A 57,671-nucleotide genomic window follows, 5' to 3' on the forward strand; every position below is an offset into this window, starting at 1 on the left:
CGACGATCAAGGCGGCCGGCGCGGATCTGGTGGGCGGATTTGCGGTGACGGACCGTAGTGGCGGGGATCCGTCCGAGCTGAGATGTCGGCTTTGCCCAATTCGCGACTGCGCGCGAACCTGCGACTCGGGACACTAGTGGGCATGCTGCCAAGGGGTGGCGACGGCGGGGCGCGTGGGCAGGGCGCGACACCGGCCGTCAGCAGCGGCCTCAGGGTCTCGTGGCCCACAGGAATGCTGTGCAGAACGAGGCGGGCACGGCGTCGGGTGGGAGGAGGGTGTCGGCGTCCGACGCCAGGGTCAGGGCCTCGTCCCCGGTGCCCCGGTAATAGCCGGTTTCGTGGAGGCCCATGGCGGCGCCCACCAGGGAAGCGCCCTCGCTGTGCCGGGCGGGGCCTTCGCGCAGGTCCCACCAGTGGCCGGCCAGGCGGGCGGCCACCTCGTCGGCCGAGGGGAGGACACCCAGGCGCCACGCTCTCGCGGTCAGGCCGACCACCGCGTCCCAGAACGGGAGGGGTGGACGGCCTCCCAGGTCGGCTTCGGCCTGGGAGGCCAGTCGGGACACGGCGTCGAGGATCGCCTCGTGCTCGTCGGGTGGGAGGGCGGCCAGCTCGGTTGCCGCCGGCACGCCCAGAGCTACCAGCTCGCGTGCCAGCGGCGGCCAGTCCTCGGGGCTTAGGGCCCAGGTCTGCTCCGCCGCCAGCGCGTGGGCTATCCGTGCGAGCTCAGTCAAGGATCTCCCGGAGCTTCGCCGCGAACGGCTCGGGCTGGCCGGGCATCCCGTACTCGTTGCCGAGGAAGCCGCCGTGGTTGCTGGGGAACGTCACGGGCTCGGTGCCGAGACCCGCGGCGACGGCCACACCGGCACGGTGGGCCATCTCGCCCCCGGACTCCTCGCCGACGGCCATCACGATGCGGGTCGACGCGGCGCGCAGTGCCGCGAAGTCGGGCTCGTAGTGGGTGCAGGTCACCAGGTTCTGGCCGAGGAGCGGGTCGGTACGGGAGCCGTCGTCGTCGGAGGACATGCCGAACTGGGCCGGGTCGGGCGTGGGCAGCGCGGCGAAGTCGGCGGGCACCTCGCCCTTCAGGCTGGTCGCGGTGATGAACTTGACCATCGCCGGGCCGGCACCGGCCCGGTCGTAGGTGGCGCGGATGTCGGCGACGGCGGCCAGGGCCTCCTTGGCGTCGGGCAGCGTCGTCAGGGCCGGCGGCTCGTGCGCGACGAGCACCCGCACCTGCTCGGGGTGCCGGGCGACCAGGGCCAGCGCGTTCACGGCACCGCCGCTGCTCGCGAAGATGTCGACCGGCCCGGCGCCGAGGGCGGTGATCAGCCGGCTGAGGTCGTCGGCGTGCAGGTCGGGGGTCGACTCGGCGGCGCCGTCGGTGCGGGTGCTGCGACCGATGCCGCGCGGGTCGTAGGTGACCACGGTGCGGTCGGTGATGTAGCCGGCCAGCGTGCCGAAGCCGGTGGCGTCCATGGGTGAGCCGATCAGCAGGAGGGTCGGCGCCGTGGCACCGGGAACCTCGCGGACGTCGTAGTGCAGCACTGCTCCGGGCACGTCGAGGGTGTGGCTCATCGGTCGCTCCTTGGGTCGCTGGTGGACTGTACCGATAGGACCGACCGGCGTACGGAAACTCATCGGAGGCGGCGGTGGATTTCTTCGCGGTACCGCTCGTCGGTGTGGATCGGTTCGTCGTCGATGGACGTCCAGCGGGGCAGGCGGCGGTCCCCGGTCAGCAGGTCGCGCAGGGCCGCGCGCGACAGCACGTCGAGCGGGGAGGTGCCACGCTCCGGTCGCGGGGCGTTGGGTCCGCCGGTGATGCGGCTCCGCACCCGGGTGGCGAGGACGCGGTTCCAGGGCCGGGTGACGGTGCCGAGCAGCCGGTCGAGCGCGGGTAGGGCGGGCGCTGCCGCCGGTCCCATCGCCTCGAGCACGGCCACGGCGGGAGACGCCTCTTCGGGTGCGCGATCGAGCAGGAGGATCAGGGTGTCGAGGACGCCGACGGCGTCGGGCCCCCACGCGGCCAGGCTGTTCAGCGGGTCGGCGCCGAACGGCCCCCAGCATCCGGTGCGGCGCAGGTGGTCGGTCACCGCCGGTAGAAGATCTTCACGGGACGCGCGCAGCAGGTTCAGCATCCGCTTCGGCCGCGGCACGCGGTACTCGCGGTCGAGGTCGTGGCGGGGCCAGGGATACCGGTCGACGGCGAGCAACTCGGTGATCGGGCCGACGGCCCGTGCGTCTCCGAGGTGCGCCAGTGCTATGCCGAGCCGCCCCCTGACCTCGGCGTCCGGGTGGCCGGCGGCCGCCGAGATCCGGTCGGCGAACGCACCGGCGGCGCCGCCGGTGCGTGAGAGCAGCCGCGCTGCTTCGACGGCGACCGCGGGCGGTCCGTGCTCCACGCGGTCGACCAGCAGCTCGATCATGTCGGCCGTGGGGGACCGCCACGTCGAGGCGACCGCGAACGCGGCGCGGCAGCCGGCGGCGGAGGTGGTCGGGTCGGCGGACCTGACCAGGCGAACCGCGAGCCCGGCCCGCGCCCGGAGAGCGGCACGGGCCCGGGGGCGGTCACCGGCGTCGGCGTGGGTGTGGGTGTGGATGTCGGCCCGGGGCTGGGTGTTTGCTTCGGGCGTTGGCGGCTCGTCGGTGCCCAGCAGGGCTGCCGTCCAGGCGCCGGTTCCACCGTGTCTCCGGACGTCGTCCAGCCAGTGGACCCGGCGCATGGCCCGGTCGACCGGAGCGGTGACCGTCTCCGCCAGCGTGTCGGGGAGGCGGTCGGGGGGCGGGGTGGTGGTCAGGCAGAGCCACGCCACCGCGGCGGCGTAGCGGACGTCGGCCGGGCGGGACGGGTCGGGCCACAGGGTGGCGGCCGCCTCGGTGCGGGCTGCCGGGTCACCGAAGCCGCGGTCGATCTGGGCCGCCGCGAACACCAGGCTGATCCGGGTGGCGGGGTCGGTCTCGTCGGCCAGCCGGTCCCACAGGCGGTCGGCCTCCGCCGGATCGGGCGACATCGCCAGCGTGTAGGCGGCGCAGGCCCGCACCTCGGGGTCGGGGTCGCCCACCAGGGCGGTGAGGCGGTCGCGGTTCGCCAGGACGGCCCGGCGGGCCAGGGCGCGGGTGTCCGACAGGGCGGTGCCGTCGCTGGCGTACCGGTCCAGGCCGCCGGGCGGGGCCGGGTCGAGCAGGTCGGTGCGCAGGTCGACGACGTAGCGGCTGTCGCGGCCGGCGGCGCCGGCCAGGTGGAGCAGGTCGGCCCGCGGGGCGACGCCGGCCGTGGCGGCGGCGATCAGGGTCGGCACGATCCTCGCCGCGTCGGCGGTGGAGGTCTCCTCGTCGCGGACCAGCGACCACAGCAGCCGACCGGCCGAGGTGGCGACGTCCGGGTCCTCGTCGTGGAGGAGGGCCAACCGCGTGCGGACGGCGTCGGTGTCGGGCACCGCTCAAGGATGAGCTAACGGACGGAGAACTCGTGCACGGTCTCCCACCTCTGCCGCGCCACGAGGTGCACGGCGCCGCCGCGGGGCTCGTAGGTCACCGACCACCGGGTGTGCGACTGCACCACCGAGCGCAGCACGTCCATCGACCGGCGCCAGTCGAGTACTCCGCCGGTCGCGGCCAGGGCGGCCTGGATGGTGGCGTAGCGGCGGTCGACGTCACCGGCGTCGGCGCCGGCCACGCGGAAGTTGGTCAGCGCGGTCGCGCCGCGCGTCACCACCTTGTGACCGTCGACGAACTCGACCACGGCCGAGGCGCCGGAGGCGTCGGCGAGGAGGTAGTGCAGCGGCGGGCCGCCGTCGAAGTCGAGGTTGTAGCGGTCGAGAACCGCGAGCGCTTCGTCCACAGTGGACGCACGGTCGAGCATGAGCCGGAGGATGCGCACGCTCCCGACGGTCGGCCGACCGGGCACCGCCTCGGCGCGGGCGGAGTCGTCGGCGGCGAGGCCCACCACGAGACCCTCGGCGTTCATGCCGTCGAACGGCAGCAGTGGCGCGTCGAGCAGGTTGCGGCGGGCGGCGGCGTCGGCGAGCGGGTCGACGCCGCGCGGCAGCCCGAGGTACGAGATGTCCACGATGGACACCGACGCGTGGCCGTCGGGCGGGTCGGTGTGCAGCACCAGCGCAGGGTTCGGGTCCCAGTCGAAGTTGCGGCCGTACACCGGTCGCGCGGCGTCGCCGGTGGCGTAGAAGAGCGAGCAGCCGAACGGGGACGGCGACGGCGGCGTCGGAACACCGGCCAGGTCGTCGTAGTCGCCCGAGTACGTCATCGCGTACACGTCGTCGGTTCCGGGCAGCCGGCGCAGGGTCGCCAGGGTGGCGTCGGCCTCGGCGGCGGTCTGGCGCGACGCTCCCACCGGGCCCGCCGCAACAGGGGCTTCCGCGCCCACGCGCGTCTCATCCGATCTGGAGCACGCGGCGGCGCCCGACGCGACCAGCCCGGCCACGACGAACGCCGCGAGCAACGACCTCATGACTGTTGGACCCGCGACGGCGTCATCCGGTTGCGCGGACCCGGCGCAGCGCCCATGCGACCACGCCGCAGATCGTGCCGACGGCCAGGCCGGTGAAGACGCTCGACACCGTCATGGCCACGCGGAGGAACCAGACGGGCAGGTCGGTGTCGGGGGCCTCCCAGAACAGGTTGTGGCCGACGGCGAGGCACAGGCCGTAGACGCCGCCGGTGGCGAGCATGGCGAGGAACGGGTTGCCCGCCCGCCACACCGCCACCGCGACCCACACGACGAGCGGGACGAACACGAACACCGCGTTGACGGCCGTGCCCTCCCGGATCACGTCGAGGTCGTGCAGCACGACGCGGGGCGCGGCGAGGAGTCCGAGGGCGACGATCGTCCAGGCGGGGAGTCCGAGGTTCATGGCCTGGACCGTAGGAATTTCCGCGCTGGCGGGGATCCCGCGTGGGGCGGGGGTCGGTGTCGCTTTTCAACGTACCTTCGCGTGCGTGGTGGGCTTCTAGCATCGGGGGATGACCACCGGCCGGGAGAAGGTGGCCGACGCCGTCGTCGCGGTGGCGGTGGCCGCCGCGCTGGTGGTCGTCGCGTCGGCCGGGCAGGCGGGCCGGGCGGGCCCGGCGGCGTACGTGTGGGCGGCGGCGCTCGGCGCGCTGATGTTCTGGCGGCGGCGGTACGCGCGCACCGTGCTCGTCCTCACCGTCGCCGGCATGTTCACCTACTACGCGGCCGGGTTCGCGGCGATCGGCGTCGCGGTGCCGGTCGCGGCCGCGTTGTTCGCCGCGGCCGAGGCCGGCCACCGCCGGTCGGCGGTCGCGGCCGCCGCCGTGGTGCTGGCCGTCTCGGTGGCGTTCCGGCTGGTGGACGGGCAGGAGTTCCGGTACGTGGTGCTCTACGAGGCGACCGGCCACGTCGCGTTGATGGCCGCGGCGATCGCCCTCGGCGAGCTGGTGAGCGCCCGGCGGCGCATCGCCGCGCTCACCGAGCGGCAGATCGCGTTCGAGGCCGGGCAGCGGCTGGCCGACCACAAGCAGGCGCTGGCCCGCGACCTGCACGACTCCATCGGTCACCGGCTCACGGTCGCGGCGATCCACACCAACGTCGCCCGCGAGGAGGTGACCCGCCGGCCCGACGCCGCGGCGGCCGCGCTCGACCACGTCGCCGACGCGGTGACCCACGCGCTGGCCGACCTGCGCGGCACGGTGCGCGACCTGCGCTCCGGGGCCGACCCGCGGGGCACGGTGCGCGACCTGCGCTCCGGGGCCGACCTGTCGGCGGTGGTCGACGCGGCCCGGGCGGCGGGGTTCGAGGTGCGGGCCCGGCTCGAGCCGGTGGAGCTGCCGTCGGAGGTGTCGGCGACGGTGCACCGGCTGGTGCAGGAGGCGGTGACGAACGCGTTGCGGCACTCGTCGGGGCGCTCCCTCGACGTCTCGGTTCTGCGCGCGGACGGGACGCTGCGGGTGAGCGTGACCGACGACGGGTCTCCCGGGCCGGCCGCCTTCGGGACCGGCCTGGCGGGGCTGGGGGAGCGGGTGGGATCGCTGGGCGGCCGGTTCGACGCGGGGCCGGCGCCCGGCGGATGGCGGGTGGCCGCGTCGATCCCGCTGGCGCGGCCATGATCCGCGTCGTGCTCGTCGACGACCAGTCGCTGGTGCGGGTCGGCATCGCCGCACTGCTCACCGGCGACGACGGTGGGCGGCCGATCGCGGTCGTCGGCGAGGCGTCCGAGGGCGGAGACGGGGTGGCCGTGGTGCGCCGGGAACGCCCGGACGTGGTGCTCATGGACATCCGGATGCCCGGCACCGACGGGATCACCGCGACCCGCCGCATCCGCGCCGACCCCGACCTCGGTGGCGTCGCCGTACTCATTCTGACGACGTTCGACACCGACCCGGAGGTGCTCGGCGCGCTGCGCGCCGGCGCCGACGGCTACCTGCTCAAGGACACCACGCCGCGGCGGCTGCGGGCCGCCGTCCGCGACGCCGCCGAGGGGCGGCCGGTGCTGTCGCCGGACATCGCCCGCCAGGTGATGGCGCACGCCGCCGCGGCTCCGGTGCCGGAACCGGACCCCCGGCTCGGCCGGCTGACCGCCCGCGAGCGGGAGGTGCTGACCGCCCTGGCACACGGCGAGGACAACGCGACGATCGCGCGGCGCCTGCACCTGAGCCCGGAGACCGTGCGCACCTACGTGAGCCGGCTGCTCACCAAGCTCGACGCGGGCAGCCGCGCCCGGCTGGTGGCGATCGCCCACAGCAGCGGCCTGGGCCGGTAGCCCCGGTCACGGGTGGACGAACGCGACCACGACCTGCTGCGGCGCGACGCACTCGCCGCGGTGCCCGCGGGTAGCGAACGTCAACACGTAGGTCCCGACCGCGTCGACCCGGAGCTGCGGACCGCTGACCGTGTCGCACCCGACGGTCTGGTGGAAGAGGATGTGACCCGTGTTCGACGTGCCGGCCAGCCCCTCGATCCGCTGGCTGAACCCGGCTCCGGTGAAGGGCGCGGCCGCCTCCGCGTAGCTCGCCCGGTCGACGAGCACCACCCGCGCGAACCGCTGCGGCGCCCGCACCCCGTACTCGGAGAGCACCGGGGTGCCGCTGACCAGCTGGCCCGGCGGCTCCTCGTCCCGCGGCCGCCGCTCCGCGTTCGTCACCAGCACCGCGGTCACCACGACCTGCACCACGAGCGCCGCCGCGCCCGCCACCCAGTAACGCCTCGTCATGCACGGTCCGACGCGGCGGCGGGCCGGTCGGCTCCCGGGCCCGGGTAACGAATCCACTGCAACGGAATTGCAAAGCCGCCTGACACGCTCGGCGCCCTACCAGGAAGGGATGTGGTCATGTCAGACCTGACCCAGGAAGCGGCCGACCGGATCGTGGCCAGCTGGCGCGGCAGCGGCCCGGCCGTGGCGGAGTGGGACAGCCCCGCCGGGCCGGTGTTCGCCGCCGGCGAGTTCGCCGAGAGTGACATCACGATGGAGGCGATCTTCGCGGCCTCGGGCTGTCCGAACCCGACGCCGGGAACCAACCTCTGCGGTACCGCCTGCACGTACTCCGCCGGACGTCAGTGCTGCTGACGTGCCGCAGACGCAGGTAGCCGACGCCGTGCTGGGAAGCCTGGTGACGCCCTCGTTGGCGCACCTGGCGACCCGGCTCGGCTCGGTCAACGGGATGACCGGCGCCGAGCGCGACGTGGTGCACACCGCCGCCGCGTCGGCGCTGCAGGACGCGCTGCAGCTGCGGACCAACCGGGTGCTGCTCGTCGAGCTGCACGCGGCCCGGCTCAGCGGGCGGCTGACCGCCGACGACGCGACGGCCCGGTGGCGGCAGTGGCAGGAGCTGGCCGCCGGACGCGGCTTCTGGGAGTCGTTGTCGGAGCACTACCCGACGCTGCTCGACCGGCTGGCCCGGATGGTCGGCAACCGCTGCGACGCGGCGTTCGCGTTCGCCCGCCGGTTCGCGGCCGACCGGCCGGCGATCGCGGGGCTCGTCGGCACCGACCCCGGTGAGCTCGTCGAGGTCGAGTTCGGCGCCGGTGACAGCCACCGCGGCGGGCAGACGGTCGCGCTCGTGCGGTGCTCGGGCGCGCGGCTGGTCTACAAGCCGCGGTCCGTCGCCGTGGACGTGGCCCTGGACCGGTTCCTCGCGGGGTTCCTGACCGGTCCCGACCGGATCCGGGTCCCGGCGGTCGTGGTCGGCGACGGCTACGGCTGGGCCGCACACGTCGAGCACCGGTACTGCGCCGACGACGCCGAGCTGCACACGTTCTACCGCAACCTCGGGCACTGGCTCGCGGTGATGCGGCTGCTCGGCGGCAGCGACCTGCACGCCGAGAACCTCGTCGCGGCCGGGCCGGTACCGGTCGTGGTCGACTGCGAGACGCTGTTCACGCCGCCGCCGCCGGAACGCCCGTCCGGGTACGGGCTGGCCACCGACCGGGCCGGCGCGCTCGTCGGCAACACGGTGCTGGGCACCGGCCTGCTGCCCGGCCGCGGGCTGGGCCTGGGCTGGCGCGGCATCGACATGTCCGCGATCGGCTCGCTGCCGGGCCAGCAGCCGACGTCGCGGCTGCCGGTGATCGTCGACGACGGGACGGACCTGGCCCGGATGGGCTACGCCGACGTTCCGGCGCCGACGGCGCTCAACCACCCGAGCCCGAAGCCGGTGCTCGGCCGGTTCTGGGACGACGTCGTCACCGGGTTCGAGGAGCTGACCGGGCGGCTGCGCGGGCTCGACACGGACGGCCGGCTGGACCTCACCGGCTTCGCCGACGTCCCGATCCGGGTCGTACTGCGGTCGACCGAGAGCTACGCCGAGGTCGGCCGGATGCTGTGGCACCCCCGGTCGCTGCACGACGAGCCGGCCGCCCGGCGGCACGCCGCCGACCTGCTCGCCCGGCAGGCCGCGAACGCGCCGGGCCGTCCCGACGACCCGGTCGTGATCGACGCCGAGGTCGCCGACCTGCTCGTCGCCGACGTGCCGATGTTCACCACGACGCCCGGCGACGGGCGGATGGACGGTCCGGGCGGCACCGTCTGGGGGGACGCCCGCGACCTCGTCGGCGTGGCCCTGGACCGCTGGCGCGCCACGGACGTCGCGCTGGAACGCCTGGTGATCAGGTCGGCGATGGTGAGCGCGTACCTCAACGAGGGGTGGCTGCCCGAGCAGCGCCGGCTCACCCCGTCAACGGTGCGCGCCGACGACCTCGACCGGCGACGGCGTGCGGCCGCCCACGGCATCGTGCGTGACGTGGTGGACTCCGCCATCCACGCCGAGGACGGCACCGTCACGTGGATCGCCGCCGGGCTCGCCGCGACCGGCTGGGCGGTGCTTCCGCTCGCCCTCGACATGTACGCGGGCTCGCCCGGCGTGGCCGTGCTGCTCGCGGCGTACGCGCGGGAGATGGCACGCGGCCGGGCCGACCCCGTCGAGGAGGTGCCGCGACTGCTGGAACAGGTGCTGCACACGATGCGTACCGCGGAGACGCAGTGGGTCGCCGACCGGGCCCGGGTCCGCCAGGCGCGGCCGGAGTCGCCGGGCGGCTACGTCGGGGTCGGGTCGCGGATCTGGGGCTGGCTGCTGCTGGGCCGCCTCGGCGCGGTCGACCGGGCCGAGGCCCTGCGCCGCGCCGGTGACCTGCTCGTGGAGGTCCCGGGGACGCTGTCGGACGACGCGATCGACCTCATGCACGGGATGGCGGGCACCGTCGTGCCGCTGATGCGCCTGCACGAGGGCACCGGCAGCGCGGAGGCGCTGGCGCTCGCCGTCACGATCGGCGAACGGCTCACCGCGGCGGCGACCGTCCGCGACGGGCTGGCGTGGTGGACGACCAGCCCGATGCTGCCCGAGGGCATCGGCGGGCTGGCGCACGGTGCCACCGGCATCTCGTGGGCGCTGGCCCGGCTCGCGGCGGTCACCGGCGACGCGCGGGCCCGCGAGGTCGCGGCCATGGGCTTCGACTACGAGGAGACGCTGTACGAGCCCGGGATCGGTGGCTGGCGGGACCTGCGCACGCCCGACGTCACCGTCGCCGCGTGGTGCCACGGCGCCGGCGGGATCGGCGTCGTCGCGGCCGACCTGATGCGTACCGGTTTCGGCGACGGGGACCGGTGGCGCGACGTCCTGCGCCGCGCCGGCGAGGCCTGCCGGTCGCACGGCACCGGCTGGAACCACACCATCTGCCACGGTGACCTGGGCGCGTGGGAGGTCATGCGGCTCGCGCTCGACGGTGGGGTCGGACCGGACGGCGTCAACGTGCCGGGGCTGAGCGCGTTCGTGCTGAGCGGACTGGAGAAGTACGGACCCGTCAGCGGGTTCGCCCGTGACGTGTTCACGCCCGGGCTGCTGCCGGGGCTCGGCGGCGTGGCGTACCAGCTGCTGCGGATGCACCCCGACAGCGACCTGCCGTCGGTGATGCTGCCCGACCCGGGCGCGCCGTGACGCCGGTCGCGCCGTGACGCCTCCGGTCGATGTCGAGCTGGAGTCGCCCTACTGGACCATCGACGATCCCGAACCGGACGTCGGGCTCCGGCAGCTGCTGCGGCGGCTGCCGGCCCAGGCGCGGACGGTCGCCGCGCTCGTCGCCCGCGCCGACCGCCGGGGCGCGGTGGCGATCGTGGCGCTCCAGCTGGTGTCGGGGGTGGCGACGACGTTCGGGCTGCTGGCCGTCACCGGGGTCCTGGAGCGGCTGCTGACCGAGCGGCGGCTGTCGGCGGCCCTGCCGGCGCTGGCGACGATGGTGGCCGCCTACGCCGTGCGGGGTGCGGTGGAGACCGCCGTCGGTCTGCTGTACGCGCGGGTGCGGCCGTCCGTGCGGCGGCTGGCCGAGGAGGAGCTGTTCTCCGCGTGCCTGCGCGTCGAGCTGGCTGCCTTCGACGACCCGCTCTTCCACGACCGGATGCAGCGGGCCCGCGACCGCGGCGTGTTCCACATCGAGCGGGCCGTCGACAACCTCGTCGGCCTGCTCGGTGCGGCCCTCGCCGTGGTCGCGGCGTCGGCGACCGTGGGCATCCTGCACCCGGTGCTGCTGCCGGTGCTGGTGCTCGGGGTGCTGCCGGAGTGCTGGTCGGTGCTGCGTTCGGCGCGGATGGCGCACCGCCACGCGACGCGGACGACCACGCTGAACCGCCGGCTGCGGATGGTCACCGACCTGGCCGCCGAGCACGCGTCGGCCGCCGAGATCCGGGCCAACCGGTGCGGGGACTTCCTGCGCGGGGAGTACGCGTCGGTCGCGGACCCGTTGCGGGAGCAGGAGATCCGGGTCGGCACGGCGCAGGTGCGGGTGCAGGCCGTCGGCCGGATGCTCGCCGGCCTCGCGGTCGGCGCGACGTTCGCGCTGCTCGGGGTGCTGCTGCAGGCGGGGTGGATCCCGCTCGCGGTCGCCGGTGCCGCGGTGCTGGCGGTGCGCACGACCAGCGGTGCCCTGGGCGGGCTGGTGGTCGCCGCGAACCAGCTGGTGGAGCAGGGCCTGTACGTGACCGACTACCAGAACTTCCTCGCCGACGCCGCGTCCCGGAGCGGGAGGACGACCACGGCGGCGCCGCAGCCGGCGGTCTCGCACCCGGCGCCGCGCCGGATCGACGTGACCGGCGTCGACTTCGCCTACCCGGGTGGCCGGCCGGCGCTGCGCGGGATCACGCTGACCGTCCACGCTGGACAGACGATCGCGCTGGTGGGTGAGAACGGCTCGGGCAAGACGACGCTCGCGAAGATCCTGGCCGGCCTCTACACGCCCTCGGCCGGCCGGGTCAGCTGGGACGGTGTCGACCTGCGCGCGCTCGACCCGGCGGCGGTCGCCGACCGGATCGTCGTGGTGATGCAGCATCCGGTCCGCTGGCCGCACACCGCGCGGGCGAACGTGCGCGTGGGACGGCACGACCGCGCCGACCCCGGCGACGCGAAGCTGCGCGAGGCGGCCCGGTTCGCCCGCGCCGACGCCGTGGTCGAGGGGCTGCCGCAGGGCTGGGACACCCTGCTGTCGCGGTACTTCCGGGGCGGGGTCGACCTGTCCGGCGGGCAGTGGCAACGGATCGCGGTCGCGCGCGGGCTGTTCCGCGACGCGCCGCTGCTGATCTGGGACGAGCCGACCGCGCCGCTCGACCCGCAGGCCGAGTTCGACGTGTACGAGTCGCTGCGCCGCCTCGCCCGCGACCGCACGGTCGTGCTCATCACCCACCGGCTGGCGAGCATCCGCAACGCCGACCGCATCTACCTGCTGCACGAGGGCGCGCTGGCCGAGCAGGGCACCCACGACGAGCTGGTCGCGGCGGCCGGCCGGTACGCCGACCTGTACGCCCTGCAGGAGCGTCTGCACGCTGTGCTCTGACCCGAACGGGCGCGCGGGGACGTGGCGCGGCGGAACCGGTTCGTCATGTCGCCGGAATCGGGTACGCGACATCGCGGTCCGGTGGCGAGATCGCATGCAACCATCCGGTGCGTTCGCAGGTCTCCCATGACATGGATCCGCCGTTCAGACACCGATCGGCACCCATCGTGTAACGGATTAATAGAGATCAATCAGAGAAGTGCGGCGATACCCGGTTGATGCAGTAGATGTTGCCGCACGGGATGTGGTCCGGCCGTGGTCCGGAAGTTTCGAACGTCAACGACGACGACTGGAGACTCTTGCGTGGTCGGGTTCCTGAGCCGCCGGCTCGCCAATTACGTGGTGCTGCTGGTGATCGCGACCAGCGTCGGCTACCTGCTGGCCGCGGCCACGCTCAACCCGCGGTTCAAGTACGACAGCGCGCAACCGCGTCCGCCGGAAGCGGTGATCACGAAGGCGCTCGACGACGTCAACATGAACCCGGAGGATCCGGGCCTGGTGCGGCTCGGCCGGTGGGCCAAGGCGATCGTCACCGACTTCGACTTCGGTCGAACGCTGGAGAACAAGTCGATCAACGAGGAGATCGGCCGGCGCATATGGGTGAGCGTCCGGCTGCTGCTCATCGCCTCGATTCTGGGGTCGGTGATCGGCGTCGCGCTCGGGGCGTACAGCGCGGTCAACCAGTACCGGTGGAGCGACCACACGATCACGTTCGTGTCCTTCCTGGTCATATCGGTTCCGGTCTTTGTGCTGGGTGTGGCCCTGAAACAGCCCGCGATCTCGTTCAACGACACGGTCGGCACGACCGTGTTCTATATCCAGGGCGAGTACGGCGCCGGCGGCGGCGGGTGGGGCTGGTCGGCCATCGTCGACCGGCTGGCACACCTGGTGATCCCGACGGTGTCGCTGGCGCTGGGGCTCATCGCGGTCTACAGCCGCTACCAGCGGGCCACGATGCTCGACATCCTCGGCAGCGACTTCCTGCGCACCGCCCGCGCCAAGGGCCTGCGCCGGCGCCAGGCGCTGATCAAGCACGGGCTGCGCACCGCGATGATCCCGATGGCGACGTTCTTCTCCTACCAGTTCGTGCTGATGTTCATCGGGGCGATCTTCACCGAGAAGATCTTCGGCTGGCACGGCATGGGTGAGTTCTTCATCGACTCGCTCGGCGACAACGACATCAGCTCGGTGGCCGCGGTGGTGCTGTTCTCGGCGGTGCTGGTGCTGCTCGCCGGCATGCTCGCCGACTTCGCGTACGCGGCGCTCGACCCGCGGGTCCGCACGGGAGGAAAGCGCGCATGACCTCACCCGCAGACCCGACGACGAAGGTGCTGGCCGAGGCGCAGGTCGTCGGCGCCGAGCAGTTGCCCGACGAGACCCCGTCGGTCTCCCGCGGACGCATGATCATGCGGCGGTTCCGGCGCAAGCGGCTGGCCATGATCGGCCTGGTCACGCTCGTGGCGCTGTTCCTGCTCGCGTTCCTCGGTCCGTACATCGCGCCGTACGACTACACGTCCAAGGACTTCGACGCGTTCCTGCAGCCGCCGACCGGCGACCACTGGTTCGGCACCAGCCAGACCGGCGGCGACCTGTTCGCGCAGACCCTGCGCGGCATGCAGAAGTCGCTGATCATCGGCCTGCTCGCGGCGGTGATCGCGACCGGGCTGGCCGCGCTGGTCGGCGCCACCGCGGGCTACTTCGGCGGCTGGGCCGACCGGGCCCTGATGTGGGGCCTGGACCTGCTGCTCGTGCTGCCGGCGTTCCTGATCCTGGCTCTGATCTCGCCGTCGCTGCGCGGAAAGAGCTGGATCTTCTTCGTGTTCCTGCTGGCGCTGTTCCAGTGGATGATCACGGGCCGGATCGTGCGCGGCATGACGCTCTCGCTCAAGGAGCGCGAGTACGTGCAGGCGGCCCGGTTCATGGGCGTCGGGCCGTACAAGATCATCTTCCGGCACATCCTGCCCAACATGGCCTCGCTGCTGATCATCGACGCCACGATCAACGTGGCACTGGTGATCATCGCCGAGGCCGGGCTCTCGTTCTTCGGCTTCGGCGTCCAGCCGCCCGACATCTCCCTCGGCACGCTGATCGCCGAGGGCAGCGCGTCGTTCCTCACGACGTACTGGCTGTTCCTGTTCCCCTCGATCATGCTCGTCGCGATCGTGCTGTCGGTGAACCTCATCGGCGACGGCCTGCGTGACGCGCTCGACCCCCACGCGGCGAAGTGACATGACAGAGACGACCAGCCTTGCCAAGCCCACCGGGCCGGCCGCCGCCAACGACGTCGTGCTCGAGGTCGAGGACCTCTACGTGACGTTCCCCAGCGAGGCCGGCGACGTCGCGGCCGTGCGCGGGATCGACTACCAGGTGCGCGCCGGCGAGGTGCTCGGCATCGTCGGCGAGTCCGGCTCCGGCAAGTCCGTCTCGTCGCTGGCGGTGATGGGACTGCTGCCGCGGCAGGCCCGGGTGTCCGGGTCCGTCCGGTACCGGGGCCAGGAGCTGCTCACCCTCGACGACCGCGCCGCGTCCCGGATCCGGGGCAAGGAGATCGCGATGGTCTTCCAGGACCCGCTCTCCGCGCTGACCCCGGTGTACACCGTCGGCGACCAGGTGGCCGAGGCGCTGCTGATCCACCACGACATGAGCAGGAAGAAGGCCGCGGAGCGCGCCGTCGAACTGCTCGACCTGGTCGGCATCCCCAACGCGAGGCAGCGGGCGCTCGCGTTCCCGCACGAGTTCTCCGGCGGCATGCGGCAGCGGGTCACGATCGCGATCGCGATCGCCAACGACCCCGACGTCATCATCGCCGACGAGCCGACCACCGCCCTCGACGTCACCATCCAGGCGCAGATCCTCAGCGTGCTGGAGACCGCGCAGGAGGCCACCGGCGCCGCGATCGTCATCATCACGCACGACCTCGGCGTGGTGGCCGGCTTCGCCGACCGCGTGCAGGTGATGTACGCCGGCCGGGTGGTCGAGAGCGGGTCGGTCGACGACGTGTTCTACCGCCCGCGGATGCCGTACACGCTCGGGCTGCTCGGCTCGATCCCGCGGCTCGACGCCGTGGAGCGCCAGCCGCTCACGCCGGTCGAGGGCAACCCGCCGTCGCTGGTCAACCTGCCGCCCGGGTGCAAGTTCGTGCCACGCTGCCCGCTGGCCATCGACATCTGCTCGGAGCAGGAGCCGCCGCTGGTGCGCATGGGCCGCAGCGGCGTCGCGCACACGTCGGCGTGCCACCGCAGCGACGAGGTCGAGCGGGCCGGCGCCACCAGCACCGACATCTTCCCCGCGCCCCTGGCACCGGTCGCGCCGGTGGAGCGGCTGCCCCGCGAGCAGCGCGACACGGTCCTGTCGGTCGACGGGCTGGTGCGGCACTTCGCGTTGATGAAGGGCAGCGTCTTCCGGCGGCGCACCGGCACCGTGCAGGCCGTCGACGGGGTCAGCTTCGACATCCGCGAGGGGGAGACGCTCGCGCTGGTCGGTGAGTCGGGCTGCGGCAAGACCACGACGCTGATGGAGATCCTGAACCTGGCCCGGCCGCAGCAGGGCTCGATCGCGGTGCTCGGCCGCGACACCGCCAGGCTCGACCGCGGCGACCGGTTCACGCTGCGCCGCGACCTGCAGGTCGTGTTCCAGGACCCGATGGCCTCGCTCGACCCGCGCATGCCGATCGGCGACATCCTCGCCGAACCGTTGCGCACGCACGGGGTCCCACCGGCGGAGCGGCAGCGCCGCATCCGCGACCTGCTCAAGACGGTGGGGTTGTCGCCAGACCACGCCAACCGCTACCCCAACGAGTTCTCCGGCGGGCAGCGCCAGCGCGTCGGCATCGCCCGCGCGCTGGCGCTGCAGCCCAAGCTCGTGGTGCTCGACGAGCCGGTGTCGGCGCTCGACGTGTCGATCCGGGCCGGCGTGATCAACCTGCTCGAACACCTGAAGGTGGAGTTCGGGCTGTCGTACCTGTTCGTCGCGCACGACCTGTCGGTGGTGCGGCACATCGCCGACCGCGTGTCGGTGATGTACCTCGGTCGCATCGTGGAGAGCGGACCGGTCGACCGCGTCTTCGAGGCGTCGTCGCACCCGTACACGCAGGCGCTGCTGTCGGCGATCCCGTTGCCCGACCCGCGCCGGGAGCGCGAACGCGAACGCATCCTGCTCCGCGGCGACCTGCCCAGCCCGGCCGACCCGCCGTCGGGCTGCCGGTTCCGCACCCGCTGCCAGAAGTTTGTGGTGCTCGACGACGCCCGTCGTCAGAAGTGCATCGACGAAGACCCACCCAGCCTGCCGATCGGCGACAGCGACCACACAGCCGCCTGTCACTACGCCGAAGCGGCCCGGGTGTTGTAGGGATCCGACTGAAGGAGGCCTCCGTGAACCGGAGAGCATTGTTAAGCGGCGTCGTCGCGCTCACGCTGGTCGGCGCGACAGCCGCCTGCAGCGGCGGTGACGGTAGCGGCGGCTCGTCCAACCAGCCACCCGCCAAGGCCGGCGTCAACGACATCACCGTCGTGGCGCGCGACCAGGTGAAGAAGGGCGGTCAGCTGGTCTGGCCGGTGTCCGACATCCCGGCGACCTTCAACAACCTGCATCTGGACGGCAACCTCGCCGACGTCGCCGACATCATGGAGGCGATGATGCCGCAGGTCTTCCTGACCGACGCGGCCGGCACGCCGATCTGGAACAAGGACTACCTGGTCGAGGAGCCGAAGCTCGAGACCAGCCCCAAGCAGAAGATCACCTACAAGCTCAACGACAAGGCGAAGTGGAACGACGGGACGCCGATCACCTGGGCCGACTTCGAGGCGCAGTGGAAGGCGCTCAACGGTAAGGACAAGGCGTTCAGCATCAACTCGTCCACCGGCTACGAGCTGGTCGAGAGCGTCACGCGCGGCGCGTCCGACAGCGAGGTCGTGGTGACCTACGCGGAGAACTACGCCGACTGGGAGGACACGTTCGTCCCGCTGTACCCGAAGTCGACGAACTCCAGCGCCGAGGTGTTCAACACCGGGTGGAACGAGAAGGCGGGCGGGCCCACCGCCGGTCCCTTCAAGTTCGGTGCGATCGACAAGACGGCCAAGACCGTCACGATCGAGCGCGACCCCGCGTGGTGGGGCAACGAGGCCAAGCTCGACAAGATCATCTTCAAGGGCATCGAGGACAACGCGACCGCCGACGCCGTCGACAACGGCGAGGCCGACTTCTTCGAGATCGCGTCGAACGTCAACTCCTACAACCGTGCCCAGCAGATGCTCGGCAAGATCGACCTGAAGCGCGCGGGCGCCCCGAACTGGCGCCACATCACGATCAACGGCTCGAAGCCGCACCTCGGTGACGCCAAGGTGCGCCAGGCGCTGTCGATGGCGATCAACCGGGAGACCATCGCCAAGGCCCTGCTGGGCCCGCTGGGCCAGGAGCCCAAGGTCCTCAACAACCGGATCTACATGGGCAACCACGCCAACTACAAGGACAACTCCGGCGAGATCGGCAAGTACAACGCAGACAAGGCCAAGCAGCTGCTCGACGAGGCCGGCTGGAAGGTCGCCGGCGCCGGACGGGCCAAGGACGGCGTGCAGCTCGCGATCGACTTCGTGATCCCGGGCAACGTGGCGCAGAGCAAGGCCGAGGCCGAGCTGATCTCCGAGATGCTCAAGCAGGTCAACGTGCCGGTGACCATCCGCACCGTGCCGGTCGGCGACCTGTTCGACACCTACCTGACCCCGGGCCAGTTCGACATGACCGTGTTCTCCTACATCGGCGACGCGTTCCCGGTCAGCGACTCGGCGGCGATCTACGTGACCCCGGTCAAGAAGGCCGACGGCACGCTCGACACCCAGTCGAACTTCTCCCGCATCGGTTCGCCGGAGAACGACGAGCTGTTCAAGAAGGCCGCGGCCGAGCTCGACGACGCCAAGGCCGCCGACCTCGCCAACCAGGTCGACGCCAAGCTCTGGGAGATGGTGCAGAACATCCCGATGTACCAGCGCCCCGACCTGTGGGGCGTGAAGAAGGGCCTGGCCAACTTCGGTGCGTTCGCCTACGCGGACGTGGTGTACGAGGACATCGGCTGGACCAGCTAGACATCGTTCGAGGTCAGGGTTCCGGTCCGACGCCGAAGCCAGGCGGCGGCGACCACCGCAACGGAGCGCGATCGTGCCGAGGACCGCGGATCGGCTGGTGATCGAAAGTGGGGGCGACTTTTCGCGGTTCTGGCGCGGGCGAAACAGCAGAAGGTCGCCACCACTTTCGATCTTGGCTGGCCCGTTGTCGGGGCCGCTCCCGTCGCCACCCCTGTTGATCATCTTCACTGGCGAGAAGGTGAAGTGACACTTCAGGTTTCCGCCAGCAGAGTCGATCATGGGGCTCGGCGGCCGGCGGAACCCTGATCCCGAAAGCTCTTTGGTTCCACGGCACACGTGGTGCCCTCCTTCGGGAGGGCACCACTGCTCTTTGGGGCCACAATGGCTCATGCGCTACGACGTCGTGGTGATCGGCTCCGGGTTCGGGGGCAGCGTCGCCGCGCTCCGGCTGGCCGAGAAGGGCTACCGGGTCGCGGTCCTGGAGGCCGGGCGCCGGTTCGCCGACGACGAGCTGCCGGAGACGTCCTGGCGGGCGCGGCGCTTCCTGTGGGCACCGCTGCTCGGCTGCTACGGCATCCAGCGGCTCACCCTGCTCCGCGGCGCCGGCGCGAAGGTGCTCGTGCTGTCCGGTGCCGGCGTCGGCGGCGGGAGTCTCGTCTATGCCAACACGCTCTACGAACCGATGCCCGACTTCTACGACGACCCGCAGTGGCGGGGCATCACCGACTGGCGCGCCGAGCTGGCGCCGCACTACGACCAGGCCAAGCGGATGCTGGGCGTCGCCACCTACCCGCGCACGACCGCCGCCGACGAGGCGATGCGGGCGGTGGCCGACCGCATGGGCGTCGGGCACACGTTCCACCCGACGCCCGTCGGCGTGTTCCTGGGCGAGCCCGGCCGGCGGGTGCCCGACCCGTACTTCGGCGGCGCCGGCCCCGAACGGGTCGGCTGCACGCACTGCGGCGCCTGCATGACCGGCTGCCGGCTCGGCGCCAAGAACACCCTCGTGAAGAACTACCTCTGGCTCGCGGAGCGGGCCGGGGTCGAGGTCCGTCCGTTGAGTACGGTGGTCGAGGTCCGTCCGTCGGCCGCGGGCTATGCGGTGACCGTGGTGCGCACCGGCGCGGTGCTCCGCCGGCGCCGCGAGGTGCTGGAGGCCGACCAGGTGGTGTTCGCCGCCGGCGCGCTCGGCACGCAGCGGCTGCTGCACCGGATGCGGGCCACCGGTGCGCTCCCGAACCTGTCGTCGCGGGTGGGCGAGCTGACCCGCACCAACTCCGAGGCGATCCTGGGCGCGTCAGTCCCGTTGCGGGTGGCCCGGCGCCGCCGCCTCGACCTCTCCGACGGCGTGGCCATCACCAGCTCCTTCCACCCCGACGGGCACACCCACATCGAGCCGGTCCGCTACGGTCACGGCTCCAACGCGATGGGACTGCTGCAGACCGCCCTCGTGCCCGGCGGCCCGCGCCGCACGCTGCGGTGGCTCGCCACGATCGCGCGGAAACCGCTGACGTACCTGCCGATGCTGTCGGTGCGGAGATGGTCGGAGCGCACCGTGATCGCGCTGGTGATGCAGTCGGCCGACAACTCGCTGACCACCCGGTACCGGCGCCGCCTCGGCCGCTGGGTGCTGCGCAGCGCTCCCGGTCACGGCGCGGAGAACCCGACGTGGATCCCGGCCGGCCACCGGGCCGCCCGCACCCTGGCCGACGAGCTCGGCGGTATCGCGGGCGGCTCGGTCACCGAAGCGTTCGACACGCCGGTGACCGCGCACATCCTCGGCGGCGCGGCGATCGGCGCGACCCCGGCCGACGGCGTCATCGACCCGTACCACCGCGTCTACGGCCACCCCGGCCTCCACGTCGTCGACGGTGCGGCGGTGACGGCGAACCTCGGTGTCAACCCGTCACTGACCATCACCGCGCAGGCGGAACGAGCCCTGTCGATGTGGCCGAACCGCGGCGAGGCCGACCCACGCCCGGAGCCCGGCTCGCCGTACACGCGGGTCGACCCGGTGCCACCGGCCCATCCGACCGTCCCGGCGGGCGCGCCGGGTGCCCTCCGCCGGACGGTGTAGTGGTTCACCCGCCCGCGGCGGCGCGTCGTTCGGGTCGGGTGCGGCCATAATCTCCGGGTGAGTGTCGACCGCGTCCTCGCCGAGGCGCGCCACGGGGTCCGCCGGTACACCGCCCACGAGACCGAGGTTGCCCGCCGACGCGGGGCGCTCGTCGTCGACACCCGCACGGAGACGCAGCGGGCGGAGGCCGGGGAGCTGCCGGGCGCGGTGGTGATCGACCGCACGGTGCTGGAGTGGCGCCTCGACCCGAAGAGCGACGCCCGGATCGCCGAGGCGGTCGACTACGACCTCGAGATCGTGGTGGTGTGCCGCCAGGGGTACAGCTCGAGCCTGGCGGCGGAGAGCCTGCGCCGGATCGGCCTGCGCCGGGCCACCGACATGGTCGGCGGCGTCGAGGCGTGGCGGGACGCGGGGCTGCCGCTCCACGACGGGCCGGCCGACGTGCGGCGCTGACCTACCCGGCGCCGAGGCGCTCGGCGATCGCCGTCGCGATCCGGTCGGCGGACGGCTCGGCCGAGTCGAACGTCAGGTCGGCGACGACCACGGTGCGACCGGCGGCGGTGAGCAGTGCGGTGAGCCGGTCGGCGACGGTGTTCCTGCCCGCCGCCAACGGACCCGTCAGGACGACAAGTTCAGCCACGGTGCCATCCTCGCGCGCGTCCCGTTCAGCGGGGGAGGACGGAGGCACCGGACCTCGACACGATCTCCTGCAACGCGATCACGTGCTGGTCGAACGCGGTGCGCCCGGCGCCGGTGAGCCGGGCCGACGTGCGAGGGCGTTTGCCCACGAAACCCTTGCGGATCTCCACGTAGCCGGCCTCCTCCAGCGTCGTCAGCTGCTTGGACAACGCGGAGTCGGACAGGCCGACGCTGTCGCGGATGAACTTGAAGTCGGCCCACTCCGAGGCGGCCAGCAGGGACACGATCGACAGCCGGGTGGGGGCGTGGATGAGCTCGTCGAACCGGGCGCGGCTCATGAGCGGCCCGCGAGCATCAGGCGGCGCAGGTACCGCATGAGCAGTGGGCCGCCGACCACCATGGCCACCGCGGCCAGCAGGATGCCGATCGTCGCGGGGTAGGGGGCTCCGGCGGCGTCGAGCGCGAAGGACGTCGGTAGCGAGACGGCGAGGATGGCCGCGACGAATCCGAGGATCGCCAGCACCCCGGCCGGCCCGAGGAGGGTGTTGCGCGGCTGTGCCCGTCTGATGACGTTCCACACCAGCCGACCGGTCACCGCGACGATTCCGAGGACGAACACCGCCGTGGCGACGGCGATCACCGGCGTCCGCCCGGTTTCGACGGCGACCGTGAAGCCGACCATCAGAGCCGCGGTGGCCCACCAGAAACCGGTGGGGACGATCGTCGAGTCGACCACCTGCGCCCGCCGTCGGGCGATCTCGTCGAGCGCGCCGGCGGCCTCGTCGGGCCGCACGTCGTTCATCATGACCGACCTCCTGAGAAAGTACTTGCCTACCGGGAAAGCTAGCATCAGCTTTCCCGGTAGGCAAGTACTTGCCGAGCGAGCGTCGGGTATGATCACCGGCGTAAGGTGCGGCGCCGCTTCCGTCGGCGTGTCGGGACTTCCGGCCGGCACGACAGCCCCGGCAGGGCTGTCTGGTTCTCTCTCGTGAAGAGGGGTCCCTCGCCGTGTCCCGAACCATTCTCGTCACCGGTGCCCGCGGCACCATCAGTTCCGCGCTGCTGCGCCTGTTCGCCCGGGCCGACGTCGGCGCGCGCGCCGCCTCGTCCACGCCGGGGGTCGGCCAGGTGCTGCTGGATCTGCACGACCCGGCCACGTTCGCACCCGCCCTGCGGGGGCGTTTCGCAGGTGTTCCTGTACGCCCACCCGTCGACGGCGGCCGATGTCGCCGCCGCGGCGGCGGCAGCGGGCGTCGAGCACCTCGTGGTGCTGTCGTCCAACGCGGTCGCGCGCGTCGACGATCCGGAGGTCAACCCGATGGCCGCACCGTTCGTCGCCACCGAGGCCGCGCTGACCGCCGGTCCGGTGCTGCGCCCCGGCGCCTTCGCGGGCAACGCCCGGCAGTGGACGCACGACATCCGCACCCGGCGCGCCGCCGACCTGCCCTACCCGGACGCCCGCGTCGACGCCGTCACCGAAGGGGACGTCGCCGAGGTGGCGTTCCGCACGCTCACCGACCCGGGCCTGTGGGGTGCCACGCTCGACCTCACCGGGCCGCGCGCGATCGGTCTCGCCGAGCAGGTGCGGGTGATCGCGGCCGCGCTCGGCGCGGAGGTCGCGGTCCGTCGGGTCGGCCGGGACCGGTGGAAGCGGTCCGTCGGCCCGTACCTGACCGACGCGTACGCCGAGGCGCTGCTGAACTACTGGCGCGACCTCGAACGGCACCCGGCGCCGGTGAGCACCGACGTGCCGACGGTCATCGGCCGGCCGGCGACCGGTTTCGCCGACTGGGTGACGCAGCATATCGATGAGTTTCGCTGACCCGGTACAGTTCGTGCGGTGATTGTCTGGGTCGCGTCGTTCCCCCGGTCAGGCAACACCTTCCTGCGGATCGTGCTGAAGAACCTGTACGGCGTCCGGACCTCGGTGGTCTACGACGTCGACGGGGTCGCCGAGCGGCTCGGCGCCGACTTGGTCGGCTACACCGACCGGCCGGCGCCGATCCGGGCCATGCGCGCCTCCGGTGACGTGCACTTCGTCAAGACGCACCGGCAGCGCGACGACCAGATCGACGAGGGCGACCCGGCCATCTGCCTGGTCCGTGACGGCCGGGATGCCCTCGTCTCCTGGGCCCGGCTGAACGGCGGGTCCGACCCGGCCCGGTTCGAGGCGGAGCTCCGGACGATGATCCTGCGGCAGGACCGGGTCGGGACCGGCAGCTGGGGGACCAACGTGCTGAGCTGGCTGCGGCCCCCGGCCCCGCACCGGCACGTGCTGCGGTACGAGGACCTCGTGCGCGACCCGCGTCCCGCGGTCGGGCGCATCATGGCCGCCCTGGTGCCCGACTTCGCACCGGCACCCGACGCGGTCATCCCCTCGTTCGCCGACCTCCGGCGCGCCGACGACCGCTTCTTCCGCCGCGGCCATTCCGCCACCCACCGCGACGAGCTCCCCGAGGACCTGCACCGGCTGTTCTGGTCACGGCCCGACAACCGGGCCGCCATGCGCCTGCTCGGCTACGCCCGGCAGCGGCGCTGAGCCCTTCTTCAGCACCGACCCCTTCTCCCAGACCGGCACCGGCGGCAGCCCCCGTGCGGCCCGCGCCCGGTCGGTCGGCTCCTGCACCAGTGCGGTCTTCCGGCGGGAGTACCCGGGCAGCCCGGCGATCTCCCACTTGAGCCGCGTCGACGGTGTCGAGCGCGTCGACCGCCGCCATCAGGTCGATCACCGGCTTCGCCGCGAGCCCGGGAACGGCGGTCGAGCCGATGTGCTCCACCTCCACGACCGTGGTGGGCAGGGCTGCCCGGACCTCGACGATCGCCTCCTCCGCCAGGGCCGGCCACCGCGGGTCGTACTCGACGATCACGGGTTCGAGGGCATCCACCCCGCAGGTCCAGTCGGGTTTGCGACGTGATCGGTCCCGACCCCGAGGGCTATGCTCGGCGACCGTGACTACGCCGCGCCTCGGGGTCGATCTCGGCACGTCGACCACGATCGCGATGCTGCGGTGGCCCGACGGGCGCATCCGCCCGCTCCTGTTCGACGGCTCGCCGCTGCTGTCGTCGGCCGTGCTCCTCGGCGCCGACGGGTCGCTGCACACCGGACGTGACGCCGCCCACCTCGGCCGCGGCAACCCCGAACGGTTGGAGCCCAACCCGAAGCGCCGCGTCGACGACGACGTGGTGCTGCTCGGGTCGGCCGAGGTGCCGGTGCGCGACCTGCTCGGCGCGGTGCTGGCGCGGGTCGCGCAGGAGGCGAACCGGGTCGCCGGCCGGTTCGGCGAGCTGACCATCACGCACCCGGCGGCCTGGGGAGCGCGCCGCTGCGCGCTGCTGGTCGAGGCGGCCGAGCGGGTCGGGCTGGGGAGGCCGCGGCTGGTGCCCGAGCCGGTCGCCGCCGCCACCTACTTCGCGCACACGATGAGCGCCTCGGTCCCGGTCGGCAGCCGCGTCGTCGTCTACGACCTGGGCGCCGGCACGTGCGATGTCACCGTGCTGCGGCGGCAGCCGCACGGGTTCGACGTCATCGCCTCCGACGGTCTCAACGACGTCGGCGGCCTCGACGTCGACGCGGCGATCGTGGCGTTCCTCGAAGCGACGTACGGCGCGCTGTGGTCCGACGCGGTCAGCCGGCGACAGGTGTGGGACGAGGTCCGCAACGCCAAGGAGATGCTGTCGCGCACCAGCGGCACGGTCATCGCGATCCCCACGCTGGGCAAGGAGGCGCCGCTCGGCCGCGAGCAGTTCGACGGCCTGGTCGCGCCGGTGCTGCGTCCGACGGTCGCGCTCACCCGGTCGCTGATCCGCGACACCGGTACGGGACCGGCGGCGGTGGTCCTGGTCGGCGGCGCCAGCCGGATCCCGCTGGTGGCGACGATGCTGACCGAGGCGACCGGCCTGCCGCCGATCGTGATCGAGCAGCCCGAACTCGTGGTGGCCGAGGGTGCCCTGCACCTGCCACCGGCCGCGGGCGCGGCGGCGCACGTCTCGGCACCTCCCGCGGGGCCGGGCCAGGTCTCCGGTCCACCCTCCGGCCCCATGTCGGGCCCGATCTCGGGGCCCATCTCGGGGCCGCTGTCCGGTCCGGTGCCCGCGGCGTGGAGCGGACCGGCCACTCCGGTGTCCGGCGTCGCCGGTCCCGCCGGTCCCGTCTCCGGTGCGTTCGGACCGCCACCGTTCGGCGGACAGGGACCACCGCCGCCGTTCGGCGGACAGGGACCACCACCACCGCCCGGACCCCGCCCACCGGGACCGAGGTCGCGGAGCGGCCTTCCCCTCGTGCTGTCGATCGTCGGGATCGTGCTGGTGCTGGTGATCGCCGGCGTCGTCGGCGCGGTCGTGGTGCTGACCGACGACGACGGCCCGGGCGGGGCGAACCCGGCCAACCCCACCGCAGGCACCACCCGCACCACGCCGGCCGGCAACGGCAACGGCAACGGCAACGGCAACAACGGAGCCAACGCCGCGGCGAAGTACGACGCGACGAAGCTGCCCGAGAACCTGTGCCAGAGCATCGACCTCGGCGCGCTGGCGACCCAGTTCGACGGCCAGGTGTCCGAGCCCACCGCGAACCGGCAGCTCACCACCACGGTGTCGGTCCTCACGTGCACGATCAGCCGGCAGAAGGGCTCGACGGCGATCCTGACGCTGCTCGCGATGGCCAACGTCTACGGTGACCCGAAGCTCGCCGTCGACTACCAGAAGACGGCCCTCGACAACGCCAAGCTCAACGACGCGAGCACCCAGGTCCTCGACGGCGTCGGCGACGAGGCCTTCGTGACCCGCACCAGCGGCATCAACAACGCCACCACGGCCGCCCTGACGCTGGAGATGCGCGAGGCCAACCTGCGCTGGACGGTGTACCTGACCGCGTCGAAGTTCAGCGGCGGCGGCTGGACGGACCAGGAGCGGGCCCGGTTCTCCACCGACCTCGCCGCGGTCGTGAAGGCCAGCCACGCCAAGTACACGAAGTCCTAGGCGTACAGGGCGGCGAGGGCCAGCCGGGCGGTCTGCTCGTCGTAGCCCGCGCTCCGGTCGAACCGGCCCAGCCGGCCGAGGTCGGTCACCACGTTCAGCGCCGCGTGCACCAGGACGCCCGCGTCGGCGACGGGCACGTCGAGGCGCACGTCGCGCACGAGCCGTACCCACTCCTCGACGTGGCGGCGCTGCGCGCCGCGCAGCTGGTGCCGGTCGTCGGCGGGAAGGTTGTTGTTCTCGGCCAGGTACACCGCGACGAGGTCGCTCTGCCCGAACGCGAACCCGACGTAGGCCCGCACCGCCCGGTGCAGCGCGTCGGCCGGGTCGCTCGCCTCGGTGATCGCCGCGGTGGTCGCGGCCGTGAGCCGGTCGGTGGCGCGGTAGTAGGCGGCCGCGAGGAGGTCGGCCTTGCTCGGGAAGTAGCGGTAGACGCTGGACGCCTGGACGCCCGCGGCGCGTCCGATGTCGTCCATGGCGACCGAGTGGTAGCCGTGGCGGCGGAACAACGGGATCGCCTCGGCCAGCAGCAGCTCCCGCCGCGAGGCCGGCCGCACGGAGGCGTTCGGCGTGGGACGGCGCCGGGACGGCAGGCGCGGCGGGTCGGCGCGCAGCAGCGTCCAGGCGACGCGGGTCAGCAGCCGCTCGGTGGTGGTGCCGGTGGCCGACAGCCGGTGGGTGCTCACGCTGCCGACCGCGCTGAACGCGGCGTTGACCAGCAGGTCGGCCTGTGCGGGGCGCAGCTCGGGCCGCTGGGCGCGCAAGGGGGTGGCGAGCCGGCGGACCAGCCTGGTGAGGTCCCGCTCGAACTCCTCGCGGTGCTCCGGCGTCAGATACCGCCCCTCCCACTGGTACAGGCCCGCGACGCGCCGCCGACCGACGGCGACCCCCGCGACGGCCGACAGCAGGGCGTCGAGATCGCCGGCCGCCTCGGTCGCGGCGAGCAACGCACCGGCGAGGTCGCGGGTGACGTGCACGAGGATCGCGTACTTGGTGGGGAAGTGCCGGTAGACCGCCGGCCCGCTGATGCCGACGGCGGCGGCGATCTCGTCGACCGACACGCCGTGGTAGCCGCGCTGGCAGAACAGCTCGGCACCGGCGAGCGCGATGCGGTCCTTGCGGTCCTTCGGCCGTTTCGCCGATGGGGGACCCGCTGGTGACCGCATGTGCCAACCGTAGTGGCAGGTACCGTGTGGCCGGTGACCGAGCTGGAGACGCCGCGCCTGCGCCTGCGCCGGTGGCGCGCCGACGACCTCGACGCGATGGCGCGCATCAACGCCCATCCCGACGTGCTGCGCTGGATCGGCAACGGCTCGGGCCACGGCCGGTCGGAGACCGCCGCGGAGATCGAGCGGTTCGAGTTGTTCTGGCGCGAGCACGGCTTCGGCCGCTTCGCGGTGGACGACCGCGCGACCGGTGAGCTGCTCGGCTTCGCCGGCATGTCGATACCGACCGACGTGCCGGAGATCATCCCGGCGGTCGAGATCGGCTGGCGGTTCAAGCGCTCGTCCTGGGGCCAGGGTTTCGCCACCGAGGCCGCCGGGGCGGCGCTGGGGTTCGCCGCCACGGTCGGCCTCGAGCGCATCGTGGCCGTGCACGTGGTCGGGAACGACGCGTCGGCGCGGGTGATGCAGAAGCTGGGGATGCGCTTCGAGTTGGCGTCGGTCGACACGATCTACGGGTTGCCGGTCCACGTGTACGCCATCGACCTGAAGCCGTAGGAACCCCCGCGATCGTCGTCGATCGCGGGGGAGGGCTCAGCGGCAGAAGGGCGTGCGGCCCATGGCCGACTCGATGCCGCCCAGCACGTGGCGGAGGAAGTGGTCGTCGCCGGGCATGGGGGCGTCGGACCAGGCCTCGACCGCGTGGCCGAGCGTGGTGACCCAGGACCGCCCGCCGTCGTAGTACTGGCACCACGACACGGGGTGGACACGTCGCGGCGGCTCTGCGTGACGACCGTGCCGGGCTGGTTGCGCCCGTGGTCGTAGTAGTTGGCGCCGCCGAGCAGGCCCTCGTACCACTCCCAGTTGTACTCGGTGCCGAAGGCGTTGTGGATGCCGACGAACCCGCCACCGCCGCGGATGTACTGGCGCAGCGCGGTCTGCGCCGGGTCGTCGAGCGTGTCGCGGGTGGTGCTCATGAAGATGACGGCGTTGTAGCGGAACAGCCGCGACGGCGAGTTGAGCTGGGTGACGTCCTCGGTCCAGTCGACGGCGAAGCCGTTGTCCTGCCCCAGTTTCACGAGCGCGCTCTGCGCGGCGTGCGCGGGCGTCAGCGGCGGGTTGAGGCCCGCCGGCAGCGCCGGGCCGAGGTGGGCGTGTCGGGGACCGGCGGTGCGGCTGTACACGAGCACCCGGTAGCCGTCGGTGGCGGGGCGGAAGTTGCCCCAGTCGTGGTAGCAGTCGGGGTCGGTGCCCCGGCAGACGCCGTAGTCGGGCGTGCCGAGGTTGCGGGCGCCGTCGTCGCGGGCCCGGTCGGCGGAGCTGGGCACCGAGGTGGCGAGCAGGAGGAGCGCGGCACCGATCGCCGCGTGCAGGAAGTGGCTGCGTTTCACCGGAGGCTCCTTACGGAAGCGAGAGGTAGTCGCGGGCGGCGGTGATGGACAGGCGGGCGTGCTCCTTGCCACCGACCTGGGCGACGAGGGTCGCCCGGGGGATCTCCAGCGCGTAGGGCAGCCCGGGCGGCAGCGCGTCGAGGATGCCGCGGACGTCGATGCCGCCCTCGCCGGGGAACAGCCGCTCGAACCGGGCGGTGTGGATGAGGCCCTCGTTCGTCGGCGGCACGCCCGGTGGCGCGTCGCAGACGTGCACGAAGTGGAACCACTCCGCCGGTAGCTGGCGGAGGTCGGCGAGGCTCGACCCGGAGCGGGCGAAGTGCAGCAGGTCGACGAGGATGCCCGCGTTGGGCTGGTCGGCGCCGCGCAGCACGCGCACCGCGGCGCCGAGGTCGGGCGTCTCGGTCCACGAGGGGAACTCGAGGTCGACGGTGAGGCCGAGCGGCCGGGCCAGCTCGCACAGCTGCGCGAACCGGTCGGTCTTGCGGGCCCGGTCGGGGTCGGGTAGCTGGGTGATGACGTGGCGCGCGCCGAGCTCGGCACCGGTGTCGAGGAAGCGTTGGAAGTCACGCGGATCGTCGTGCGGGCTGATCCGGGCCAGCTCGATGTCGAGCACCTCGATGCCGGTCGCGGCCAGGCGCACCTTCGTCGTGCGGAGCAGGGCCGGGTCTGTCGCCAGCGGATAGTGCGGCTCCTCGCGGGTCACCCGGGTCAGGCGTAGGCCCACGTACCGGTAGCCGGCGTCGGCGGCGGCCTCCACGAGCTCGGGCGGCGACAGGCTCAGCGCCGTGAGGTGGGCCAGCGAGTAGTCGCGGTGCGGCGTGGAGTCGGGCGGGCGCAGGGAGTGCAGCCGGCTTTCGCGGTGGGCCACCATCCGCACCGGCACACCGGCCGGGTCGCCGTAGCCGGTGTACCCGCCGAGGCGCTGCACCACCGCGAAGAAGACGCGCGACCCGAGCATCTCGGTGTAGAAGTGCAGGTATCCGCCGGATGCGTCGCGGTCGTAGAGGATGGAGTGCTTGCGCAGCGCCGCGAGCAGGTCGGGCGCGAGGTCGTACCGGGCGTCGAGGTCGTCGTAGTAGTTGGACGGGATCCGCAGCACCGGCGCACCGAGCGCGTGCATCGCCTCCGCGCTCGCGATGGCGTCGTCGGACCGGAACGCGATGTGCTGCGGGTACGGGATCACCGGCGCCCAGTCGCCGCGGCGCAGCGGCGCGGTGTTGAGAATGATGCGCACGCGGCCGGTCGGGTCGGTCGCCGCCCGGCCGCGGATGAGCCCGAAGGGCGCCGGGATCTCGGTGGTGGCGGCCGCGCGCAGACCGAGGACGGTGCGGTAGAACAGCGTCGTCTCGTCGAAGTCGTCGAGCGGGTCGGTGAGCACGATGTGGTCGGTGCCGGTGATCCGGCCGCCGCCGGCGTCGACGGTTCCGGTGCGGTCGAAGTCGCGCCGCCAGGGCTCGTTGCCCACGAGGAAGACCGCGATGCCGTCCGGCGCGGCGACCGACATCAGCTCGGCCTCCTCCGGCCGGCGCAGCCGCGGCAGCACCGGTGCGAGCAGCCGCTCCGCCCGGCGCACCGACTCGTCCGGATCGGTGCTGCCCACCGCCAGCGCGCAGATGGTCGCCGTGCCGGGCGCCATCGTCCGCTGCGCGGCGAAGTTCAGCAGGATCCGGGCGCTGCCCTGCTCCCACAGCTGCACGGGCTTGGACCGGTGCTGGCCGGTGTGTGCGAAGCCGAGCCCGGTCAGCGCGCGTGCGACGGCGGGCCCGGAGAGGTCGTCGACGGCGACCTCGGTGAACACGTGCCCGGTGAGACCGGGCGGCGGTGGCGCGCCGGCGGACAGCAGGTCCAGCAGCGACCGCATGCCGTCGATGGCGGCGTGCCGCGGGTCCGCCTGCCGGTACACGTCGTTGACGACCTCCAGCGACAGCGGACCGTCGTAGCCGGTGCCCAGCACCGCCCCGGTGAACCGCGGCAGGTCGAGCGAGCCCAGCCCGGGGAGCAGCCGGAGGTCCGCGTCCGGTCGCGGCGCGTCGGCCAGCCGGACGTGGAAGATCTTCGCGCCCGGGATGACCCGGATGCCGGCGACATCGTCGGTGGACAGCGCGCGGACGCTGTCGAGGCACAGCCCGAGCGCGGGGTGGTCGGCGGCGCGCACGATCCGCCAGGCGCGCCGGTAGGAGCTGACGAACCGGCCGGAAGCCTCGTAGGCGATCCGGATGCCGCGGCGGTGGGCGCGGTCGGCGAGCGCGTGCAGGTGCTCGGCGGCGAGGTCGTCGTCGTCGACCGCGTCGGCGGACTCCGTCGCGGTCACCAGCAGGGTCGTGGTGCCGAGCTGGTCGAGGACGTCGAGGGTGCGCTCGGCCCGGCGGAGGGCGGCCGCGAACGCGTCGGGCGGCACCGCCTCGACGTCACGCAGCGGTTGGTAGACGTCGATGGACAGGCCGCGTCGGTCGCACTCCTGCCGGATCCGCCGGGGCGACCACGAGGACGCGACGAGGTCGCGGTCGAACAGCTCGATCCCGGTGAAGCGCGCGGCGGCGGCCGCGGACAGCTTGTCGTCGAGGGTTCCGGAGAGGCAACCGGTCGCGATGGTCAGGCGGTGGCTCGGCACGGGAACCTCCTTGGTCCATCTAATGGACCGACAGCGCCGAATATATCGACGGCACTCCCTAGCACGCAAGAAAAAACTGGCCTACGGTGTCCGTCTAGTGAACCAATTAATCCATCTAGTGGTCCGACGGGAGACGCGATGGCGCAGATTGACCGGCGACACGTCCTGAAGGGTGTCGCTGCCGCGGCCGCCGTCACGGCCGTCGGACCGCCCGGTGCCGCGCACGCGACGACGGGACCGGGCGCCGCCGGCCTGGCCCGCTTCGACACCCCCGGCGACCGCGACTTCCCGAAGGTCGGCGGCAACCTGGGCAACCAGAACTACACGTCGCTGCGCCGCGTCGACCGCGGCAACGTGCGCAGGCTGCGCGGCGCGTGGCTGAACCGCATCGAGGGCGGGATCACCGAGGGGAACAACGAGAGCACCGCCGTCGTCGTCGACGGCGTCATCTACATCGAGTCCGCGTTCGGCAACGTGATCGCCGTCGACGGTGCGACCGGACAGACGAAGTGGCGCTACGACCAGACCCGGGGAACGCTGGTGCGCCGCGGGGTCGCGGTCGGCGCCGGCAAGGTGTTCACGAAGTCCAACGAGAACTACGTGATCGCCCTCGACCAGGCCACCGGCCGGGTGGTCTGGGAGCGCCGGGTCGAGGGGTTCGGCAACATCGAGAAGGTGGCCGTCGTGTACTGCGACGGCATGCTGTTCTGCGGCACCAACGACGGTCCGCGCGGCGCGGCCGTGGCGCTCGACGCCGGCACCGGCGAGGTCCGCTGGCACTTCTGGGGCACGCCGGGACCGGGCGAGTTCGGCCACGACACGTGGGAGGGCGACTCCTGGACCGAGGGTGGCGCCACGCCGTGGATCCACCCGGCGGTCGACCCCGAGCTCGGCCTGACCTACTGGACGTTCGGCAACGCCCGCGGCTTCAACTCCTCGCAGGACGGCTCGCGGCGCGGCGGCCAGAACCTGTTCGCCAACTCGTTGGTGGCCCTCGACCTGAAGACCGGGGCGTACCGCTGGCACTTCCAGTCCATCCACCACGACATCTGGGACATGGACAACGTGATGGCGCCGGTGCTCGCCGACGTCCGCATCCGGGGCCGGCACCGCAAGGTCGTCGTCTACGGCAGCAAGTCCGGCATGTTCTTCATCCTCGACCGCGTCGACGGCTCGGCGCCGCTGGGCGTCGTGGAACGGCCGGTGCCGCAGGAGCCACGGCAGAAGACGTGGCCCACCCAGCCGTTCCCCGTCCAGGGCGGCTGGACCGAGCAGCGGCCCGTCGAGCAGCCGCTCGGCACCGAGGTCCCCGGCGACCCGAACAGGGCCGTGCCGAACTACGTCGTCGGCTCGCTGTACACGCCGCACTGGGACGTGCCGATCCTGTCGATCCCGGGCCACGGCGGCGGCGCCGACTGGTCGCACCTGTCGTTCAGCCACCGCACCGGCCTGGTGTACACCGGCTACGGGTACGTGGCCGCCGCCCACTCGCTCACCGAGTCGAGCAACGGGTTGCGGCCGCCGGGGGAGTACCAGACCGGCGGCGTGGTCGCGGTCGACGTCGGCACGAACCGGGTGGCGTGGAGGAAGCGCATGCCGTACTCGCTGGCCCACGGCAACGGGATCCTCACCACCGCCTCGGATCTGCTGTTCATCGGCCAGCCCGACGGCAACCTGCTCGCGCTCGACGCGCGCACCGGGCGCGAGCTGTGGCGGTTCCAGACCGGCGCCGCGATCAGCTCCAGCCCCGTCATGTACCGCGTCGGGAACGAGGAGTACCTGGCGGTCTACGCCGGCGGCACCAACATCCCGTACGGCGCGACGGCTCCGCGCGGCGACTACCTCTGGGCGTTCCGGATCGGCGGCGCCCTCGGGCCCGTCACGGCGCCGCCCCCACCGGTCGTGCGCCGTCCGGTGCAGGGCGCCGCCGTCGAGGGCGCGGTGGTCGCGGACACGGTCACCATCGGACGCACGTTCAGCGCCGGCCAGGTCGGCGTGACCGAGTCGTTCGCCGTCAACGCGATGGCGCCGACCCACCTGCGGGTGCCCGTCGGCACCGCCGTGACGTTCACCAACCCGGCCGGCAACGCCGGCGCACGGGGCGTCACCCAGTTCTTCGAGGGACTTTTCGACGTGCGCCTGAACCCCGGCGAGTCGTTCCGGTACACGTTCGACCGCCGGGGCGAGTACTTCTTCAACGACCCGGCAAGCCCACGCTCGACCGGCAAGGTCGAGGTGTACTGACGGTTTCACAGTCCCAGGTAGATGCGCCGGACCCGCGGATCGTGCGTCAGGTCCGCGGACCGGCCCGACATCGCCACCTCGCCGTTCTCCATCACCAGGCAGGTGGTCGTGGCCTCGAACGTCAGCTTGGCGTTCTGCTCCACGAGCAGCATCGACAGGCCCTGGCCGTTGAGCCGTTGCAGCACACCGAGAATCGTCTCCACGAGGATCGGTGACAGGCCCATCGACGGCTCGTCGAGCAGCAGCAGCTTCGGCCGGGACATTAGTGCCCGGCCGATCGCCAGCATCTGCTGCTGCCCGCCGGACAGCGCGCCGGCGAGCCGGTCCTTCATCTCGCCCAGTACGGGGAACAGCTCGTACACCTCGGTGAGGCCGGCCCGGGTCTGCGCGTCCCACTTCCGCGCGTACGCGCCGAGCAGCAGGTTCTTCTCGACGGACAGTCCGGGGAACACGTGCCGGCCCTCGGGGACATAGCCGATGCCGTGGCGCACCATGTCGCGTGCCCGTACGCGGCTGAGATCCGTGTCGCCGAACCGCATCGCGGTCACCCGCCGCGGAACCAGGCCCATCACGGCCTTGAGCGTCGAGGACTTGCCGGCGCCGTTGGCGCCGATGACGCCCACCGACTCCCCGGCGGGCACGGTGAACCCGATCCCGTCGACGGCCCGGACACCTCCATAGTGGACACTCAGCCCCTCGACGGTGAAGTCCATCGTGGACGTCGTGAGCGCCGTCATCGCGCCACCTCCTCGTCGACCGCCCCGGCGACGTCCTCGGACATGGCGGAGTCGCCGAGGTACGCCTCCACCACCTGCGGCGCCCGGGCCACCTCCGCGGGCGTGCCGTCGGCGATGACCCCGCCGCTGGCGAGCACCGTGACCCGCTCGCACAACGACATCACCAGCCCCATGTTGTGCTCGATGACGACGACCGTGACCCCGCTCGACCGGATCGACCGGACGATCTCCCCGAGCTGGCGGACCTCCTCGCCGTTGAGCCCGGCGGCCGGCTCGTCGAGCAGCAGCAGGCGTGGCCCGCGGGCCATCGCCCGCGCGATCTCGACCCGGCGCTGGGTGCCGTACGGCAGCTCACCCGGAGCCGAGCCGGCGAACGCGGTCAGCCCGAACCGCTCGAGCAGCTCGGCCGCCTGCGCGTGCAGCGCCCGGTCGTGCCGCCACACCCCGACCTGCCACAGCGCGTACCGCCAGTTGCTGGCGACCGACGTCCGGTCGAGCGCGACGAGGATGTTGTCGCGCACCGACAGCATCCGGAACAGCCGCAGGTTCTGGAACGTGCGCGCGACCCCGAGCCGGGCGAGTACGTGCGGGCGGGCGTTCGTCACGTCGCGGCCGGCCAGCAGCACCCGGCCCTTCGTCGGCCGGTACAGGCCGCTGACGACGTTGAACAGCGTCGTCTTGCCGGAGCCGTTCGGGCCGACGATGCCGCGGATCTCGCCGGCGTCGACGGTCAGCGACACGTCCTGCAGCGCCTTCAGCCCGCGGAAGTGCATGCTGACGTCGTCGACGCGCAGGATCGTTCCCCCGGCCGGTCCGTCGGCTTCCGGGAACGGGACGAACGGGCCGAGCTTCGGGATCGTGCCCTTCCGGGTGCGGAACCGTCCGGCGATCCGGCGCGGCAGGCTCGCCAGGCCGGTCGGCGCGAACACGACCGTGAGCACCACGACCGAGCCGTAGACCACCTGCGCGTAGGTCGGGTAGTCGACGAGCACCTCGCGCAGCAGCGACAGGGCGACCGCGCCGACGACGCACCCGACGAGGCTCTGCCGGCCACCGATGATGACCATCGCCAGCAGCAGGAACATGTTGGCGATGCTGAACGTCTCCGGTGCCACGTACCGGATGAGACCGGCGTAGAGCACACCGGCGACGCCACCGTACACACTGGACAGAAGGAAGGCCATCATGCGCAGCTGCGGCACCTGCACGCCGACCGCGCCCGCGGCCAGCGAGTCGTCGCGCATCGCGCGCATCCGGCGTCCCAGCGGGGTGTGCACCACGAAGAGGCCGAACGCCAGCGCGAGGGCGAAAACGACGAGCTCGACGTAGTAGAAGAAGTAGTCGTTGCGCAGGTCGAGGCCGAGCAGTTCCGGCGCCGGTACGCCGGTGATGCCCTCGGCGCCGCCAGCGACGTGCGCGTTGGTCACCCAGTTGATGAGCGCGAGGGCCAGCCCGAGCGTGACGATACCGAGATAGTGCGACTGCATGCGCAGCGCCGGGGTGCCGATCAGCAGCCCGATCGCGGCGGCGATGAGCATCGCCAGGGCCGCCGCGGTCCAGAACCCGAAGCCCGCGCGGGTGGTGAGGATCGCGGTGGCGTACGCGGCGACGCCGAAGAACGCGATCTGCGCGAGGTTGATCTGGCCGGCGATCCCCATCACGAGCCCCAGCCCGATGGCCAGGATCGCGAACAGGATCGTCACGTTGGCGACGTGGATCATGTAGGAGTCGAGCTGGTAGGGCAGGAGCCAGGCGAGGATACCGAGGGCGGCGACGGCGCAGATTCGCAGTTTCACGCCCGGTTCACCGTCTTCTCGCCGAAGATCCCCATGGGGCGCACCATGATGAGCACGGTGAACACCAGGAACGTGACCAGCTGGTCGTAGCCCTGGAAGTGCCCGGCGGCGAACGAGTCGAGCACGCCGATCGCGATGCCGCCGACGATCGCGCCGGGGATGCTGCCGAAGCCGCCGAGGATGGCCGCCGCGAAGCCCTTGATGCCCAACGTTCCGCCCATCGCCGGGCTGACGTACAGCAGCGGACCGACCAGTCCGCCGGCCAGCGCGGCGAGCGCGGCGCCGAGCATGAACGCGATCGCGTTGCTGCGGCCCACGTGGATGCCGACCGCGGTGGCGGCCTCGTGGTCCATCGCGACCGCCTGCATCGCCGCGCCCCGCTTGGTGACCTGGAGGAAGTACACGAGCAGCGCGGTGGCGACCGCCGCGATCGCCAGCACCACCAGGTCGTACGTGCGGATGCGCAGCCCCGCGATGGTGATGGGCGCGACGGCCACCGGGTTGGGCACGGCCCGTCCGGTGGCGCCCCAGATGATGATGGCCAGCGCCTCCAGCACGATGCCGAAGCCGATCGTGCCGATCAGCATCAGGTCGAAGTCCTTGTTCTCCAACGGTCGCAGCACCCGTTCGATGAACACGCCGATGAGCCCGGTGACCGCCAGCGCGATCACCATCGCCAACACGAACGGCAGCTTGGCCGTGAGGTAGAACGTCGAGGCGATGTAGGCACCGATCATCACCACGTTGCCGTGGGAGAAGTTGACCAGACCCATGGTCCGGAAGACGAGGGAGAACCCCAGCGCGACCAGTGCGTAGATCGCGCCGAGGCTCACCCCGCCGATGAAGGTCTGAAGGAAGACCTGCATCAGCCGGCCGCCGCCAGCTTGCCGCCCTTGATGAGGCCGATCGTGGTGACGAAGATGCCCACACCCGTGTCGTCGTAGGCGAAGTCGCCGAGCAGGCCGTCGTGCTTCGTGGCGCGGATCGCGTCGGCGAGCTCCTGTCCGGTCGCGATGCCGCTGTTCTTCAGCGCGGTGAACATGATCTGCGCCCCGTCGTAGGCCTTGGCCCCGTGCAGTTCGGCCTCCTCGTTGAAGGCCGCCTTGTAGGCCGCGGCGAACTTCTTCGACGCGTCGCTGATGTCGTTGCTCAGGTACGGCGAGCTGACGATCGTGTTCTCGACGTTGGCGGCGCCGGCGGTGTCGACGAACACCGGCGTGCCCTGCGGCGCGGCACCGGCGAACGGCGCGGTGATGCCGAGGTCGCGCGCCTGCTTGACGATGAGGCCCGACTGCACCTCCTCCGCGCCGATGAAGATCAGCTGCGGGTTCTTCTGGCGGATCGTCGTGAGCGCCGCGCTGAAGTCCTTCTGGTCGCCGGTGACGACCTGGTCGTCGACCGGGGTCACGCCGCGGCTCTGCAGGGCCTTGAGGAACGCGTCGTGCTCGCCCTTGCCGTAGCCGCCGTTGTTGGTGATCATCGCGATGCTCCGGATGCCCTTGGTGTCGACGATGTACTTCGCGAGGGTCTCGTCGTAGGTGGTGCTGGTCGGGCCGTTCAGGAACAGGAACGGGCTCTTGACGGCCACGAGGCCCGGCGACTGCCCCGACGTGATGTTCGGGATCTTCGAGTCGCGCAGGATCGGCGCCATCGCGATGGTCACGGCGCTCTCCGCGGTGCCCAGCATGGCGATGTAGCCTTCGCTGGCTATCTTGCGGGCCAGGTTGGTGCCGACGGTCGGGTCGCCCTGGTCGTCGAACACGCCGAGCTCTATCTTGCGGCCGTTGATACCGCCGGCCTTGTTCCACTCGTCGGCGGCCAGGCGGACGCCCTTGAGCTCCCAGGCGCCGAGCGAGCTGAGCTGCCCGCTCTGCGCGTTGACGACGGCGATCTTGATCGGGCCCTCGCCCGATCCCTTGTCTTCGTTGTCGCTTCCGGGTGCGGCGCAGGCGGTGAGGAGGATCGGGGTGGCGAGGACCAGTGCGAGGAGGGGCCTGAACATAGTCACTCCTGTGTGGACGGTGGTGGAAGGCGGTCAGTCGAAGGCGCCCTGGTAGATGTCCTTGATGTTCCAGTGACCGGGGGTGGGTACCGGTTCGTTGACCATCGGCACGTCGAGCACCGCGGGTCGGCGGCGAACGACTGCTGAACGGAGCGCGGCGACGAGGTCCTCGGGCCGTGCGATGTCGTAGCCGTCGGCGCCGCAGGCGCGGCCGAGGGCGGCGAAGTCGGGGCTGTACGGGTTGCCGTCGGGGTCGCGGAACTCGCACCCGTAGCTGTGGCCGAAGTTGGCGGCCTGCAGGTCGGCGATCGTGCCGTGGGCACGGTTGTTCATCACGAGGAAGATGACCGGCAGCCCGCGCTCGACGGCCATCGGCAGCGCGGGAAGCTGCGCGCTCATCCCGCCGTCGCCGATGAGCGCGACGACGACGCGGTCGGGGTCGGCCAGCTGCACCCCGAGCGCGGCGGCCGGTCCGAAGCCCATCGTGGAAGCGCCGCCGGGCGTGATGAACCGCCCCTCGGCGGGCAGCGGGTAGCACTGGGCGACGCCGTTCTTGTTCCAGCCGACGTCGGTCACGAGCACCGCGTCGGCGGGCAGCGCGGCCCGGACGTCGGCGAGGATGCGCTCCGGTCGCAGCGGGAACCGGTCGCTGCGGCCGCGTTCGGCGCTGCCGGCGAACAGGTCCGTCCGCGCGGCGGCGATCGTCGCGCGGACCTCCGGCCGGGCTGCACCGGGCAGCCTGGTGGCGGCGTCGGCGATCGCCCGCACGGCAAGGGCCGCGTCGGCCACCACTCCGATCTCGACCGGGTAGTTGCGGCCGATCTCGTCGGGGTCGAGGTCGATCTGGATGAGCCGTGTCGGCGGGAACCGCCACGTGTGGGCGGGGTCCCAGGAGCTGGCGTCGGTCTCGGCGAACCGGGTGCCGATCGCGAGCACGACGTCGGCGTCGAGGGTGTAGCGGTTGGTGGTCTCCGTGCCCCAGAAGCCCGGCATCCCCAGTACCAGCGGGTGGTCGTCGGGTACGGATCCCTTGGCCATCAACGAATGCGCGATCGGGAGGTCGAGGTGCTCGGCGAGGCGCACCAGCGCGTCGCGGCCGGCGCCGCGGGCGAGGCCGCCGCCGAGGTAGACGAGCGGACGGTCGGCGCCGGCGAGCATCGCCGCGATGCGGTCGGCGTCGTCGGCGGGCAGCGCGGGCGCGGTCGCCGTGACGGGCAACGGGTACCGGCCGGCCTCCCAGCCGGGCAGGGGCCGGGAGAACAGGTCCATCGGTACGTCGAGCAGCACCGCACCGGGCCGGCCGGCCGTCGCCGTCCAGAAGGCGCGTTCGAGGTACCGCGGCACGTCCTCGACCCGGTGCGCGTGCCACGCCCGCTTGACGAACGGTCGGAAGATCGCGGTCTGGTCGGCGTCGTGGTGGAGGTTGACCTCCTGGTGCGGATGCCGGCCGTACATGTAGGACGGAACGTCGCCGGCGATCGTCACCAGCGGCACCGAGTCGAGCGCGGCGGTCGCGACGCCGGTGACGGCGTTCATCATGCCGGGGCCCACGTGCACCAGCAGCACACCGACCCCGCCGGACATGCGCGCGTACCCGTCGGCGGCGTGCGCGGCGGCCTGTTCGTGCCGGGCGATGACGAACTCGACGCCCACCTCCTCCAGCGCGGTCAGCAATGCGATGTTGGTGTGGCCGCAGGTGCCGAATACGTACTTCACCCCGTACGCCTTCAGCTGCTCGGCGACGGCCCGCGCGCCGGTCACGTCGCTCATGCCTCTGTTCCTCCAAATCCCGCACAAGAGCGGCGGAATGAACGCCTTCGCTTCGCTACGGCGCTCACTCCGCGCCCCAGATCGACATGCCGCGCAGCAGCAGCGTTTTCACGACGGTGAAGTCCTCGACCATCGGGCCCGGCGACTCCCGCCCGAACCCGGAGTCCTTGACCCCGCCGAACGGCACATGGTCGAGCCGGAAGTTCGACGAGCCGTTGACGACCAGCCCGCCGACCTCCAGTTCGCGCCACGCGGTCAGGACCCGGCCGAGGTCGCGGGTGAACAGCCCGGCCTGCAGCCCGTAGCGGCTGGCGTTGCAGACCTCCACGACGTCGTCGAAGTCGTCGTAGGGCAGCACCGCGACGAGCGCGCCGAACACCTCGTGGACGACGACCGCGGCGTCGGGCCGCGGCCCGACGACCACGGTGGGAAACACGGTCGCGCCGTCGCGGTCGCCGCCGATCGTGACGCGGGCACCGTCGCGCACCGCGTCGGCCGCCCACGAGACCACCCGTTGTGCCGCGGCGTCGTCCACCATGGACCCCACGTCGGTGGCCGGGTCGGCGGGGTCACCGACCACGAGCGTGCCGACCGCGGCGGTCAACGCGTCGACGAAGTCGTCGTAGCGCGAGCGGTGGACGTAGATCCGCTGCACCGAGATGCAGCTCTGGCCCGAGTTGGAGTAGCCGGTGCGGGCGCACACGCCGGCCGCGGCGCCGATGTCGGCGTCCTCGCACACGACGGTCGCGGCGTTCCCGCCCAGCTCCAGCACCAGCCGTTTGGCACCGGCGGCCCGGGCCACGGCCGCGCCCGTCTCCGCGCTGCCGGTGAAGCTGACGACGCTGACCTCCCGGAGCCCGCACAGCGCCGCGCCGACGTCGCCGCCGCCGTGCAGCAGCTGCACCGCCTCGACCGGCGCGCCGGCCTCGAGGAGCATCGCCACCACGGCCGCCGAGGTGGCGGGCGCCTGCGGCGGAGCCTTGACGATCGTGGTGTTGCCGGCCGCGAACGACGCGCCGAGCTTGTGCGCCAACAGGTTCGCCGGCGCGTTGAACGGGGTGATCGCCAGCGCCACGCCCGCGGGCGCCCGGTAGGTCATGGCGGTGTTGCCCACGCCGCGGGCCCAGCCGGCGACCGGCAGCACCTCGCCGCCGATGCGGCGCGCCTCGGCGGCGCAGACGGTCAGCGTGTCGGCGACGCGGTCCAGCTCGCCCCGTCCGTCCTTGAGCGGCTTGCCGAGCTCGCGCGCGATGAGCCGCGCCACGTCGTCGCGCCGCTCGATCGCGAGGGCCGCGGCGCGGTCGAGGATGTCGGCGCGCGTGGCCGGTGCGAGCCGGCGCATCCGGCGGGCGGCGGCACGCGCGTAGGCGCCGACCGGCACCACGGCGGCGGCGTCCGCGGCGGGCGCGCGGCTCACCGTCGTGCGGACGTACGGGCCGACGCGGTCGAGCGTCGGACCGTCGTCGACCCAGGCGCCGGCGATCAGCGCGGGGGCCGTGGTGACGGTCGTCGGTTCCAGGAGGTTCGAGAGCACACGGGCTCCTCTGGTCAAGGAGTCTGGTCCACTGAGTGGTACTACTAGACCGCTGTACGGACTGGCTGTAACGTACGGGCGTCGGCTGGTTCTGGCAAGGGGGAGAATCGTCGCGGCATCCGAGACGAGAGTGGGGAACCGTGAAGGTGGAGACCGCCGACCAGCAGGGTGTGCGCAGCGTCCAGCGCGCGCTCGACCTCCTGACGCTGCTCACCGCCGAGCGTCCGATCGTGACCATCCGCGAGTTCGTCGAGGCGACCGGGCTGGCCAAGACCACGGTGATCCGGCTGGTGTCCACATTGGAGCAGGCGGGCCTGCTGTGGGCGACGACCGGCGGCTACATGGCCGGCCCCGGCCTGTGGCGGTGGGCGCACCTGGCCCAGCGCAGCTGGGAGCTGCCGCCGGAGACCCAACGCGGCATGCGCGACCTCGCCGCCCGCCAGCGCGAGACCGTCAACGTCTACGTGGTACGCGACATCTACCGCGTCTGCATCGCCCAGCAGGAGAGCCCGCAACCGTTGCGGCACGTGGTGCACGTCGGCGACGAGCTTCCCCTGTGGGCCGGCGCCACGGCGAAGGTGCTCCTGCGCGACGCGTCCCCGTCCCTGCTGGAACGGATCGCCCGCAGCTCGCCCTACGGCGCCGGCCACGTGCGGCGCCTGCGCGAATGGATCGACGAGGCCGCCGTGCGCGGGTACGCGGTCAGCCACGGCGAGCGCGAGGAGGGCCTGTCGGCCGTGGCCGCGCCGATCGTCGGCCGGTCGGGTTCGGTGGTCGCCGCGCTCAGCCTCAGCGGGCCGACGCTGCGCTTCACCGACGCCCGGGTCGAGGAGTTCGCCGCCGAGCTCCGGCGCATCACCCGCGAACTGTCCGAGCGCGGCTTCGACCATCCGCTCGGAATGGCTCTGTAACTGTTGAGGAGGCCGCTGATGGCGCACCGACCACTCGCCGGGACACGCGTGCTGGACATGACGAATGTCCTCGCCGGGCCGTACTGCACGTACCAGCTCGCGATCCTCGGTGCGGAGGTCGTCAAGGTCGAGATCCCCGGAAGCGGCGACCTCGCCCGCCAGCTGGGGCCCGACCCCGCGCTCAACCGCATCGGCCTCGGTACGTCGTTCCTGGCCCAGAACGCCGGCAAGAAGTCGGTCGAGCTCGACCTCAAGTCGGCCGACGGCCGCGCGTCGTTCGAGGAGCTGGTCGGCGCCGCCGACGTGCTGGTGGAGAACTACCGCGCCGGTGTCCTCGCCCGCATGGGCTACGACTGGCCGCGCCTGAGCGAGCTCAACCCGTCGCTGATCTACTGCGCCATCAGCGGTTTCGGCCAGCACGGCCCGATGAGCCAGGCGCCCGCCTACGACCAGATCATCCAGGGCCTGTCCGGGATGATGAGCATCACGGGGACGCACGACAGCGCGCCCCTGCGCGTGGGTTTCCCGATCAGCGACTCGGTCGGCGGGCTCATGGCGGCCCTGTCCATCACCGCGGCCCTCGCCGGCAGGCACCACGACGGGCGCGGCCGGTGGCTCGACGTGTCGATGCTCGAGGCGTCGCTGTCGGCGATGGGATGGGCCGTCTCCAACTACCTTGTCGGTGGCGTGGAGCCCGAGCCGATGGGCGACCAGAACCCCACCGCCGCCCCGTCGGGCACGTTCGAGGCCGCCGACGGGCCGCTGAACATCGCGGCCAACCGGCAGGAGCAGTTCGAGAGCCTGTGCCGGTGCGTCGGCCGGCCCGACCTCCTCACCGACCCGCGCTTCGCCGAACGCGACGCCCGCAAGGCGCACCGCGACGAGCTGAACCGGGAGCTGAACTCCGCGCTGGGCGGGCGTTCCGCTTTGTGGTGGGAGCGGGAGCTCAACCGGGTCGGTGTGCCCGCGGCGCGCGTCCTCACGGTTCCCCAGGCGGTCGGCCTCGACCAGTTGGCGCACCGGCAGTTCTTCGCCGAGGTGCCCTTCCCGGGCGACGGGCACCGGCAGGTGCGGCTCAGCGGCACCGGCGTCCTCATCGACGGGCAGCCGTCGCGCCCCACCGCCGCGGCGCCGCTGCTCGGCGAGCACAACGACCAACTGCCGGAGATCGTCCGGCGGTGGCGGGTCTCCGGTGACCGTGCGGTGCGCTGACATCGGCTAACGCCCGACCGGGAGGCTCCGGCCCATTGGCCCTCCTTGTTGTACGAACTAGTACGTTAGTTATCGCGCCAGGCGGTGTTCCGCGTCAAGGACCGATCGGCGTGGACTACCAGGACGGTGGTCCATCTGTCGGTCCTCGCGTACCGTGTAGCGTTCAGCATCGAGGAGAGGTGGCGGGGTGGAGACGACCGGCACGGACGGGACCGCCGAGGTCGCCCGGTGGTGGGCGACCGCCATCACCCACATGGCGCCGGGCGTCATCGAGCTGCGGGGCCGACCCGTACAGGACCTCATCGGCTGCGTCGGGCTCACCGAGATGGTCTGGCTCATGCTGCGCGGCCACCTGCCGGAGCCGCCCCAGGCGAAGCTCCTCGAGGCAGCCCTCGTCGCCGGCGTAGACCACGGGCCCCACGCGCCGTCGATCGCCGCCGCGCGGATGGCCGCCACCTGCGGCGTCGGCCTGAACAACGCGATCGCGACCGGCGTGAACCTCCTCGGCGACTCGCACGGCGGCGCCGGCCAGCAGTGCGTCGAGCTGCTCCACGACGTCCGCGCGGCGCAGGCTGGCGGAGCCGACCTCGACACGGCGGTCGCCACCGTGATCGCCGCGTGGCGCGAGCGGTCGCCCTACCTGCCCGGCTTCGGCCACCGCTTCCACCCCGTCGACCCGCGCCGGGACCCGCTGCTCGGCCTCGTCGACGGAGCGGTCGCCGACGGCGTGGTCGAGGGGCACTTCGTCACCGCGGCCCGGGCCGTCGAGGCGGCGCTCGTCCGGCCGGGCCGGCGGCCCGTCCCGATGAACATCGACGGCGCGACCGCGGTCATCTACGCCGAGCTCGGGTTCGCGGCGCCGCTGGCCCGCGGGCTGTTCGTGCTCAGCCGGAGCATCGGCATCCTCGCCCACGCCTGGGAGGAGACGCAGACCGGCCGGCGCAACAAGGGCCCGATCCCGCCGACCGTGCTCCCCGAGTACCGACCGACCTCAGCGGGGTGACAGGACCACCGTGATGCGGGCGACCAGCTCGTCGGTGCCGACCGGCTCCAGGATGATGTCGTGCGCGGCGGCTCCGGCCAGGCGCGACACGGCGGGGCCGGCCGCCGCCGCGCCGTAGCAGATGATCGGCAGGTCGCGGAGCCACTGGCGGACGCGGGCCTGCGCGACGAGCTCGATCATCGACGGGTCGGGCAGGGTCGCGTCGACCATGATGAAGTCGAGCCGCCGGTCGGCGATCAGCGCGAGCGCCGTCGGCAGGTCGGCGGTCGGGATGATCTCGAAGTAGGGCTCGAGCCGCCGCGCGACCTCGTGGCCGTCGATCCGGCCGCGCCGGTCGTGCTGGACGAGGAGGGCGACCGGCCGCTCGGCGTCGGCGCCACGGACCCGACCCTCGACCTCGGACCGGGGATCATCGGAGGGCTGATGGATGGACCGACCGCGGGACGGGCCGTCGGCACTTCCAGCCATGACCCTGAGTATCCGTCGCCGCTCGGTGGCTGTCGAATCGAACGGCGACGGGGCCGCTCGTGCCGGACCCGCTACTGTCCGCTAGCGTCGGTGCGGAACTCCGGACCCCGGGAGGAGAACCATGGCGGCAGGCGGCCCGGCCGACGATTCCCGGTGGGCGGACCCCCGGTGGTGGGAGAGCATGCAACGGACCGGCGACCCGGCCACGATCATGGAGGCGTTCGAGAACGCCGCCCCCGTCCTGGTTCTCTTCGAGGGCCCCGAGCTGGTGATCCGCGCCGCGAACGCGGCCTGCCGGAAGCTCTACCGCCGGGAGGACGTGGTCGGGCTGCCGGTGCGCGAGGCGGTGCCGGCGATCGTCGGGCAGGAGATCTTCGAGGTCCTCGACCGCGTGTGGGTCGAGGAGCGTCCGTTCCTCGCCGTCGAGTGGCAGACGACGTTCGACCGGTCCGACCCCGACTCCGAGGTGTTCCTCACGTTCTCGCTGGTCCCCATGAGGCATCCGGACGGAACGATGCGCGGCATCGTCGCGCACGCCGTCGACCACACCGACGACGTCCTGGCCCGGCGGGCGGCGCAGGCCCGGCTCGCCGGCGCCGAGCAGCGGGCCGAGGCGGCCGAGCAGGTGCTGTTCACCCTGCAGCGGCACCTGCTGCCCGACGTGCTGCCGGTGCTGCCGCAGGTGCGCCTCGCCGCCCGGTACCGGGTCGCCGAGGCCGAGCTGCAGGCCGGCGGCGACTGGTTCGGCGCGGTGCCGCTCGGCCACGGCCGGGTCGCCCTGGTGGTCGGCGACGTGGTCGGCCACGGCGCGGAGGCCGCCGCCGCGATGGCCCGCCTGCAGACGGTGCTCCACGAGGCGCTGCTGCAGCCCGATGTCGACATCGCCGACGCCGTCGCCCGGCTCGACGCCTACGCCGCCCGCACGCCGACCACCCGCGCCGCCACCGTGTGCGTCGCGGTGCTCGACCCGGCCGACCGCACGCTGACATACCTGTCCCGGGCCCATCCGGCGCCGCTGGTCTGCGGCGCCGACGGCCGTACCCGGTACCTGCCCGCGACCCCCGGCGCGCCGCTGGGCGTCCGCGGCACCGCCCCGGCGCCGTCCACCGTGCGACTCGACGCCGGCGACCTCGTGCTCCTCTACACCGACGGCCTCGTCGAGCGCCCCGGCGAGACCCTCCACGACGGTCAGAGCCGGCTGGCCCGCGTCGCCGCCACGGCCCTCGACACCGGCGGACGGATCGCGCCCCGCTCGCTGCCCGACCGGCTCACGACGCTGGCGGTGGAGCGGATCACCCGGGTCGGGTACCACGACGACGTCACCGCGCTCGCCGCGCACCTCCTGCCCGCGCCGCAGCAGCCGCTGATCCTCGACCTCCGCGCCGACCCGGCCGAGCTCGCGACCGTGCGCGAGGCGGTGACCGCGTGGATCGGCCCGCTCGGCCTCCGCGACACCGACGCGACGGCGGTCATGCTGGCCGCCTGCGAAGCCGCCACGAACGTGGTCGTACACGCGTACGCCGACGGGGTGCCGGGCCGGCTCGGTGTCGTGGTCGACCTCGACGCCACCGGCACCATCCGCATGACCGTCGACGACGACGGCCGGTGGCGGCCGCCCACCGGCACGTCGGGCGGCCGGGGCATCGGGCTGATGCGCACGGTCTGCGACGAGGTCGTCATCGACAGCGGCGCGCACGGCACGCGCGTCACGTTGTGCCTGACGCCCGGACACCCGACGGTGCTCGCGCAGGACAACGGCCGCGCCTACGACGCGACCCCGGCCCCCCACGCGTTCAGCGCGATCCGCACCGACGAGCCCGGCCAGCGGCCGCGGCTGGCCGTGCACGGTTCGCTCGACGCCACCACCACGCCGCTGCTGCACGCCGCGGTGCAGCACCACAACTCCGAACCGCTCGTCCTCGACCTGAGCGCCGTGTCGCTCCTGGCGAGCGCCGGGGTGCAGCTGCTGCACCGGCTGACCGGTGAGCTGCCGATCGAGCTGTGGGCACCGCCGGGGACCAACGCCCGTCACATCCTCGACCTCACCGACCTGAGCGCCCGCACGCTCCCGTAGCGGCTCAGTGCCAGTCGCCGACCCGCACGTCGTCGGGTGCGGGGCTGCCCTTTCCGTTCTCCACCAACGACTTCAGGCTCAGCAGGAACGTCGCCCACTTGGTGCTGCAGTGGTTCATGAACTCGACCGGCTCCTTCCAGCCCCGGTGCCCGAACAGGATCACCGTGTACTCACCCTCCCGGCGGAGCTGCCAGTCGACCGTGGTGCCGATCCACTCCTCGGGGCCGTCGACGACCTTCCAGGTGACCCGTTCCGCCGGCCGCGTCTCGAGCACCTCCATGTCGAACCCGCCGATGGGCGGGAACCGGAACCGGAGAACGCCGTCGTGCTCGCTGGTGTCGGTGGTCCACCAGCCGGCGAGCCCGTCGACGGTCGTCAGCGCCTCGTACACGTTCTCCGGGGTCGCGTCCTTGACGCCGACCCGGTGCAGGATGTCCACCATTGCCTTACTCCTTCTCGTTGTCGATGTTGCGTTGGATCGATTCGGCGATCCGGGTGATGCGGCGCAGCCTCGCGTCCCAGGCCGACCCGACCGACGACAGCTGGGCGACCGCGCGGGCCAGCTGTGCGTCGTCGACCCGGTAGCGCCGCTCCCGCCCCGCGGAGGTTGCCCGGACGAGCCCCACGCGGTCGAGAACGGCGAGATGCTTGGCGATCGCCTGCCGGGTGACGGGCAGCCGCGCGCTCAAGGTGGTCGCGGTGCCGGCGCCGTCGGCGAGCAGCAGGTCGAGCATCCGCCGGCGGGTCGGGTCGCCGATCGCCGACCAGAGGTCGTCGTCGACGATCACGGCTGCTTCTCGGCGTACGGGACGAGCCGGGGCAGGAACGTGTCCCAGCCGGTGACGTGCTCCCGGTACTGCCGCTCCAGGACGGCGGCCTGCCAGCCCCGCTCGCGGAAGCCCGACTCGGTCATGGTGAGCGTCGTTCCGCTGCCGGACGGAGCCAGCTCGAACGTGACCAGCAACGAGTTGCCCTCGGTCGCCACCTCGCCGGCGTCGTGGGTCCACCGGAACGCGAACAGGTGCGGCGGCCGCACGTCGACGACGGTGAACGCCACGACCTTCCCGCCGGCGTCGCAGTCGCCGAAGCGGAGCTCGCCGGTGGACCCCGGTGTGGGCTCGTAACGCGCGTCGTCGGGCCACCACCGCCGGACGTGGTCGGGGTCGCTGACCACGTCGAACACCACCTCGGGTGACGCCTCGATGTAGACCTCGCGCTCGATGGTCCCGAACTCCATGTGGCCTCCCGCAACCTTTGGTTGCGAAAGACGTTAGCGCTCCCCCCGGCGATGCGCAACCATCGGTTGCTTCAGCGAGGGCTTTCGAGGTCGGCCAGCACCGCCCGGGCGGCGTTGCGGCCGTTCAACGCGATCACGCTGCCGCCCGGATGGGTGGCGGCGCCGCACAGGTAGACACCGGGGACGTCGGTACGCGGGGAGAGCCGGTTGGTCCACATCTGGTCGGGGCGCACCTCGCCCTGGAAGATGTGGCCGCCGGTCAGCCCGACGCGGGCCTCGATGTCGGGCGGGCCGAGGACCTCGTAGCTCTCCAGGCAGTCCTCGAAGTCGGGGGCGAACCGGCCGACGAGGTCGATGAACTGGCGGGCGACCTCGGTGCGGCGGGCCTCCCAGCCGCCGGTGAGGGCGTACGGCGCGTACTGGCCGAAGATGCTCATCAGGTGGCGGCCCTCGGGGGCCGGGCCCGGGTCGTGGCCGGTCTGGACGTAGATCTCCCCGAAGCCGACCGCCGGTTCGCCGGCGTCGCAGGCGGCGAACGCCCGTTGTGCCGCGTCGAGGCCGGTGGTCACGTCGACGACGCCGAGCGCCATGAACGTCTCGCCGGGCGCGGCGGTCCACGACGGGAGCCGGTGCAGCGCCGCGTTGAACTTCACGACGGGACTGCGGATGTCCCAGTCCTCCAGGCGCGTGCGGTACGGCGCCGGCACCGTGTCGGGCGGCAGCATGCCGAGCAGCCGCTTCGGGTCGGCGTTGCTGACGACGCGGTCGCAGCGGATCAGCGTGCCGTCGTCGAGCCGCACGCCCTCGCCGGGCAGCACCTCCGCGACGGTCAGCCCGGTGGTCAGTACCGCGCCGGCGTCGCGGGCGGCGTCGGCGATCGCGAAGCTCACCATGCCCATGCCGCCGCGCACGTAGCCCCATACGGCGCCGTGGCCGAGCACCTCGCCGGCGAAGTGCATCAGCTTGACCGCCGCGGTGCCCGGGTCGCGCGGACCGGCGTACGTGCCGATGATGCCCTGCCCGAACAGCGCGTCCTTGAGCCGTTGGTCGGTGACGAACTCGTCGAGCACGTCGGAGATGGACGCCTCGAACAGCACGTCGCACATGAGCCGCTCGTGGCCGAGCAGCTCCTCGAGCTCCGCCCGGCTCGGCGCGTCGACGGACCACGTGTCCACCGCGCCCTTGCGGAGTTTGATGCGGATCCGGTCGAACAGGTCCTCGTAGGCGACGTACCCGTCGATGTCCTTCCGGCTGAAACCCAGTGTCCGCAGGCCCTCCAGCGTGCGTTCGTGGTCCATCCACTGCGCGAACGCGGTGCCGTCGTCGTAGGGGATCCACAGCTGCGGGTCGGCGAGGTAGACCTCCAGGCCGCGCTCGTGCAGCCGCAGGTCGTCGATGACGGTCTGGTCGAGCAGCCCGATGACGTACGCGCACGGGCTCACCACGTACCGCCGGTCGGGGAACGGCCGGTCGAGGGTGGCGGCGCCGCCGAGCCGCTCGCGCGCCTCGAGAACCAGCACCGACCGGCCGGCGCGGGCGAGGTAGGCCGCGCACGTCAGTCCATTGTGGCCACCGCCGACCACGACGACGTCCCAGTGCCGGGCGGCCAGGTCGCGCACGGGCGCCGGCAGGCCGATCTCGCCGAGCCGGGCCGCGATGTCATTCATGGAGCCTCCTACGGATGACGGCGTCGACGGCGGTCGCGCCGTCGGGCCGTGCGATGACCGGGTTCAGCTCGACCAGGTCGAGGTCGGCGTCGCGGGCGAGGGCGGCCAGGCGGGTGGCGAGGTCGGCCAGGGCGTCGAGGTCCACGCCGGCGAGCAGGGGCGCCGCGCGCAGGCGGCGCAGGGCGTCGCGGACCGTCGCCGCGTCGAACGGCAACGGGACCAGCACCGCGTCGTCGAGCACCTCGACCCAGACCCCGCCGAGCGCGACGACGAGCACCGGCACCAGCCCGTTCCGCCGTACCGCGACCATCACCTCGACGCCCGGCGCGCACATCTCCTCGACCAGCACTGGCGTTCCGCCCCGGCCGGGCAGCGCCCGCAGCGCGTCGAACACCGCCCGGACGGCCGCGTCGCCGCGCACGTTCAGCCGCACCGCGCCGGCGTCGCTCTTGTGCCGCAGGTCGGCGTCGTTGAGCTTCATGGCGACAGCGCCGCCCACCCGCCGCGCGGCCGTCACCGCCGCGTCGGCGTCCGGGGCGAGGTGACCGGGCGGGATGCGGATCCCCGCCGCCCGCAGCAGTTCCTTGGCCCCGTGCTCGGACAGCCAGCCGCCCGGTGCGCCGGGAACCGTTGCGCCGTCGGCGATCGCGCGCAGGCGGGCCGGGTCGGCGGCCGGGTGGTGCAGGACGCCCGCGCAGCGCACGCCCTCGCGCAGCCCGGCGACCGGCACCAGGCCGGCGTCGACGAGCGCCTCCGCGACCGGCTCGGGCATCAGCTCCGGCAGCGTCGAGGCCACCAGCACCGGCTTGTCCAGCCGCTTGGCGCCGGCGACCACGCCGGCCAGCGCGTCGTCCCAGTCGGCCGCCGCGGCCGTGTCGAGGTCGGCGGGCCGGTCGTGGTAGACGAGCACGGTGCCGACGGCCGGGTCGGCGCCGGCGTGCGCCACGAGGTCCGCGGTCGGCCCGACCTGTCCGAAGAGGACAGCGGTGTAGTCCAGCGGGTTCGCGGCGGTCGCCTGCGGCGGCAGGACCGCGCTCAACGCGGTCACCGTGTGCTCCGACAGCGCCGGAAGCGCGACGCCGAGGCGGTGCGCCTCGTCGGCGGCGATCGCGGCGTCGCCGCCGGAGCACGTGACGACCACCGTGCCCGGCCGCGCCGCCCGGCGGGCGTACCCGAGCGCCTTCGCCAGCTCCAGCAGCTCGTGCGGGTGGTGCGCCCACACGCCGCCGGCCTCCTCCACGACCGCGCGCAGCACCCGCGCGTCGCCGGCGACCGAACCGGTGTGCGACGCCGCGGCGTCCGCGCCCAGCGGGCTCGCGCCGGCCTTGAGGACGACCACGCGCACGTCGCGCTCGGCGCACCGGGCCAGCGCGCGTACCAGTTTCGCCCCGTCGCCGTCGGCTTCCAGGTACAGCGCGACGGCCCGCACGCCGGGCAGGCCGGCGACGGTGTCGAGGTAGTCGGCGGCGTCGAGGACGGCCTGGTTCCCGCACGACACGACGGTGTGCAGCCGCAGCCCGCGGGTGCTGGCGAGGGCGTTGACGGCCACGTTGCCGCTCTGCGAGACGAGCGCGACCGGGCCGGGCGTCCCGAGGACGCAGGCGTCGCCCCACATCGGCGCCCGCGCGTGCACCGGGACGATGCCGTTGCCGTTCGGACCGCAGACCGGGATCCCGTACCGCAGCGCGGTGTCGCGCAGCCGCCGCTGCAGCGGGCGCCCCCCGGGCGTCTCCGCGAACCCGGCGGCGAAGACGACGGCGCCGCCCGCGCCGAGGTCGCCGGCCTCGGCGAGCAGGCCGGGCACGGTGGCGGCCGGGGTGGCGATCACGACGGCGTCCGGTGCGACCGGGAGGTCGGCGAGCCGGGGCACGCACGGCACGCCGTGGACGGCCGACGCGGTCGGGTGCACGCCGAACACCTGGCCGGGGAACCGGTTCGCGACGAGGTTCGCCACGGCCTGGTTGCCGTAGGAGCCCGGCCGGGCCGAGGCACCCACGACGGCGATCGAGCGGGGGTCCAGGAGCCGGCTCAGGTCCACCCCGTCAAACTGATTGGTGGATCAGTCAGTTGTCAAGCCTTCTCCGGTCAGGGCCATCTCCTCATCGCGCCGCACCGCGCTTGGCGCCGGTTCCGGCGCCAGGAGCCGCACCGCCGCGGGCGGCAGGTGCAGCGTCACCGCCTCGCCGGCGCGCAGGTGGTCGTGGTCGGAGTCGTTGACCAGCATGACCTGCACGACGGGGCCGTGCGGGAGCCGCACCAGCACCTGGCTGGTGGCGCCGACGTACACGAGCCGGTCGACGATCGCCGGCACACGGTTGGCGCCGGTGCCGCCGGCCGCCTCGAGCCGCACCCGCTCCGGCCGGATCACGATGCGGCCCGGTCCGCTGCGGACGTCACCGCCCACCGGCGTGCAGGTGACGGTGAACTCGCCCAGGCGCACGTCCGGGCCGCCGACGCACGTCACCTCGAGCAGGTTCGTCAGGCCGAGGAAGTCGGCGACGAACTCGGTGTCGGGGGTCTCGTACACGTCCTTCGGGCGGCCGCACTGCACGACGCGGCCGTGGTCCATCACCGCGATGCGGTCGGAGATCTCCAGCGCCTCCTCCTGGTCGTGCGTCACGAAGACGAACGTCGTGCCGACCGCGCGCTGCACCGCGGTGAGCTCGGCCCGCAAGGCCTTGCGGAGCTTGGCGTCGAGCGCGCCGAACGGCTCGTCGAGCAGCAGCACCGACGGGCGGCACACCAGGGCCCGGGCCAGCGCCACCCGCTGCTGCTCGCCGCCGGAGAGCTGGGTGGGGCGCCGGCCGGCGAGCGCCGACAGGCGAACCAGGTCGAGCGCCTCGCCGGCGCGGGTGCGCCGCTCCGCCTTACCGACGCCGGCCCGCCACCGCAGCCCGTACTCGACGTTCTGCGCCACGGTGAGGTGCGGGAACAACGCGTAGCTCTGGAAGACCGTGTTGATGGGACGCCGGTGGGCCGGCATCCCGGTGAGGTCGGCGCCGTCGAGCAGGACGCGGCCACCGGTCGGCGCCTCGAAGCCGCCGATCATCTGCAGCGTCGTCGTCTTGCCGCAGCCGGACGGGCCGAGCAGCGAGAAGAACTCGCCCGCGGCGATCCGTAGGTCGATGCGGTCGACGGCGACCGTCGTGCCGTGGACCTTACGCAGGCCCGCGAGCTCGAGCATCCCGCCCGTGGGCGTGTCGGTGCCCTTCATGTCGCGCAGTCTATGCGTGTCGCCGCGGCTGACTGAACAACCAGTAGGTCCGAGATATGGTGCACGTGTGTCAAAGGAGCAACACGCGGGAAACAGCCGTGCGGGGCAGACCGACCGGCGGCGCGGCGAGCTGCTCGACGCCGCCCGGCAGGTGGTGCTCGACCGTGGCATGGCGAGCGCGCGGATCGCCGACGTCGCCAAGGCGACGAACGTGAGCGGGGGTCTCGTCCACTACCACTTCGCCACCAAGGACGAGCTCATGGCGGAGATGCTGCGGGCGTCGAGCGAGGCGGAGCGGAAGCAGCTCGCGCGCCTCGTCGAGGCCGACGCGAGCGCCCTCGACCGCCTCGACCGCGTGATGCGCTACTACATCCCGAGCACCCGTGCCGACCAGAGCTGGATCCTGTGGATCGAGGCGTGGGCGGCGAGCCTGCGGGCACCGGCGATGCGGGCGATCCTGCTGGAGCTGGAGCGCGCCTGGTTGAAGGCACTCGAACGGGTGATCCGCGACGGGGTGGCGGCGGGCGAGTTCACCTGTCCCGACCCGGTCTCGGCCGCGGAGCGGCTCGACGCGTTGCTCGACGGGCTGATGGTGCGCAACACCGTGCACCCCGGTGCGATCCCGCGCAAGCGGCTGCTGGAGCACGTGCGCACCGCCGCGGCCCGCGAGGTCGGCCTGCGCCGCGAGGACTTCCCCGCTTGACACGTCGCCGCTCCGTCGATTGACTGAACCACCAGTCAGTTTCGTGGACCCGGGAGCCGCTGATGGCGCCGCTGGTACAGCTGTCCGCCGGGCAGCAACGCCTTGCCGACCGGGCGCGCCGCTTCGTCGACGAGGTCCTGCTGCCGCACGAGGTCGACGCCGAGCGGGCCCGTGGCCGGCTGCCCGACGAGGTCGTCGCCCGCATCCGCGACGAGGCGCTGGCCGCGAACCTGGCCGGCGGCCGGCACGCGGTCGAGCACGGCGGGCAGGGCTGGTCGACGGTCGACTACGTGGCCGTGCACGAGCAGTTCGGCCGCTGCACGAACGGGCTGTGGTGGTGGGTGCCCGACGCGTACAACGTGCTCGGCGCCGGCACCCCCGAGCAGATCGAGCGACACCTCGTGCCGTCGCTGCGCGGCACCGCGTCGCTGTCGTACGCGGTCACCGAGGAGCACGCCGGCTCCGACCCGTCCGGAATCGTCACCACCGCCCGCCGCGACGGCGACCACTGGGTGATCGACGGCGAGAAGTGGTTCGTCACCAGCGGCGACGTGGCGACCGCCCACATCGTGGTCGCGAACGCCGACGGCCTCGGTCCGACGCTGTTCATCGTCGACGCCGACCACCCGGGGGTGACGACCGTCGACGACCCGCCGTTCACCCACTCGTTCCCGCACGGGCACCCGACGATCCGCTTCACCGACGTGCGCGTGGGGCCGGAGGCGGTCCTGGGCGGTCTCGGCGCGGCCGACACGTTGCAGCAGGCGTGGTTCGTGGAGGAGCGCCTCGGCATCGCCGTGCACTGCGTGGGCGCGATGGGGAGGCTGCTGGAGGAGGCCGTCGAGTGGGCCTCCAGGCGCGAGCAGGGCGGCGCCCGCATCATAGACCACCAGGGCGTGTCGTTCCCGCTGGCCGACTCGGCCGCCGACGCCGCCGCCGCGCGCCTGCTGGTCTACGAGGTGGCGGCGCTTGCCGACGGCGGCGCCGACCCGAAGGTGGTGCACGCCAAGGCGTCCCTCGCCAAGCTGTTCGCCAGCGAGGCCGCCTACCGCTGCGCCGACCGCGTGGTGCAGACCTTCGGCGGACGCGGCTACGTGCGCACCTACGCGGCGGAGCGGTTCCTGCGCGAGCTGCGCGTCGACCGGATCTGGGAGGGCACCAGCGAGATCCAGCGGCTGGTCGTCGCGCGGGCCCTGCAACGCCGCGGCGTCCGCACCGTCATCGCCTAGTACCGGGGCGGGTTCACCCTCGACGACTCCACCGTCGACGAGCAGGCCCGCGCGGTCACCTGCCCATTGCGCGAACGCTGCACCACGACCAAGGACGGACGCAGCATCCGGCCGCACCCACACCACGCGCTGCTACGAAAGGCCCGCCACTTTCGATCACCAGCCGGTCAGCGGTCCCCGGCACGACCGCGCTGTCGTTCAGCGGTCTCCCAGGCCGGCATCAGCGGTGCATCGACGGCGCGATGACGTTGACCTGGCCGCGCCAGTTGTGGGTGCGGTTGCCACCGGCGGCGCGGGCCGCCGCCATCGCGTCCTCGGTGACCTGGAGCAGGCGACCGGGAACCGGCGCGTCGTACGGGAGCGCGGCCACACCGACCGACGCGGTGACCCGGACCTCCACGTCGGAGTCCAGCGGCACCTTCGGGTTCGCCACCGCGTCGCGGACCGCCTCGGCGAAATGCCCGGCGTGGTAGCCGTCTGCGTCGAGCAGCAGGATGCCGAAGCGGTGCGGGCCGGTGCGGGCGATGAGGTCCTCCGGCCGGCACATGGCCCGCAGCCGTCGCGTCACCTCGCGCAGCACCGTGTCTCCGGCCGGCTGCCCGTAGGTCTCGACGATCACGCGGAACACGTCGAGTTCGACGGCGACCAGGCCGAACTGGCCGCGGTTGCGCAGCGCCCGCTCACCCTCGATCGCGATGTTCGCCTCGAACACGCCCCGCGAGTGCAGCCCGGTGAGCGGATCGACGATCGCGCGTTCGCGTTCGCTCGCGGTGTGCGCGATCAGCCGGCTCACCAGAAGCACCATCAGCAGCACCGCGGCCGGCACCACGAACCACAGGTGGTCGACGCCGGCTCGGCCCGGCGCGACGAGCATCAGCACCGGAAGCAGCGCACCGATCACGAGCACGGTCAGCCGGGTTCCGCCGATGGGACCGGTGACGCTCGGCGCCCGGCTGTCGAGCCACCGCATCGACGGGTGCAGCGCGGAGGCACCCAGCAGCACGTAGGACAGGATCCACCCGCCGTCGAGCCAGCTGCCGTCCTCGTAGGTGCCGTTGGCCGAGCCCACCGCGTACAGCACGTCGGCGGCGAGCATGACGACCAGCCCGGTCGCCAGCAGCCGGAACGCCGGCGTCCGCGCGCCGGTGCCGAGGATCAGGCGCAGGGCGACCGCCAGCACGAGGAGGTCGAGGATCGGGTAGGCGATCACCAGCGCCGTGGTCTCACCGTCGGCCGCGAGCGGCGCGATGACGTACACCCACCACAGGACACCGGCGGCGATCACCAGCACGGCGGGGTCGACGAGCGTGGCCGACTCTCCGCGCGGGATGCGCCGCCGCACGAACATGATGAGCGCCACCAGAATGAACACGTACATGCCGAGATAGCACACGTCGACAGCGGTGCCTTCACCGATGATGAGGTAGAGCACGTCCCCGGTCGCGTAGGAGATCTGACCGGCGGCGAGCAGCAGCCAGCCGAGCGGCGCCGCCGGCCGGTGGATGACGACGCCGGCCACCACCGCGAGCGCGGCGCTCACCCCGACCGCCGTGTACAGCAGCTGCTGCGGGTCGTACGGCAGCACGAAGTAGAGGGCGAGACAGAACAGCCCGATGCCGGAGTAGACCAGCCACAGGAAGGGAGCGCGTTGCTTTCGCGGTGAAGTGTGAGAATTCACGCGGTCATGATTCACCGTCTTCGTTCGATCGAGGTCCACCGGACGGTCATCGCAACGAAACCGTTAGTACCAACGGTTTTCGGCTCGCGACGGCGCTTCGGAAACACCACTACCGGCGTGCCGTTCGACACGCCGGTAACGAGCGGAATGACCGTTGCCCGCTACCACCTCACCATCACGTGTCGCGGTTCGCTGTAGTGGTCGAGCGCGGCGGTGGACATGTCGCGCCCGTAGCCGGAGAGCCGGAACCCACCGTGCGGCATCTCCGACGCCGCGGTGATGTGGTCGTTGACCCAGACCGCGCCGAAGCGCAGCCCGGCCGCCGCGCGCATCGCGCGGCCGGCGTCGGCGGTCCACACGCTCGCCGCGAGCGCGTAGTCGACGTCGCCGGCCATCCGGAGCGCCTCGGCCTCGTCGGCGGCGCGCTGCACGGTGACGACGGGCCCGAACACCTCGTTCTGCACGATCTCGGACCTTTGGCCGGCGCCGGTCAGCACGGTCGGCGCGTAGTAGGCGCCCGGTCCGTCCAGGGCGCGGCCGCCGGTGGTCGCGGCGGCGCCGGCGTCCAGCGCCCGGGACACGAACCCGGCGACCCGCTCGCGCTGGGCGCGGCTCACCAGGGGACCCAGTTCGGTGCCGGCGTCGCGCGGGTCGCCGACCACCAGCGAGGCGGCCGCCGCGGTCACCGCGTCGACGACCCTCCCGTAGACGCCCGGGGTCGCGATCACGCGGCAGGCGGCGGTGCAGTCCTGGCCGGCGTTGCCGTACCCGGCGGCGCGCACACCCGCCGCCACGGCGTCGACGTCGGCGTCGTCGAGCACCACGACCGGCGCCTTGCCGCCGAGTTCGAGGTGCAGCCGCTTGAGCGTCGGCGCGGCGGCGGTCGCGACCGCCCGGCCGGTGCGGACCGAGCCGGTGACCGACACCAGGTCGACGCCCGGGTGCGCGGCGAGCGCGGCGCCCGTCCCGCC

Annotated in this window: 49 protein-coding genes and 1 pseudogene (1 of these 50 running past the window's edge); 22 read left to right on the plus strand and 28 right to left on the minus strand. The window is 72.8% G+C overall.

Annotated features, from left to right (window positions below; all coding sequences use genetic code 11):
* Positions 1 to 209 precede the first annotated feature (209 nt).
* Genes Voc01_RS43105 through Voc01_RS43125 form a run of 5 tightly spaced genes read right to left on the minus strand, consistent with a single transcriptional unit; the run spans position 210 to position 4,868 of the window.
* Complete coding sequence (locus Voc01_RS43105) at positions 210 to 731, minus strand: hypothetical protein (RefSeq protein ID WP_203933531.1); 522 nt, start codon at positions 729 to 731, stop codon at positions 210 to 212.
* On the minus strand, positions 724 to 1,575 hold the full coding sequence (locus Voc01_RS43110; RefSeq protein WP_203933532.1) for an alpha/beta fold hydrolase: 852 nt from the start codon (positions 1,573 to 1,575) through the stop codon (positions 724 to 726). Before Voc01_RS43110 ends, Voc01_RS43105 begins: the two co-directional genes overlap by 8 nt.
* A gap of 59 nt (positions 1,576 to 1,634) precedes the next feature.
* Positions 1,635 to 3,434: a HEAT repeat domain-containing protein gene (locus Voc01_RS43115; protein WP_203933533.1), complete on the minus strand. Its 1,800-nt coding sequence runs from the start codon at positions 3,432 to 3,434 to the stop codon at positions 1,635 to 1,637.
* Positions 3,435 to 3,448: 14 nt separating this feature from the next.
* Positions 3,449 to 4,465, minus strand: a complete 1,017-nt coding sequence (locus Voc01_RS43120) for a carcinine hydrolase/isopenicillin-N N-acyltransferase family protein (protein WP_203933534.1) — start codon at positions 4,463 to 4,465, stop codon at positions 3,449 to 3,451.
* Positions 4,466 to 4,487: 22 nt separating this feature from the next.
* On the minus strand, positions 4,488 to 4,868 hold the full coding sequence (locus Voc01_RS43125) for a hypothetical protein (RefSeq protein ID WP_203933535.1): 381 nt from the start codon (positions 4,866 to 4,868) through the stop codon (positions 4,488 to 4,490).
* 109 nt (positions 4,869 to 4,977) lie between these two features.
* Here Voc01_RS43125 and Voc01_RS43130 point away from each other — a divergent pair, with 109 nt between their 5' ends.
* Both Voc01_RS43130 and Voc01_RS43135 read left to right on the plus strand, forming a co-directional pair.
* Positions 4,978 to 6,081, plus strand: coding sequence for a sensor histidine kinase (locus Voc01_RS43130; protein ID WP_203933536.1), 1,104 nt, complete (start codon positions 4,978 to 4,980; stop codon positions 6,079 to 6,081).
* A gap of 8 nt (positions 6,082 to 6,089) precedes the next feature.
* On the plus strand, positions 6,090 to 6,734 hold the full coding sequence (locus Voc01_RS43135; protein WP_307781613.1) for a response regulator: 645 nt from the start codon (positions 6,090 to 6,092) through the stop codon (positions 6,732 to 6,734).
* 6 nt (positions 6,735 to 6,740) lie between these two features.
* Here Voc01_RS43135 and Voc01_RS43140 read toward each other — a convergent pair whose 3' ends face one another.
* A complete protein-coding gene (locus Voc01_RS43140; RefSeq protein ID WP_203933538.1) occupies positions 6,741 to 7,184 on the minus strand; it encodes a hypothetical protein in 444 nt (147 codons plus the stop codon).
* A 117-nt stretch (positions 7,185 to 7,301) separates the two neighbouring features.
* On the opposite strand from Voc01_RS43140, the gene Voc01_RS43145 reads away from it, so the two are divergent.
* The 9 genes from Voc01_RS43145 (at position 7,302) to Voc01_RS43185 (ending at position 20,893) form a co-directional block, all read left to right on the plus strand.
* Positions 7,302 to 7,538, plus strand: a complete 237-nt coding sequence (locus tag Voc01_RS43145) for a DUF6229 family protein (protein ID WP_203933539.1) — start codon at positions 7,302 to 7,304, stop codon at positions 7,536 to 7,538.
* A gap of 1 nt (position 7,539) precedes the next feature.
* On the plus strand, positions 7,540 to 10,401 hold the full coding sequence (locus tag Voc01_RS43150; RefSeq protein ID WP_239160910.1) for a type 2 lanthipeptide synthetase LanM family protein: 2,862 nt from the start codon (positions 7,540 to 7,542) through the stop codon (positions 10,399 to 10,401).
* 13 nt (positions 10,402 to 10,414) lie between these two features.
* Entirely contained in the window at positions 10,415 to 12,286 is a 1,872-nt protein-coding gene (locus tag Voc01_RS43155; RefSeq protein WP_203933540.1) for an ABC transporter ATP-binding protein, read from the plus strand.
* A gap of 303 nt (positions 12,287 to 12,589) precedes the next feature.
* Entirely contained in the window at positions 12,590 to 13,588 is a 999-nt protein-coding gene (locus Voc01_RS43160; protein ID WP_203933541.1) for an ABC transporter permease, read from the plus strand.
* The gene (locus Voc01_RS43165) at positions 13,585 to 14,514 is read left to right on the plus strand and encodes an ABC transporter permease (protein ID WP_203933542.1); all 930 of its coding nucleotides are present in this window, start codon (positions 13,585 to 13,587) and stop codon (positions 14,512 to 14,514) included. The genes Voc01_RS43160 and Voc01_RS43165 overlap by 4 nt, the downstream gene beginning before the upstream one ends.
* 1 nt (position 14,515) lies before the next feature.
* A complete protein-coding gene (locus Voc01_RS43170; RefSeq protein WP_203933543.1) occupies positions 14,516 to 16,633 on the plus strand; it encodes an ABC transporter ATP-binding protein in 2,118 nt (705 codons plus the stop codon).
* A 23-nt stretch (positions 16,634 to 16,656) separates the two neighbouring features.
* Positions 16,657 to 18,363 carry an ABC transporter family substrate-binding protein gene (locus Voc01_RS43175; protein WP_203933544.1) on the plus strand — a complete coding sequence of 569 codons (1,707 nt, stop codon included), beginning with the start codon at positions 16,657 to 16,659 and terminating at the stop codon, positions 18,361 to 18,363.
* 388 nt (positions 18,364 to 18,751) lie between these two features.
* On the plus strand, positions 18,752 to 20,440 hold the full coding sequence (locus Voc01_RS43180; RefSeq protein WP_203933545.1) for an FAD-dependent oxidoreductase: 1,689 nt from the start codon (positions 18,752 to 18,754) through the stop codon (positions 20,438 to 20,440).
* A gap of 57 nt (positions 20,441 to 20,497) precedes the next feature.
* Positions 20,498 to 20,893, plus strand: a complete 396-nt coding sequence (locus Voc01_RS43185) for a rhodanese-like domain-containing protein (RefSeq protein ID WP_203933546.1) — start codon at positions 20,498 to 20,500, stop codon at positions 20,891 to 20,893.
* A gap of 1 nt (position 20,894) precedes the next feature.
* Here the strand turns inward: Voc01_RS43185 and Voc01_RS43190 are convergent, their stop codons facing one another.
* Genes Voc01_RS43190 through Voc01_RS43200 form a run of 3 tightly spaced genes read right to left on the minus strand, consistent with a single transcriptional unit; the run spans position 20,895 to position 21,884 of the window.
* The gene (locus Voc01_RS43190; protein ID WP_203933547.1) at positions 20,895 to 21,080 is read right to left on the minus strand and encodes a hypothetical protein; all 186 of its coding nucleotides are present in this window, start codon (positions 21,078 to 21,080) and stop codon (positions 20,895 to 20,897) included.
* 25 nt (positions 21,081 to 21,105) lie between these two features.
* On the minus strand, positions 21,106 to 21,417 hold the full coding sequence (locus Voc01_RS43195) for a winged helix-turn-helix domain-containing protein (protein ID WP_203933548.1): 312 nt from the start codon (positions 21,415 to 21,417) through the stop codon (positions 21,106 to 21,108).
* Positions 21,414 to 21,884: a hypothetical protein gene (locus tag Voc01_RS43200; protein WP_203933549.1), complete on the minus strand. Its 471-nt coding sequence runs from the start codon at positions 21,882 to 21,884 to the stop codon at positions 21,414 to 21,416. Before Voc01_RS43200 ends, Voc01_RS43195 begins: the two co-directional genes overlap by 4 nt.
* A gap of 384 nt (positions 21,885 to 22,268) precedes the next feature.
* On the opposite strand from Voc01_RS43200, the gene Voc01_RS43205 reads away from it, so the two are divergent.
* Both Voc01_RS43205 and Voc01_RS43210 read left to right on the plus strand, forming a co-directional pair.
* Positions 22,269 to 22,901 carry a Rossmann-fold NAD(P)-binding domain-containing protein gene (locus tag Voc01_RS43205; RefSeq protein WP_203933550.1) on the plus strand — a complete coding sequence of 211 codons (633 nt, stop codon included), beginning with the start codon at positions 22,269 to 22,271 and terminating at the stop codon, positions 22,899 to 22,901.
* A gap of 18 nt (positions 22,902 to 22,919) precedes the next feature.
* Positions 22,920 to 23,618 (plus strand): sulfotransferase domain-containing protein, encoded by a 699-nt coding sequence (locus Voc01_RS43210; RefSeq protein WP_203933551.1) that lies wholly within the window; start codon positions 22,920 to 22,922, stop codon positions 23,616 to 23,618.
* 154 nt (positions 23,619 to 23,772) lie between these two features.
* Here the strand turns inward: Voc01_RS43210 and Voc01_RS53685 are convergent.
* Positions 23,773 to 24,105 (minus strand): annotated as a pseudogene (locus tag Voc01_RS53685) (GrpB family protein); the annotation flags it as partial.
* Here Voc01_RS53685 and Voc01_RS43215 point away from each other — a divergent pair.
* Positions 24,029 to 26,056, plus strand: coding sequence for an Hsp70 family protein (locus tag Voc01_RS43215; protein ID WP_203933552.1), 2,028 nt, complete (start codon positions 24,029 to 24,031; stop codon positions 26,054 to 26,056). The pseudogene Voc01_RS53685 and the gene Voc01_RS43215 overlap by 77 nt on opposite strands.
* Here the strand turns inward: Voc01_RS43215 and Voc01_RS43220 are convergent.
* On the minus strand, positions 26,053 to 27,219 hold the full coding sequence (locus Voc01_RS43220; protein WP_203933553.1) for a TetR/AcrR family transcriptional regulator: 1,167 nt from the start codon (positions 27,217 to 27,219) through the stop codon (positions 26,053 to 26,055). The two genes, Voc01_RS43215 and Voc01_RS43220, sit on opposite strands and share 4 nt — an antisense overlap.
* 33 nt (positions 27,220 to 27,252) lie before the next feature.
* Here Voc01_RS43220 and Voc01_RS43225 point away from each other — a divergent pair, with 33 nt between their 5' ends.
* The gene (locus tag Voc01_RS43225) at positions 27,253 to 27,774 is read left to right on the plus strand and encodes a GNAT family N-acetyltransferase (RefSeq protein ID WP_239160911.1); all 522 of its coding nucleotides are present in this window, start codon (positions 27,253 to 27,255) and stop codon (positions 27,772 to 27,774) included.
* Here Voc01_RS43225 and Voc01_RS54485 read toward each other — a convergent pair.
* Together Voc01_RS54485 and Voc01_RS43235 are read right to left on the minus strand one after the other, a co-directional pair.
* Complete coding sequence (locus Voc01_RS54485) at positions 27,729 to 28,607, minus strand: ThuA domain-containing protein (protein ID WP_373873942.1); 879 nt, start codon at positions 28,605 to 28,607, stop codon at positions 27,729 to 27,731. The genes Voc01_RS43225 and Voc01_RS54485 overlap by 46 nt on opposite strands.
* 10 nt (positions 28,608 to 28,617) lie before the next feature.
* Positions 28,618 to 31,221: a TIM barrel protein gene (locus Voc01_RS43235; protein ID WP_203933554.1), complete on the minus strand. Its 2,604-nt coding sequence runs from the start codon at positions 31,219 to 31,221 to the stop codon at positions 28,618 to 28,620.
* A gap of 138 nt (positions 31,222 to 31,359) precedes the next feature.
* On the opposite strand from Voc01_RS43235, the gene Voc01_RS43240 reads away from it, so the two are divergent.
* Positions 31,360 to 33,465, plus strand: coding sequence for an outer membrane protein assembly factor BamB family protein (locus Voc01_RS43240; RefSeq protein WP_203933555.1), 2,106 nt, complete (start codon positions 31,360 to 31,362; stop codon positions 33,463 to 33,465).
* A gap of 5 nt (positions 33,466 to 33,470) precedes the next feature.
* Here Voc01_RS43240 and Voc01_RS43245 read toward each other — a convergent pair whose 3' ends face one another.
* From Voc01_RS43245 to Voc01_RS43270, 6 genes are all read right to left on the minus strand, one after another.
* Positions 33,471 to 34,202 carry an ABC transporter ATP-binding protein gene (locus Voc01_RS43245; protein ID WP_203933556.1) on the minus strand — a complete coding sequence of 244 codons (732 nt, stop codon included), beginning with the start codon at positions 34,200 to 34,202 and terminating at the stop codon, positions 33,471 to 33,473.
* Complete coding sequence (locus Voc01_RS43250) at positions 34,199 to 35,998, minus strand: branched-chain amino acid ABC transporter ATP-binding protein/permease (RefSeq protein ID WP_203933557.1); 1,800 nt, start codon at positions 35,996 to 35,998, stop codon at positions 34,199 to 34,201. The genes Voc01_RS43245 and Voc01_RS43250 overlap by 4 nt, the downstream gene beginning before the upstream one ends.
* Positions 35,995 to 36,864, minus strand: a complete 870-nt coding sequence (locus Voc01_RS43255; protein WP_203933558.1) for a branched-chain amino acid ABC transporter permease — start codon at positions 36,862 to 36,864, stop codon at positions 35,995 to 35,997. Before Voc01_RS43255 ends, Voc01_RS43250 begins: the two co-directional genes overlap by 4 nt.
* Positions 36,864 to 38,000, minus strand: a complete 1,137-nt coding sequence (locus tag Voc01_RS43260; RefSeq protein ID WP_203933559.1) for an ABC transporter substrate-binding protein — start codon at positions 37,998 to 38,000, stop codon at positions 36,864 to 36,866. The genes Voc01_RS43255 and Voc01_RS43260 overlap by 1 nt, the downstream gene beginning before the upstream one ends.
* Before the next feature lie 33 nt (positions 38,001 to 38,033).
* A complete protein-coding gene (locus Voc01_RS43265; RefSeq protein ID WP_203933560.1) occupies positions 38,034 to 39,770 on the minus strand; it encodes a thiamine pyrophosphate-binding protein in 1,737 nt (578 codons plus the stop codon).
* A gap of 64 nt (positions 39,771 to 39,834) precedes the next feature.
* On the minus strand, positions 39,835 to 41,304 hold the full coding sequence (locus Voc01_RS43270) for an aldehyde dehydrogenase family protein (RefSeq protein ID WP_203933561.1): 1,470 nt from the start codon (positions 41,302 to 41,304) through the stop codon (positions 39,835 to 39,837).
* A 140-nt stretch (positions 41,305 to 41,444) separates the two neighbouring features.
* Between Voc01_RS43270 and Voc01_RS43275 the strand changes: the two genes are divergently transcribed.
* The 3 genes from Voc01_RS43275 to Voc01_RS43285 all read left to right on the plus strand — a co-directional run bounded on the left by Voc01_RS43275 (position 41,445) and on the right by Voc01_RS43285 (position 44,430).
* Positions 41,445 to 42,215 carry an IclR family transcriptional regulator gene (locus Voc01_RS43275; RefSeq protein ID WP_203933562.1) on the plus strand — a complete coding sequence of 257 codons (771 nt, stop codon included), beginning with the start codon at positions 41,445 to 41,447 and terminating at the stop codon, positions 42,213 to 42,215.
* A gap of 18 nt (positions 42,216 to 42,233) precedes the next feature.
* Positions 42,234 to 43,427 (plus strand): CaiB/BaiF CoA transferase family protein, encoded by a 1,194-nt coding sequence (locus Voc01_RS43280; RefSeq protein WP_203933563.1) that lies wholly within the window; start codon positions 42,234 to 42,236, stop codon positions 43,425 to 43,427.
* Positions 43,428 to 43,614: 187 nt separating this feature from the next.
* The gene (locus Voc01_RS43285) at positions 43,615 to 44,430 is read left to right on the plus strand and encodes a citryl-CoA lyase (protein WP_203933564.1); all 816 of its coding nucleotides are present in this window, start codon (positions 43,615 to 43,617) and stop codon (positions 44,428 to 44,430) included.
* On the opposite strand, the gene Voc01_RS43290 is transcribed toward Voc01_RS43285, so the two are convergent.
* Positions 44,419 to 44,898, minus strand: coding sequence for a response regulator (locus Voc01_RS43290; RefSeq protein ID WP_203933565.1), 480 nt, complete (start codon positions 44,896 to 44,898; stop codon positions 44,419 to 44,421). The genes Voc01_RS43285 and Voc01_RS43290 overlap by 12 nt on opposite strands.
* Positions 44,899 to 45,079: 181 nt before the next feature.
* Between Voc01_RS43290 and Voc01_RS43295 the strand changes: the two genes are divergently transcribed.
* The gene (locus tag Voc01_RS43295) at positions 45,080 to 46,972 is read left to right on the plus strand and encodes a SpoIIE family protein phosphatase (RefSeq protein ID WP_203933566.1); all 1,893 of its coding nucleotides are present in this window, start codon (positions 45,080 to 45,082) and stop codon (positions 46,970 to 46,972) included.
* A 4-nt stretch (positions 46,973 to 46,976) separates the two neighbouring features.
* Here Voc01_RS43295 and Voc01_RS43300 read toward each other — a convergent pair whose 3' ends face one another.
* From Voc01_RS43300 to Voc01_RS43325, 6 genes are all read right to left on the minus strand, one after another.
* Positions 46,977 to 47,414, minus strand: coding sequence for an SRPBCC family protein (locus tag Voc01_RS43300; protein WP_203933567.1), 438 nt, complete (start codon positions 47,412 to 47,414; stop codon positions 46,977 to 46,979).
* 4 nt (positions 47,415 to 47,418) lie between these two features.
* Positions 47,419 to 47,760, minus strand: a complete 342-nt coding sequence (locus Voc01_RS43305; protein WP_275423814.1) for an ArsR/SmtB family transcription factor — start codon at positions 47,758 to 47,760, stop codon at positions 47,419 to 47,421.
* Positions 47,757 to 48,209 carry an SRPBCC family protein gene (locus Voc01_RS43310; protein WP_203933568.1) on the minus strand — a complete coding sequence of 151 codons (453 nt, stop codon included), beginning with the start codon at positions 48,207 to 48,209 and terminating at the stop codon, positions 47,757 to 47,759. The genes Voc01_RS43305 and Voc01_RS43310 overlap by 4 nt, the downstream gene beginning before the upstream one ends.
* A 71-nt stretch (positions 48,210 to 48,280) precedes the next feature.
* Positions 48,281 to 49,876: a phytoene desaturase family protein gene (locus Voc01_RS43315; RefSeq protein WP_203933569.1), complete on the minus strand. Its 1,596-nt coding sequence runs from the start codon at positions 49,874 to 49,876 to the stop codon at positions 48,281 to 48,283.
* Positions 49,869 to 51,914 (minus strand): acetate--CoA ligase family protein, encoded by a 2,046-nt coding sequence (locus tag Voc01_RS43320; protein WP_203933570.1) that lies wholly within the window; start codon positions 51,912 to 51,914, stop codon positions 49,869 to 49,871. The genes Voc01_RS43315 and Voc01_RS43320 overlap by 8 nt, the downstream gene beginning before the upstream one ends.
* A gap of 21 nt (positions 51,915 to 51,935) precedes the next feature.
* On the minus strand, positions 51,936 to 53,090 hold the full coding sequence (locus Voc01_RS43325) for an ABC transporter ATP-binding protein (protein WP_203933571.1): 1,155 nt from the start codon (positions 53,088 to 53,090) through the stop codon (positions 51,936 to 51,938).
* Between the two features lie 67 nt (positions 53,091 to 53,157).
* Here Voc01_RS43325 and Voc01_RS43330 point away from each other — a divergent pair, with 67 nt between their 5' ends.
* Positions 53,158 to 53,793, plus strand: coding sequence for a TetR/AcrR family transcriptional regulator (locus tag Voc01_RS43330; protein ID WP_203933572.1), 636 nt, complete (start codon positions 53,158 to 53,160; stop codon positions 53,791 to 53,793).
* 62 nt (positions 53,794 to 53,855) lie between these two features.
* On the plus strand, positions 53,856 to 55,022 hold the full coding sequence (locus tag Voc01_RS43335; protein ID WP_203933573.1) for an acyl-CoA dehydrogenase family protein: 1,167 nt from the start codon (positions 53,856 to 53,858) through the stop codon (positions 55,020 to 55,022).
* Between the two features lie 220 nt (positions 55,023 to 55,242).
* Here Voc01_RS43335 and Voc01_RS43340 read toward each other — a convergent pair whose 3' ends face one another.
* Both Voc01_RS43340 and Voc01_RS43345 read right to left on the minus strand, forming a co-directional pair.
* The gene (locus Voc01_RS43340) at positions 55,243 to 56,700 is read right to left on the minus strand and encodes a GGDEF domain-containing protein (RefSeq protein WP_203933574.1); all 1,458 of its coding nucleotides are present in this window, start codon (positions 56,698 to 56,700) and stop codon (positions 55,243 to 55,245) included.
* 161 nt (positions 56,701 to 56,861) lie between these two features.
* Positions 56,862 to 57,671, minus strand: the 3' portion of a protein-coding gene (locus tag Voc01_RS43345) for an aminobutyraldehyde dehydrogenase (RefSeq protein ID WP_203933575.1). The gene runs 549 nt beyond the window's last position; the window shows 810 of its 1,359 coding nt (coding positions 550–1,359); the start codon falls outside the window, past its right edge; its stop codon occupies positions 56,862 to 56,864.

The sequence above is a fragment of the Virgisporangium ochraceum genome, from assembly GCF_016863655.1.
In the GTDB taxonomy this organism is placed as follows: domain Bacteria; phylum Actinomycetota; class Actinomycetes; order Mycobacteriales; family Micromonosporaceae; genus Virgisporangium; species Virgisporangium ochraceum.

Coding starts and splice junctions, on each gene's coding strand:
- Voc01_RS43110 (WP_203933532.1), bottom strand. CDS start 1,575: ATGAGCCACACCCTCGACGTGCCCGGAGCAGTGCTGCACTACGACGTC.
- Voc01_RS43120 (WP_203933534.1), bottom strand. CDS start 4,465: ATGAGGTCGTTGCTCGCGGCGTTCGTCGTGGCCGGGCTGGTCGCGTCG.
- Voc01_RS43125 (WP_203933535.1), bottom strand. CDS start 4,868: ATGAACCTCGGACTCCCCGCCTGGACGATCGTCGCCCTCGGACTCCTC.
- Voc01_RS43130 (WP_203933536.1), top strand. CDS start 4,978: ATGACCACCGGCCGGGAGAAGGTGGCCGACGCCGTCGTCGCGGTGGCG.
- Voc01_RS43140 (WP_203933538.1), bottom strand. CDS start 7,184: ATGACGAGGCGTTACTGGGTGGCGGGCGCGGCGGCGCTCGTGGTGCAG.
- Voc01_RS43145 (WP_203933539.1), top strand. CDS start 7,302: ATGTCAGACCTGACCCAGGAAGCGGCCGACCGGATCGTGGCCAGCTGG.
- Voc01_RS43165 (WP_203933542.1), top strand. CDS start 13,585: ATGACCTCACCCGCAGACCCGACGACGAAGGTGCTGGCCGAGGCGCAG.
- Voc01_RS43170 (WP_203933543.1), top strand. CDS start 14,516: ATGACAGAGACGACCAGCCTTGCCAAGCCCACCGGGCCGGCCGCCGCC.
- Voc01_RS43180 (WP_203933545.1), top strand. CDS start 18,752: ATGCGCTACGACGTCGTGGTGATCGGCTCCGGGTTCGGGGGCAGCGTC.
- Voc01_RS43195 (WP_203933548.1), bottom strand. CDS start 21,417: ATGAGCCGCGCCCGGTTCGACGAGCTCATCCACGCCCCCACCCGGCTG.
- Voc01_RS43200 (WP_203933549.1), bottom strand. CDS start 21,884: ATGATGAACGACGTGCGGCCCGACGAGGCCGCCGGCGCGCTCGACGAG.
- Voc01_RS43220 (WP_203933553.1), bottom strand. CDS start 27,219: ATGCGGTCACCAGCGGGTCCCCCATCGGCGAAACGGCCGAAGGACCGC.
- Voc01_RS43240 (WP_203933555.1), top strand. CDS start 31,360: ATGGCGCAGATTGACCGGCGACACGTCCTGAAGGGTGTCGCTGCCGCG.
- Voc01_RS43245 (WP_203933556.1), bottom strand. CDS start 34,202: ATGACGGCGCTCACGACGTCCACGATGGACTTCACCGTCGAGGGGCTG.
- Voc01_RS43255 (WP_203933558.1), bottom strand. CDS start 36,864: ATGCAGGTCTTCCTTCAGACCTTCATCGGCGGGGTGAGCCTCGGCGCG.
- Voc01_RS43260 (WP_203933559.1), bottom strand. CDS start 38,000: ATGTTCAGGCCCCTCCTCGCACTGGTCCTCGCCACCCCGATCCTCCTC.
- Voc01_RS43265 (WP_203933560.1), bottom strand. CDS start 39,770: ATGAGCGACGTGACCGGCGCGCGGGCCGTCGCCGAGCAGCTGAAGGCG.
- Voc01_RS43280 (WP_203933563.1), top strand. CDS start 42,234: ATGGCGCACCGACCACTCGCCGGGACACGCGTGCTGGACATGACGAAT.
- Voc01_RS43290 (WP_203933565.1), bottom strand. CDS start 44,898: ATGGCTGGAAGTGCCGACGGCCCGTCCCGCGGTCGGTCCATCCATCAG.
- Voc01_RS43295 (WP_203933566.1), top strand. CDS start 45,080: ATGCAACGGACCGGCGACCCGGCCACGATCATGGAGGCGTTCGAGAAC.
- Voc01_RS43300 (WP_203933567.1), bottom strand. CDS start 47,414: ATGGTGGACATCCTGCACCGGGTCGGCGTCAAGGACGCGACCCCGGAG.
- Voc01_RS43310 (WP_203933568.1), bottom strand. CDS start 48,209: ATGGAGTTCGGGACCATCGAGCGCGAGGTCTACATCGAGGCGTCACCC.
- Voc01_RS43315 (WP_203933569.1), bottom strand. CDS start 49,876: ATGAATGACATCGCGGCCCGGCTCGGCGAGATCGGCCTGCCGGCGCCC.
- Voc01_RS43325 (WP_203933571.1), bottom strand. CDS start 53,090: ATGAAGGGCACCGACACGCCCACGGGCGGGATGCTCGAGCTCGCGGGC.
- Voc01_RS43335 (WP_203933573.1), top strand. CDS start 53,856: ATGGCGCCGCTGGTACAGCTGTCCGCCGGGCAGCAACGCCTTGCCGAC.